The 56,325-nt window shown below is 68.5% G+C and carries 53 protein-coding genes, 1 tRNA gene and 1 pseudogene (1 of these 55 cut by a window edge); 25 read left to right on the forward strand and 30 right to left on the reverse strand.

Annotated features, from left to right (window positions below):
• The first annotated feature begins 123 nt into the window (after positions 1–123).
• Together CJ179_RS44790 and CJ179_RS44795 are read left to right on the forward strand one after the other, a co-directional pair.
• Complete coding sequence (locus CJ179_RS44790) at positions 124–732, forward strand: ClpP family protease (protein WP_005568279.1); 609 nt, start codon at positions 124–126, stop codon at positions 730–732.
• 4 nt (positions 733–736) lie between these two features.
• Positions 737–1,321, forward strand: coding sequence for an ATP-dependent Clp protease proteolytic subunit (locus CJ179_RS44795; RefSeq protein ID WP_072946042.1), 585 nt, complete (start codon positions 737–739; stop codon positions 1,319–1,321).
• 9 nt (positions 1,322–1,330) lie between these two features.
• Here the strand turns inward: CJ179_RS44795 and CJ179_RS44800 are convergent, their stop codons facing one another.
• The 3 genes from CJ179_RS44800 to CJ179_RS44810 form a co-directional block, all read right to left on the reverse strand.
• Positions 1,331–1,678 carry a helix-turn-helix domain-containing protein gene (locus tag CJ179_RS44800; protein WP_095865731.1) on the reverse strand — a complete coding sequence of 116 codons (348 nt, stop codon included), beginning with the start codon at positions 1,676–1,678 and terminating at the stop codon, positions 1,331–1,333.
• Positions 1,679–1,742: 64 nt separating this feature from the next.
• Positions 1,743–2,591: an alpha/beta fold hydrolase gene (locus tag CJ179_RS44805; protein WP_095865732.1), complete on the reverse strand. Its 849-nt coding sequence runs from the start codon at positions 2,589–2,591 to the stop codon at positions 1,743–1,745.
• Entirely contained in the window at positions 2,588–4,375 is a 1,788-nt protein-coding gene (locus CJ179_RS44810; RefSeq protein ID WP_095865733.1) for an amidohydrolase family protein, read from the reverse strand. Before CJ179_RS44810 ends, CJ179_RS44805 begins: the two co-directional genes overlap by 4 nt.
• A gap of 99 nt (positions 4,376–4,474) precedes the next feature.
• Between CJ179_RS44810 and CJ179_RS44815 the strand changes: the two genes are divergently transcribed.
• Together CJ179_RS44815 and CJ179_RS44820 are read left to right on the forward strand one after the other, a co-directional pair.
• A complete protein-coding gene (locus CJ179_RS44815; RefSeq protein WP_095865734.1) occupies positions 4,475–5,083 on the forward strand; it encodes a TetR/AcrR family transcriptional regulator in 609 nt (202 codons plus the stop codon).
• Between the two features lie 113 nt (positions 5,084–5,196).
• Positions 5,197–7,143 carry a glycosyltransferase family 39 protein gene (locus CJ179_RS44820; protein WP_179377894.1) on the forward strand — a complete coding sequence of 649 codons (1,947 nt, stop codon included), beginning with the start codon at positions 5,197–5,199 and terminating at the stop codon, positions 7,141–7,143.
• Positions 7,144–7,198: 55 nt separating this feature from the next.
• Here CJ179_RS44820 and CJ179_RS44825 read toward each other — a convergent pair.
• A tRNA-Cys gene (locus CJ179_RS44825) sits at positions 7,199–7,270 on the reverse strand.
• A gap of 92 nt (positions 7,271–7,362) precedes the next feature.
• Here CJ179_RS44825 and CJ179_RS44830 point away from each other — a divergent pair.
• Entirely contained in the window at positions 7,363–8,613 is a 1,251-nt protein-coding gene (locus tag CJ179_RS44830) for a multidrug effflux MFS transporter (protein ID WP_072946172.1), read from the forward strand.
• A gap of 54 nt (positions 8,614–8,667) precedes the next feature.
• Positions 8,668–9,201 (forward strand): MarR family winged helix-turn-helix transcriptional regulator, encoded by a 534-nt coding sequence (locus CJ179_RS44835; RefSeq protein WP_072946034.1) that lies wholly within the window; start codon positions 8,668–8,670, stop codon positions 9,199–9,201.
• A gap of 57 nt (positions 9,202–9,258) precedes the next feature.
• On the opposite strand, the gene CJ179_RS44840 is transcribed toward CJ179_RS44835, so the two are convergent.
• Genes CJ179_RS44840 through CJ179_RS44860 form a run of 5 tightly spaced genes read right to left on the reverse strand, consistent with a single transcriptional unit; the run spans position 9,259 to position 14,702 of the window.
• Positions 9,259–10,035 (reverse strand): enoyl-CoA hydratase, encoded by a 777-nt coding sequence (locus CJ179_RS44840; protein ID WP_072946032.1) that lies wholly within the window; start codon positions 10,033–10,035, stop codon positions 9,259–9,261.
• Positions 10,032–10,931 (reverse strand): 3-hydroxyisobutyrate dehydrogenase, encoded by a 900-nt coding sequence (gene mmsB, locus CJ179_RS44845; protein ID WP_072946029.1) that lies wholly within the window; start codon positions 10,929–10,931, stop codon positions 10,032–10,034. The genes CJ179_RS44840 and mmsB overlap by 4 nt, the downstream gene beginning before the upstream one ends.
• Positions 10,932–10,964: 33 nt before the next feature.
• Positions 10,965–12,035 carry an enoyl-CoA hydratase/isomerase family protein gene (locus tag CJ179_RS44850; RefSeq protein WP_095865735.1) on the reverse strand — a complete coding sequence of 357 codons (1,071 nt, stop codon included), beginning with the start codon at positions 12,033–12,035 and terminating at the stop codon, positions 10,965–10,967.
• On the reverse strand, positions 12,032–13,189 hold the full coding sequence (locus CJ179_RS44855) for an isobutyryl-CoA dehydrogenase (RefSeq protein ID WP_095865736.1): 1,158 nt from the start codon (positions 13,187–13,189) through the stop codon (positions 12,032–12,034). Before CJ179_RS44855 ends, CJ179_RS44850 begins: the two co-directional genes overlap by 4 nt.
• A gap of 10 nt (positions 13,190–13,199) precedes the next feature.
• Positions 13,200–14,702, reverse strand: a complete 1,503-nt coding sequence (locus CJ179_RS44860) for a CoA-acylating methylmalonate-semialdehyde dehydrogenase (protein WP_072946022.1) — start codon at positions 14,700–14,702, stop codon at positions 13,200–13,202.
• Between the two features lie 96 nt (positions 14,703–14,798).
• Between CJ179_RS44860 and CJ179_RS44865 the strand changes: the two genes are divergently transcribed.
• Complete coding sequence (locus tag CJ179_RS44865; protein WP_241031285.1) at positions 14,799–15,239, forward strand: nucleotidyltransferase family protein; 441 nt, start codon at positions 14,799–14,801, stop codon at positions 15,237–15,239.
• 27 nt (positions 15,240–15,266) lie between these two features.
• On the opposite strand, the gene CJ179_RS44870 is transcribed toward CJ179_RS44865, so the two are convergent.
• The 8 genes and pseudogenes from CJ179_RS44870 to CJ179_RS44905 form a co-directional block, all read right to left on the reverse strand.
• Complete coding sequence (locus CJ179_RS44870) at positions 15,267–15,758, reverse strand: pyridoxamine 5'-phosphate oxidase family protein (RefSeq protein ID WP_072946019.1); 492 nt, start codon at positions 15,756–15,758, stop codon at positions 15,267–15,269.
• Positions 15,759–15,794: 36 nt separating this feature from the next.
• Positions 15,795–17,107, reverse strand: a pseudogene (locus CJ179_RS44875) (HNH endonuclease).
• A gap of 87 nt (positions 17,108–17,194) precedes the next feature.
• Complete coding sequence (locus tag CJ179_RS44880; RefSeq protein ID WP_095865737.1) at positions 17,195–17,908, reverse strand: copper homeostasis protein CutC; 714 nt, start codon at positions 17,906–17,908, stop codon at positions 17,195–17,197.
• On the reverse strand, positions 17,909–18,688 hold the full coding sequence (gene nagB, locus CJ179_RS44885; protein WP_072946011.1) for a glucosamine-6-phosphate deaminase: 780 nt from the start codon (positions 18,686–18,688) through the stop codon (positions 17,909–17,911). It abuts the gene before it with no gap.
• The gene (locus CJ179_RS44890; protein WP_095865738.1) at positions 18,676–19,860 is read right to left on the reverse strand and encodes an N-acetylglucosamine-6-phosphate deacetylase; all 1,185 of its coding nucleotides are present in this window, start codon (positions 19,858–19,860) and stop codon (positions 18,676–18,678) included. The genes nagB and CJ179_RS44890 overlap by 13 nt, the downstream gene beginning before the upstream one ends.
• The gene (ptsP, locus tag CJ179_RS44895; protein WP_095865739.1) at positions 19,857–21,536 is read right to left on the reverse strand and encodes a phosphoenolpyruvate--protein phosphotransferase; all 1,680 of its coding nucleotides are present in this window, start codon (positions 21,534–21,536) and stop codon (positions 19,857–19,859) included. Before ptsP ends, CJ179_RS44890 begins: the two co-directional genes overlap by 4 nt.
• A complete protein-coding gene (locus tag CJ179_RS44900; protein WP_206012818.1) occupies positions 21,536–21,805 on the reverse strand; it encodes an HPr family phosphocarrier protein in 270 nt (89 codons plus the stop codon). The genes ptsP and CJ179_RS44900 overlap by 1 nt, the downstream gene beginning before the upstream one ends.
• Before the next feature lie 2 nt (positions 21,806–21,807).
• Positions 21,808–23,055, reverse strand: coding sequence for a PTS transporter subunit EIIC (locus tag CJ179_RS44905; RefSeq protein WP_095865741.1), 1,248 nt, complete (start codon positions 23,053–23,055; stop codon positions 21,808–21,810).
• A gap of 166 nt (positions 23,056–23,221) precedes the next feature.
• Between CJ179_RS44905 and CJ179_RS44910 the strand changes: the two genes are divergently transcribed.
• Both CJ179_RS44910 and CJ179_RS44915 read left to right on the forward strand, forming a co-directional pair.
• Positions 23,222–23,533 carry a glucose PTS transporter subunit EIIB gene (locus CJ179_RS44910; RefSeq protein ID WP_143051459.1) on the forward strand — a complete coding sequence of 104 codons (312 nt, stop codon included), beginning with the start codon at positions 23,222–23,224 and terminating at the stop codon, positions 23,531–23,533.
• A complete protein-coding gene (locus CJ179_RS44915) occupies positions 23,530–23,994 on the forward strand; it encodes a PTS glucose transporter subunit IIA (protein WP_072946000.1) in 465 nt (154 codons plus the stop codon). Before CJ179_RS44910 ends, CJ179_RS44915 begins: the two co-directional genes overlap by 4 nt.
• 23 nt (positions 23,995–24,017) lie before the next feature.
• On the opposite strand, the gene CJ179_RS44920 is transcribed toward CJ179_RS44915, so the two are convergent.
• The 6 genes from CJ179_RS44920 to CJ179_RS44945 all read right to left on the reverse strand — a co-directional run bounded on the left by CJ179_RS44920 (position 24,018) and on the right by CJ179_RS44945 (position 33,580).
• Positions 24,018–24,761 carry a GntR family transcriptional regulator gene (locus CJ179_RS44920; RefSeq protein WP_072945999.1) on the reverse strand — a complete coding sequence of 248 codons (744 nt, stop codon included), beginning with the start codon at positions 24,759–24,761 and terminating at the stop codon, positions 24,018–24,020.
• Positions 24,762–24,873: 112 nt separating this feature from the next.
• Entirely contained in the window at positions 24,874–25,353 is a 480-nt protein-coding gene (locus CJ179_RS44925; protein WP_095865742.1) for a DUF1990 family protein, read from the reverse strand.
• Positions 25,354–25,433: 80 nt separating this feature from the next.
• Positions 25,434–26,858 (reverse strand): FAD-binding oxidoreductase, encoded by a 1,425-nt coding sequence (locus CJ179_RS44930; RefSeq protein ID WP_095865743.1) that lies wholly within the window; start codon positions 26,856–26,858, stop codon positions 25,434–25,436.
• Between the two features lie 48 nt (positions 26,859–26,906).
• Positions 26,907–29,918: an AAA family ATPase gene (locus CJ179_RS44935; RefSeq protein ID WP_095865744.1), complete on the reverse strand. Its 3,012-nt coding sequence runs from the start codon at positions 29,916–29,918 to the stop codon at positions 26,907–26,909.
• A gap of 60 nt (positions 29,919–29,978) precedes the next feature.
• Positions 29,979–30,752 (reverse strand): SWIM zinc finger family protein, encoded by a 774-nt coding sequence (locus CJ179_RS44940; protein ID WP_095865745.1) that lies wholly within the window; start codon positions 30,750–30,752, stop codon positions 29,979–29,981.
• Positions 30,749–33,580, reverse strand: coding sequence for a DEAD/DEAH box helicase (locus CJ179_RS44945; protein ID WP_095865746.1), 2,832 nt, complete (start codon positions 33,578–33,580; stop codon positions 30,749–30,751). Before CJ179_RS44945 ends, CJ179_RS44940 begins: the two co-directional genes overlap by 4 nt.
• Before the next feature lie 374 nt (positions 33,581–33,954).
• On the opposite strand from CJ179_RS44945, the gene CJ179_RS44950 reads away from it, so the two are divergent.
• The 3 genes from CJ179_RS44950 (at position 33,955) to CJ179_RS44960 (ending at position 36,015) form a co-directional block, all read left to right on the forward strand.
• On the forward strand, positions 33,955–34,857 hold the full coding sequence (locus CJ179_RS44950; RefSeq protein WP_095865747.1) for an NADP-dependent oxidoreductase: 903 nt from the start codon (positions 33,955–33,957) through the stop codon (positions 34,855–34,857).
• Between the two features lie 73 nt (positions 34,858–34,930).
• The gene (locus CJ179_RS44955) at positions 34,931–35,248 is read left to right on the forward strand and encodes a hypothetical protein (protein WP_012688484.1); all 318 of its coding nucleotides are present in this window, start codon (positions 34,931–34,933) and stop codon (positions 35,246–35,248) included.
• Positions 35,249–35,313: 65 nt separating this feature from the next.
• Entirely contained in the window at positions 35,314–36,015 is a 702-nt protein-coding gene (locus CJ179_RS44960; protein ID WP_072945987.1) for an HNH endonuclease family protein, read from the forward strand.
• Positions 36,016–36,028: 13 nt separating this feature from the next.
• Here CJ179_RS44960 and CJ179_RS44965 read toward each other — a convergent pair whose 3' ends face one another.
• Positions 36,029–37,603 carry a molybdopterin-dependent oxidoreductase gene (locus tag CJ179_RS44965; RefSeq protein WP_072945986.1) on the reverse strand — a complete coding sequence of 525 codons (1,575 nt, stop codon included), beginning with the start codon at positions 37,601–37,603 and terminating at the stop codon, positions 36,029–36,031.
• A gap of 85 nt (positions 37,604–37,688) precedes the next feature.
• On the opposite strand from CJ179_RS44965, the gene CJ179_RS44970 reads away from it, so the two are divergent.
• The 6 genes from CJ179_RS44970 to CJ179_RS44995 all read left to right on the forward strand — a co-directional run bounded on the left by CJ179_RS44970 (position 37,689) and on the right by CJ179_RS44995 (position 42,412).
• Positions 37,689–38,504 carry a shikimate 5-dehydrogenase gene (locus CJ179_RS44970; protein WP_095865748.1) on the forward strand — a complete coding sequence of 272 codons (816 nt, stop codon included), beginning with the start codon at positions 37,689–37,691 and terminating at the stop codon, positions 38,502–38,504.
• Between the two features lies 1 nt (position 38,505).
• Complete coding sequence (locus CJ179_RS44975; RefSeq protein WP_072945984.1) at positions 38,506–38,973, forward strand: DUF6328 family protein; 468 nt, start codon at positions 38,506–38,508, stop codon at positions 38,971–38,973.
• A 230-nt stretch (positions 38,974–39,203) separates the two neighbouring features.
• On the forward strand, positions 39,204–39,713 hold the full coding sequence (gene uraD, locus CJ179_RS44980) for a 2-oxo-4-hydroxy-4-carboxy-5-ureidoimidazoline decarboxylase (protein ID WP_095865749.1): 510 nt from the start codon (positions 39,204–39,206) through the stop codon (positions 39,711–39,713).
• A complete protein-coding gene (uraH, locus tag CJ179_RS44985) occupies positions 39,710–40,054 on the forward strand; it encodes a hydroxyisourate hydrolase (protein ID WP_072946167.1) in 345 nt (114 codons plus the stop codon). Before uraD ends, uraH begins: the two co-directional genes overlap by 4 nt.
• 2 nt (positions 40,055–40,056) lie before the next feature.
• Complete coding sequence (gene pucL / locus CJ179_RS44990) at positions 40,057–40,950, forward strand: factor-independent urate hydroxylase (RefSeq protein ID WP_095865750.1); 894 nt, start codon at positions 40,057–40,059, stop codon at positions 40,948–40,950.
• A gap of 10 nt (positions 40,951–40,960) precedes the next feature.
• Positions 40,961–42,412, forward strand: a complete 1,452-nt coding sequence (locus tag CJ179_RS44995; protein WP_095865751.1) for a nucleobase:cation symporter-2 family protein — start codon at positions 40,961–40,963, stop codon at positions 42,410–42,412.
• 47 nt (positions 42,413–42,459) lie between these two features.
• Here CJ179_RS44995 and CJ179_RS45000 read toward each other — a convergent pair whose 3' ends face one another.
• The 3 genes from CJ179_RS45000 to CJ179_RS45010 are packed head-to-tail and all read right to left on the reverse strand — an operon-like array spanning position 42,460 to position 45,441.
• Entirely contained in the window at positions 42,460–43,737 is a 1,278-nt protein-coding gene (locus CJ179_RS45000) for a sodium:proton antiporter (protein WP_095865752.1), read from the reverse strand.
• Complete coding sequence (locus CJ179_RS45005; RefSeq protein WP_095865753.1) at positions 43,734–44,243, reverse strand: O-acetyl-ADP-ribose deacetylase; 510 nt, start codon at positions 44,241–44,243, stop codon at positions 43,734–43,736. The genes CJ179_RS45000 and CJ179_RS45005 overlap by 4 nt, the downstream gene beginning before the upstream one ends.
• Before the next feature lie 7 nt (positions 44,244–44,250).
• The gene (locus tag CJ179_RS45010) at positions 44,251–45,441 is read right to left on the reverse strand and encodes a benzoate/H(+) symporter BenE family transporter (RefSeq protein WP_095865754.1); all 1,191 of its coding nucleotides are present in this window, start codon (positions 45,439–45,441) and stop codon (positions 44,251–44,253) included.
• Between the two features lie 82 nt (positions 45,442–45,523).
• Between CJ179_RS45010 and CJ179_RS45015 the strand changes: the two genes are divergently transcribed.
• The gene (locus CJ179_RS45015) at positions 45,524–45,961 is read left to right on the forward strand and encodes a thioesterase family protein (protein WP_072946165.1); all 438 of its coding nucleotides are present in this window, start codon (positions 45,524–45,526) and stop codon (positions 45,959–45,961) included.
• A 22-nt stretch (positions 45,962–45,983) separates the two neighbouring features.
• On the opposite strand, the gene CJ179_RS45020 is transcribed toward CJ179_RS45015, so the two are convergent.
• Positions 45,984–47,012 carry a phosphotransferase family protein gene (locus tag CJ179_RS45020; protein ID WP_072945972.1) on the reverse strand — a complete coding sequence of 343 codons (1,029 nt, stop codon included), beginning with the start codon at positions 47,010–47,012 and terminating at the stop codon, positions 45,984–45,986.
• 115 nt (positions 47,013–47,127) lie between these two features.
• Between CJ179_RS45020 and CJ179_RS45025 the strand changes: the two genes are divergently transcribed.
• The 5 genes from CJ179_RS45025 (at position 47,128) to CJ179_RS45045 (ending at position 52,285) form a co-directional block, all read left to right on the forward strand.
• Positions 47,128–47,496 (forward strand): DoxX family protein, encoded by a 369-nt coding sequence (locus CJ179_RS45025; RefSeq protein ID WP_072945969.1) that lies wholly within the window; start codon positions 47,128–47,130, stop codon positions 47,494–47,496.
• A 241-nt stretch (positions 47,497–47,737) separates the two neighbouring features.
• The gene (gene pdhA, locus CJ179_RS45030) at positions 47,738–48,835 is read left to right on the forward strand and encodes a pyruvate dehydrogenase (acetyl-transferring) E1 component subunit alpha (RefSeq protein ID WP_095865913.1); all 1,098 of its coding nucleotides are present in this window, start codon (positions 47,738–47,740) and stop codon (positions 48,833–48,835) included.
• Positions 48,832–49,815: an alpha-ketoacid dehydrogenase subunit beta gene (locus CJ179_RS45035; RefSeq protein WP_095865755.1), complete on the forward strand. Its 984-nt coding sequence runs from the start codon at positions 48,832–48,834 to the stop codon at positions 49,813–49,815. The genes pdhA and CJ179_RS45035 overlap by 4 nt, the downstream gene beginning before the upstream one ends.
• A gap of 30 nt (positions 49,816–49,845) precedes the next feature.
• Positions 49,846–51,075 (forward strand): dihydrolipoamide acetyltransferase family protein, encoded by a 1,230-nt coding sequence (locus tag CJ179_RS45040; protein WP_095865756.1) that lies wholly within the window; start codon positions 49,846–49,848, stop codon positions 51,073–51,075.
• A gap of 19 nt (positions 51,076–51,094) precedes the next feature.
• Entirely contained in the window at positions 51,095–52,285 is a 1,191-nt protein-coding gene (locus CJ179_RS45045; RefSeq protein ID WP_095865757.1) for an MFS transporter, read from the forward strand.
• 3 nt (positions 52,286–52,288) lie between these two features.
• Here the strand turns inward: CJ179_RS45045 and CJ179_RS45050 are convergent, their stop codons facing one another.
• Positions 52,289–54,064 (reverse strand): multicopper oxidase family protein, encoded by a 1,776-nt coding sequence (locus CJ179_RS45050; protein WP_095865758.1) that lies wholly within the window; start codon positions 54,062–54,064, stop codon positions 52,289–52,291.
• A 183-nt stretch (positions 54,065–54,247) separates the two neighbouring features.
• Here CJ179_RS45050 and CJ179_RS45055 point away from each other — a divergent pair, with 183 nt between their 5' ends.
• On the forward strand, positions 54,248–54,880 hold the full coding sequence (locus tag CJ179_RS45055) for a hypothetical protein (RefSeq protein ID WP_095865759.1): 633 nt from the start codon (positions 54,248–54,250) through the stop codon (positions 54,878–54,880).
• A gap of 68 nt (positions 54,881–54,948) precedes the next feature.
• Here the strand turns inward: CJ179_RS45055 and CJ179_RS45060 are convergent, their stop codons facing one another.
• Positions 54,949–56,325, reverse strand: partial view of an NAD(P)(+) transhydrogenase (Re/Si-specific) subunit beta gene (locus CJ179_RS45060; RefSeq protein ID WP_095865760.1) — the 3' portion only. Its footprint extends 48 nt past the window's final position; only the last 1,377 of its 1,425 coding nucleotides appear in the window; the start codon falls outside the window, past its right edge — the gene reads right to left on this strand; the stop codon is at positions 54,949–54,951.

The raw sequence follows: 56,325 nt of genomic DNA on the forward strand, positions 1-56,325 counted from the left end.
GGTGGGTCGTTCATCCACTGGACTCCTCACGGTCACGTCGATTCACGAACACCCGGCACCCCGTCGTCTGCCCACAGCAGACAACTGGCGGTCCTGCGCCGGCGCGGCGGTAGAACTGGAGACATGACCACAGCCGCACTACCCGACCTGAACTACCGCGACCTGTTGGCGGACAGACTGTTTCGCCAGCGCACGATCCTCCTCACCGGCGAGGTCGACGATGCCATGGCCGAGCGCGCCTGCTCCGAACTGGTGCTGCTCGCGGCCGCCGACCCCAAACGCGACATCGTGCTGTACATCAATTCGCCGGGTGGTTCCGTCTTCGCAGGCCTGGCCATCTACGACACGATGAAACTCGTCCCCAACGACGTGGTGACCGTGGCCATGGGTTTCGCCGCCAGCATGGGGCAAGTACTGCTGTGCTCGGGAACCCACGGCAAGCGGATCAGCCTGGCGCACAGCCGAATCATGATGCACCAGCCCTCGGCAGGGATCGGCGGTACGGCCGTCGACATCGCCATCCAAGCCGAGAGCCTCGAACGGATGAAGCGACAGTCGCAGGAGATCCTGGCCGCGGAGACGGGGCATCCGGTCGAGCAGATCGCCGAGGACAGCGACCGGGATCGGTGGTTCACCGCGGACGAGGCCCGCGACTACGGGATCGTCGACCGCGTCGTGTCCTCGTTCGCGGAGATCGCCCCGCACACCACCGCCCCGAGAATTGGATTGTGAAGCCATGTCCCAATACACCATTCCCCACGTCATCGAACGCACCCCGGCAGGCGAGCGGTCGTTCGACATCTTCAGCCGACTGCTGAACGAGCGGATCGTCTTCCTGGGCACGGAGATCGACGACGGCGTCGCCAATGTCGTGATGGCACAGCTGCTCCACCTGCAGGCGGACAGTTCCGATCAGGAGATCGGGCTGTACATCAACTCCCCCGGCGGCTCCACGACCGCGATGCTCGCCATCTACGACACGATGCAGTTCCTGCGCCCGACCATCGCCACCTACTGCATGGGGCAGGCCGCCTCCGCCGCGGCGGTTCTCCTGGCAGCGGGAACCAAGGGACACCGGCACGTCCTGGCGCACTCCCGGGTACTGCTGCACCAGCCGTCGACGCAGGGCAACGGCACGATCTCCGACCTGGCGCTGCAGGCCGCCGAGATCATGCGGGTTCGTTCGCAGACCGAGGCGATTCTGAGCAAACACACCGGGCAGACCGTCGAACGCCTTCGCCGGGACACGGACCGCGACCGCATCCTCACGGCTCAGGAGGCCATCGACTACGGCCTGGCCGACACGCTCGTCGCGGAGTGACTGCGAAGGCTAGGCGGCGAGCAGGGTGGGCACCTGCCGGTTCGGGTTCCCGGTCGCCGAGTTCCGGTTGGCCGCGCCGAGCCGGCGCCCGGACCGGAACAGCAGGTGTTCGACCGGGAGACCGAGGGCGCCGCACACGGCGCGCAGCATTTCGGAGGACGGCTCCTTCTTCCCGCGCTCGATCTCGGAGAGGTACTGCTTCGACATGCCGACGGCGGCGGCGACGTCCTCGAGACTCCGGTCCTGGTCCCGGCGCGCCTCGCGGAGCACCCGCCCGTAGAGCTCACGCACCAGCGGCTCCTCCCGCGAACTCTCGGGGGCGGCCGTGACCAGCGTCAGTCTGCGCTGAGCTTCCATACCTCCGGAGTCTTCCAGCCCACGCACCCTGACGCCGCGGCGTTCACCGACAGCGGACAGCCGATCACGGCTGATCGAGCAGGTGCTTGCCGAGTAGTTCGTCGACGCGTTCGGCTGCCTCGTCCGGGATCCAGTGGCTCACGCCGCGGAGCACCTCGAATGTGTACGGGGCGTCGACGAAGCGGGAGGTCAGCTTCGGCCCCACCGGACCGATCGCAGTATCGCCGTCGCTCCACACGAACAGCGTGGGCAACCGGACCTTCCGGGAGGCCGATCGGGGCGAGATGAACGGCATTGCGCGATACCAGTTCAGGGCGCCCCGGGCCCGCGTCCGGTCGCGCATGGGCCCGAGGTCGCGCTTCGCGTCGTCCGGCGACTGGCCGCTGGCGACCAGGGCCCGGTAGCCGAAGCCGTCCGGGGTGAGCACCCGCTCCGGGATCCAGGGCAGCTGGAACGCGAACATGTACCAGGACTTCAGGATCTGACGGCTGGTGAGCATCGCGCGTACGAACGCCGCCGGGTGCGGCACCGACAGCGCCGTCAGCGTCCGGACCCGGTCCGGGCGTTCTGCGGCGAGACCCCAGGCCACGGCCGCGCCCCAATCGTGTCCGACCACGTGCGCCGGGCCGAGGCCTGCCCGGTCGATGAGCGCGACGACGTCCGCGATCAGTTCCGCGCTGCGGTACGCCCGGCGGGCGCGGGGCCTGGCACCGGGCGAATAGCCGCGCTGGTCCGGGGCCAGGGTGCGGAAACCGCGCCGGTGCAGCAGCGGCGCCAGCGCATCCCACGACCGCGAGTCCTGCGGAAACCCGTGCAACAGCACCACCGGTGTGCCGTCGATCGGGCCCTCGTCGCGGACGTCGAACACCAGTCCGTCGCGGGTGAACGTGCCGATCCGCTCCGTGCGACTCATCCGACGATCGTCTCACGCTCGCTGCGGTCTGCGGCCGACTCTCCGGCGCGGAGGAAGCGTCCGGTCTTGGTCACGCCGAATCCACCGGTGAATTCGCCGTCGCGGTAGACGAGCCTGCCGTTGATCACCGTCGCGACCGCGGCGCCGTCGCTGCGGTTCACCATCCGCCGCAACCCGCCGTATTCGGGGACCTCCGCCTCGAACAATCCGTCCACCGTGGCGTCGAGACCCGCCGGGTCGACGACGACCAGATCGGCGCGGTCACCTTCGCGGAGGTGGCCGGCGTCGATGCCGTACCAGTCGGCCAGCTCGCCCGTCAGCCGGTGAACGGCCCGCTCGACGGTCAGGAACGGCTTGCGGTCGGACTGCGCGTCCTTGACCTTCTTCAGCAACCGGATCGGGTAGTTGTAGAACGCCATGTTGCGCAGGTGGGCGCCGGCGTCGCCGAATCCCATCTGCACCCCGGAACTGGCCGCGAGCTTCTTCGCGAACCTGGGGCGATGGTTGGCGATGGTGGTCCGCCACCGCAGGTCGGTGCCGTACTTCACGACGAGATCGAGGTACGCGTCGACCGGGTGCACACCGCCGAGGTCACCCACGGCGCCGAACGTCTTGCCGATCAGCGTCTCGTCAGGGCACCCGACGATTTCGGCGTCGTAGAAGTTGCGGTGCCAGATGCGGGGGCTGAACTTGTTGTCGTAGTCCTTGCGGAACCGGCGTCGGTAGGACTCGTCCTGCAGTAGGGCATTTCGCTCCACCTGGTCCTCGAGGTGCAGTGCCGCCGCGCCGGCGCCGAATTCCTCGAACACCACGAGGTCGATCCCGTCCGCGTAGACGGTGAACGGCACCGGCAGGTGCTGCCACTTGAAATCGGTCTTGGCGAAGCGGTTCAGCAGCGGCGCCGCGGCGAGCATGAAGTACACGATCGGCGGGTAGGCCTTCGAGTCCGCGGCCGACAGCAGCGACGTCTTGAGGGGCTTGCGCCGCCCGAGGCCCGAACTCTCCGTGAAGAATCCGGCGATGTTCGGATGCAGGTTGATGGTCGGTGCGCTCTGCAGGATCTTGCCGCGCTCGCGCAGGATGCGATTGAGGAAGCGGAACTCCTTCCACCGCGCGTACGTGGACGGCAATGAGCGCGAACGGTATTCGTCACCGTCGATCTTGTCGAGTGCGTTCGTCATCGAGGAGAGGCCGAGGAAGCCGGCGTCGACGGCGTCGGTGAGCATCGCACCCATCTGCTCGAGTTCGCGCGCGGTCGGCTCGATCCGCTTGTCGGTGCCGCGGCCGAGACCGAGGACGTGGGTGCGGATGTCGGAGTGCCCGATGAACCCGGCGATGTTGGGGCCGAGCGGCAACGACTCGAGTGCCTCGACGTACTCCGCCGGGTTCTGCCAGATCTTGTTTTCCTCCAGGATCCCGAGCACGGAGTCGTGCGGCACGGCCTCGACCCTGCTGAACAGGTCGGCGCACTCGCGCGGCGTCGAATACACGGTGGAGAGGGAGCAGTTTCCGAGGACGACGGTGGTCACGCCGTGTCGTACCGACTCCGGCAGGCCGGGGCTGACGAGCACCTCCGCGTCGTAGTGGGTGTGCACGTCGACGAATCCGGGGAGCACCCACTTGCCTGCGGCGTCGATGACCTCGGTGTCAGGTCCGACGGACAGCGGGCGGGTCGATGCCCGGACGACGATTCCGTCGCGGATGCCGAGATTGCGTCGCAGCGGCGCGGATCCGGTTCCGTCGAACCACAGCCCACCATTGACGACCACGTCGAAATCCGGCATTGTTGCGCTCCTCACACTCGGTATGTGTAACCCGAGGTTACGTATGTGGTTGAGTAAAAGTCAATGGACGGTTCGGGCGATCCTCAATAGAGTGCAGGGGTGGCCGCCGCACCCCGCTCTCCCGAAGATCGGCGCGCGCAGATCCTCGACGTGGCCGTCCGGCTCCTCGAGACGGTGCCGTTCGACGACCTCTCGATCGACCAGGTGGCGGCCGAGGCGGGCGTCTCGGCACCACTGCTGTTCCACTACTTCAAGAACAAGCAGGGCTTTCGCAACGCCGTCCTCGAAGCCTCGGCCTCCGAACTGCAGCGGCGGATGACACCCGACGCGACGCTCCCGCTATACGGGCAACTCCGGGCAGGCGTCGAAACGTTCGCGGACGCGGTGATCGAGCACCCCACCATCTATCTCGCGGTCATGCGGATGGCCGGGAGCGGCGACGAGAGGATGCGGCAGATCTACCGCGGCATGCGTCGGACGTTCACCCGGTGGATCGGCGTGTCGCTGGCCGAGTTCGGCGTGCCGACGACGCCCGCGCTCGAGGCCGCGATCTCGGGCTGGCAGGCGTTCATGGAGGAGATCGTGCTGTCCTGGCTCGACGAGCCGACCATGGAACGCACCGAGATGATCGACCTCTGCGAACGCGCCTTCTACCACCTGCTTCCCGCAGCAGGCGTCGACGTCGACACACTCGACACGACACGCTGAACCGGATCGCGATCGGAGTCCGGGTTCACAGGAACCTTCCAGCCGCCTCCCAGCCGGGTGACGCCCCCACGCGAGAACGTTGTCAGGACAGCAACTCGCGAAGGGACCACCTGATGACTGCCGTTCTCACTCCGGCTCCGCCACGGAGAACAGGATCGCCCGGCCACCGCGCCGAGTCGGAATCGTGGATCCGCCGGCGCGGTTCCGCACTCGCCGTCACCGCACTACTCGCCGCCACCGCGGCGCTGTACCTGTGGGATCTCACCTCGAGCGGCTACGCCAACAGCTTCTATGCCGCGGCAGCGCAGGCCGGTTCGCAGAGTTGGAAGGCGTGGTTCTTCGGCTCGCTCGACACCTCGAATTTCATCACGGTCGACAAACCGCCCGCGTCGCTGTGGGTGATGGGACTGTCCGGACGGATCTTCGGGTTCTCCAGCGCCAGCCTCCTCGTCCCCCAGGCCCTGATGGGGGTCGGGTCGGTCACCCTCGTCTACGCGGCCGTCACCCGCGTCACGAACAGTGGCGCCGGGTTGATCGCCGGCGCCGTTCTCGCCGCAACTCCCGCGGCCGCCTTGATGTTTCGCTTCGACAACCCCGACGCTTTGCTCGTGCTCCTGATGACCGCGGCCGGATATTTCGTGGTCCGCGCGATCGAGACGGAGACCGGCCGCCGCGCCGCGATGTGGATCACCCTCACCGGGGTCGCGCTCGGCTTCGCGTTCCTCACCAAGATGTTGCAGGGCCTGATGGTGCTGCCCGCGTTCGGTCTGGCCTATCTGGTTGCCGGACATGCCCGGTTGCGGTTTCGCCTGCTGCACCTGGCCGGGGGTGTCGCCGCCGTCGTCGCCGCGGCCGGATGGTGGGTTCTCGCCGTGTGGCTGTGGCCCGCGGACTCGCGCCCCTACATCGGCGGTTCCACCGACAACAGCGTCATGGATCTGGTGCTCGGCTACAACGGACTCGGCCGGATCTTCGGAAACACCGGCGGTGGTGGCGGCGGAATGGCCGGCGGAAGTGCGGGATCGAGTTTCGGCGGGAGCACCGGGCTGGATCGCCTGTTCGGCAGCGAGATGGGCATCGAGATCTCGTGGCTGATCCCGGCGGCGCTGGTCGCCCTGGTCTTCGGGTTGCTCGCCCGTGGACGCGCTCCGCGGACGGACCGCGTGCGGGCCTCCCTGATCGCGTGGGGTGGCTGGTTCCTCGTCACGGGACTGATCTTCAGCTACATGTCCGGCACCATCCACCCGTACTACACGGTGGCGCTCGCCCCCGCGATCGCCGGGATGATCGGCACCGGCGGGTACGCCCTGTGGCAGAAGCGCGGCAGCATTCTCGGACGGTTCGGTCTCGCATTCATGATGGTGGCCGCAGGTGCGTGGGGCTGGGTCCTGTTGCACCGCAACACCGAGTGGATGCCCGCCCTGAAGTGGGTCCTGCTCGCCGGCACCGTTCTCGGCGCCGCCCTGCTCGCGCTCGGCGACGGGAACCGCGTCCGGAAACTCGCCGTCACCGGCGTGCTGCTGGGCTCGCTCGCCGGAATCGGAGGCTCCGCGTCCTACGCGATCGCCACCGCCGCCACCGCGCACAGCGGATCGATCCCCACGGCCGGCCCGTCCGGGGCAGTCACCGATACCGGAATGGGAGGCGGCGGCGGCCGGGCACCCGGCGGTGACATGGCCGGCGGCCAGGCACCGGGCGGTGACATGGGCGGCAACGAGGGTGGGGCGAGTTCCGAGCTCACGACGTTGCTCGCCGAGGCAGGCACCACGTGGTCGGCCGCGACCAACGGTTCGCAGAGCGCTGCCACCTATGAACTGGCCGCCGACACCGCGGTGATGGCCATCGGCGGATGGAGTTCCGACCCCACGCCGACACTCGACCAGTTCATCTCCTACGTCGAGAACGGCCAGGTGCACTACTACATCGCCGGTGGTGGTGGGGGTGGTGGTCGCGGCGGCGACAGCACGTCCGGCGCGATCGAGCAGTGGGTGGCCGCCAATTTCACGCCCATCACGGTGGGCGGCACGACCGTGTACGACCTCTCCGGTTACACCGGATAGTTCCCCGTCGAGCACGCGGAGAACCGGCAGGTGCATCACCTGCCGGTTCTCGTCGAGCGAGTGACGGGATTCGAACCCGTGTGAACGGCTTTGCAGGCCGGTACCTCAACCACTCAGTCACACCCGCATCGATGATCACTGTGCCCGGCCGGCGCCGAGGGTGCGAGGGTTGTGCTCACGGTGATTCTGAACCGACACGCCGGGGCGGGAACAAACCACGTGCCCTCGTTGCTGTGTTGCTTCATGACCGACACCGAAGAACGCGCCGCCCCGACCGGCGAGCGGACAACCACTCGGCCCAGCCTTCGGGTGATCCTCGTACTCGGCGCGATGGTGGCCCTCGGCCCCTTCACCATCGACATGTATCTGCCGGCGCTACCGGACATCGGAACCGACCTCGGCGCGTCCTCGTCCGCAGTCCAGCTGACCATCACGGGAACCCTGCTCGGCCTCGCGCTGGGGCAGTTGATCGTCGGACCGCTGGCGGACAGCCTGGGGCGCAGACGCCCCCTCATCGCCGGTATCGGTGTGCACGTCGCCGCGTCCGTGCTCGCGGTGTTCGCGCCGACTGTGGCAGTGCTGGGGGTGCTCCGCGTCTTCCAGGGCATCGGCGCCGCCGCCGCAGCGGTGGTCGCGCTCGCCGTGGTCCGCGACCTGTTCTCGGGGAACACCGTCGCCGTCGTGATGTCGCGGCTGATGCTCGTCCTCGGCGTCGCACCCGTGCTCGCCCCGAGTATCGGCGGGGCGCTCCTCATCGCCCTCGACTGGCGCGGGATCTTCGTCGTCCTCGCCGTGATCGGCACGCTGACGGCGTTGATCGGCGCGTGGGGTCTGACGGAGACGCTGCCGCCGGAGCGTCGTCGCAAGAGCAACCTCGTCGCCGTGCTGGGCACCTACAGGGGCCTGCTCGGGGACCGGGCGTTCATGGTGCTCGCGCTCGTGTCGAGCGTGGCGATGGGATCGCTGTTCTCGTACGTCTCCGGTGCGTCGTTCGTGTTCCAGGACCAGTACGGCCTGGACGAGCAGCAGTTCGCGCTGCTGTTCAGCTCCGGCGCGATCGCCCTGATCGGGGCCTCGCAACTCAACGTCCGCGCCCTCGCGCGCTGGTCACCGCTGCAGATCACGGTGTCGGCCCTCGGCTTCGCGACGGTGGCCGGGCTGGCGCTGATCACCACCGCGCATTTCGAGTTCGGCGGGCTCGTCGGGTTCGTCGTTCCCCTGTGGTTCCTCCTCGGCGGTGTCGGCTTCGTCCTGCCCAATGCCCCGGCCCTGGCCCTCGGCAGGCACGGGGAGGCCGCGGGCACGGCTGCCGCGCTGCTCGGCGCCCTGCAATTCGGTGTCGGCGCCCTGATCGCTCCCCTGGTCGGGGTGCTCGGTAACACCGGCGTCGCGCTTGCGGTCACCATGACCGCGTGCACGGGACTGGGGTTGGTGGCGCTGGCGGCCGCAGCGAAGGCGGAAGCGCGCTGACGACACGCTCGGCAGACTTTCACGGCCCATCACCCGACATGGGATGATCGACGCATGCCACCACCGTCACCACTTCATCTCGACCCCATCGAAGAGGCCCACCGGCAGTGGACCAAGCACGGCTGGGGTGACGTTGCCGACGGCATGGCCGCGGTGACCTCGGTGATGCGCGCCCATCAGATCATGATCGCGCGGGTGGAAGAGGTGCTCAAACCGTCGGGGCTCACGTTCGCCCGGTACGAATTGCTGACACTGCTGACGTTCACGCGCACCGGCGCACTCCCGATGGCGAAGGCCAGCGCGCGCCTTCAGGTTCACCCGACGAGCGTCACCAACGCCGTCGACCGGCTCGAGACGGCGAATCTCGTGCGGCGTGTTCCGCATCCGAGCGACCGTCGAGCGACGCTGATCGAAATCACCGACGCGGGAAGGAAACTGGCAGTCGAGTCCACCGAGCGGCTCAACGCCCAGGTGTTCTCCCGCCCCGGCGTGTCCGGTGACAAGCTGGAACAACTGGTCGCCATCCTCGCCGAACTGCGCCGCGAGGCAGGCGATTTCGACACCGGAGACGCGCCCACCAAGTGGTGAAGCACCACTGTCGCCCCGCACCTGGTCCGGTGCGGGGCGACAGTCGTTTCAGGGCTTTCAGCGGTGCTTGAAGACGGGCGAACGCTTCTCGACGAACGCCGCCATCCCTTCCTTCTGATCTTCGGTGGCGAACGTCGAGTGGAACACCCGGCGCTCGAAGCGGACGCCCTCGGTGAGCGTGGTTTCGAAGGAGCGGTTCACCGCTTCCTTCGCCATCATCGCGACCGGGAGGGACATCTCGGCGATGGTGGTCGCCGTCTGCAGCGCCTCGTCCAGGAGGTCGGCGGCGGGCACGATCCGCGACACCAGCCCGGCGCGTTCAGCCTCCTCGGCGTCCATGTTCCGGCCGGTCAGGCACAGTTCCATGGCCTTGGCCTTGCCCACGGCGCGGGTCAGTCGCTGGGAGCCGCCGATGCCGGGGATGACACCGAGTTTGATCTCCGGCTGACCGAACTTCGCGGTGTCGGCGGCGATCAGGATATCGCAGAGCATCGCCAGTTCGCACCCGCCGCCGAGGGCGTAGCCCGCGACGGCAGCGATGGTGGGCTTGCGGGCCGCGGCGAGGCGATCCCACGCGGCGAAGAAGTCGTCCAGGTAGACGTCCATATACGACTTGGGCTGCATCTCCTTGATGTCGGCGCCCGCCGCGAAGGCCCGGTCGGAGCCGGTGATCAGGATGGCTCCGATCTCCGAATCCTTCTCCAACTCCTCGACCGCCGACACGACCTCGCGCATCAGCTCGGAGTTCAATGCGTTGAGCGCCTTCGGACGGTTGAGGGTGATGATCCCCACCCGGCCCTTGCGCTCCAGGAGGATGGTCTCGAAGTCGGTCACTGCTCTCCCTCGGTGGAACGTTCGCGGATGTCGTTGATGATGGCCGAGAAGTCCTGGCCACCACCGCCGGCGGCATGGAACCGGCTGTACAGTTCGGCGGCGCGGAGCCCGAGTTCGGCCTCGACGCCGTTGGTCTTCAGCGCGTTCGCGGCGAGACCGAGATCCTTGTCCATCAGCGCCGCGGCGAAGCCCGGCTGGTAGTCGTTGTTGGCCGGGCTCGTCGGAACCGGTCCGGGCACAGGACAGTTGGTGGTGAGCGCCCAGCACTGACCCGACGCGTTGGATGCGACGTCGAACAGGGCCTGGTTGCTCAGGCCCAGCTTCTCGCCGAGGACGAACGCCTCGCTGACGGCGATCATCGACACACCGAGGATCATGTTGTTGCAGATCTTCGCGGCCTGACCGTTGCCCGGGTCGCCGCAGTGGACGACCTTCTTGCCCATCACGTCGAGCAGCGGCTTCGCGGCCTCGAAGTCGTCCGCCGTGCCGCCGACCATGAACGCGAGAGTTCCCGCGGTGGCGCCGACGACGCCACCGGAGACGGGTGCGTCCACCGAGCGGTGTCCGGCCTCGACGGCCTCGTCGTGCGCGGCCCGGGCGTCCGCCACGTCGATGGTGGACGAGTCGATGAACAGGGTCCCCGGTTTCGCGGCGGGCAGGATCTCCGCGTAGAGCCCGAGAACGTGCTTGCCGCTCGGCAGCATCGTGATCACGACGTCCACCTCGCGTACGGCATCGACGGCCGAATCGGCGACAGTGACACCGTCTTTCACTGCCTGCTCGAGTGCGGCGGGGGCGAGGTCGAAGCCGACCACCGTGTGTCCCGCCTTGACGAGGTTGGCCGCCATGGGGCCACCCATGTGGCCGAGTCCCAGAAATCCGACGGTAGTGCTCATAGCAGTCCCTCCTGGACGCGTGTGGCTGATGGTTCAGTGCTGCGGCTGCGGGGCCGTGAGGCCGAGTTCGAGGTCGCCGAGGGGGGTGAAGAATGTTGCGACGGCGTCGTCGGTCACGTCGTCGAGGGAGGCGGGTGACCAGTGCGGGTTGCGGTCCTTGTCGACGACCTGCGCCCGGATCCCCTCGACCAGATCAGCCGAGCCCAGGCACGCCACCGACACCCGGAACTCCTCGTTCAGCACTTCTTCGAGACTGTTCGCCTGGCGGGCCCGGCGCAGCGACGCCAACGTGACCGCGCACGCGGTCGGCGACTTCGCCAGCACCTGCTCGGCCGCCTTCGCCGCCTCCGGCACCCCACTGCCCTGCAGGCGGGCCACGATCTCGGCGACGCTGTCCGCGGAATATGCGGCGTCGATCCACGCCTGCTGCGCCAGCAGGTCCGATTCCGGGGCCGGTTCGGTGAACGCGGCCAGCGCCGCCTCCACCGTTGTGGTCGACAGAGCCTCGACGAACTGTCCGATCCTGGCGGACGGGATGAAGTGGTCGGCGAACCCGCACGCGATCGCATCCCCGGCACTGAGGCGGGCCGTGGTGAGCGCGATGTGGGTGCCCAACTCCCCCGGGGACCGGGCCAGCAGGTAGGTGCCGCCGACGTCGGGGACGAACCCGATCCCGGTCTCGGGCATCCCGATCATCGACCGCTCGGTCACGATCCGCACACTGCCGTGCGCCGACACCCCGACCCCGCCGCCCATCACGATGCCGTCCATCACTGCCACATACGGCTTCGGGTAGTTCGCAATGGCGGCGTTGAGGATGTACTCGTCCCGCCAGAACTCCCGCGACCCGGTGCCACCCTCCGTGGCGTCGTGGTAGATCGAGACGATGTCCCCGCCCGCGCACAGCCCGCGTTCCCCGGCGCCGGTGATCAGCACCGCGCGCACTTCGTCGTCCCCGGCCCACTCCGCCAACGCCGCCGCGATCCGTGCCACCATGGCGTGGTTGAGGGCGTTGATCGCCTTCGGGCGGTTGAGCACGATCCGGCCCACACCGCCGCTCTTGTTGATCAGAACCTCGTCCACCGCTGTTCCCGCGTCGCTCATGCCGCTCCCTGCTTCCCGTGTCCCGCGATGATGCTGCGGGCGATGACCACCCGCATGATCTCGTTGCTGCCCTCGAGGATCTGATGCACCCGCAGGTCGCGGACGATCTTCTCGATCCCGTACTCGGCAAGATAGCCGTACCCGCCGTGCAGCTGCAGCGCCTTGTTCGCGACCTCGAACCCGGTGTCGGTGGCGAACCGCTTCGCCATCGCACACAACTCCACCACGTCCGGGGCACCCTCCTCCAGCGCGGCCGCCGCCCGCCACAACAGGGTGCGGGCCGCCTCCAGCTCCGTGCGCATGTCCGCCAGCTGGAACTGCAACGCCTGCGACTCGAGCAACGACGCCCCGAACGCCTTCCGGTCCGCCAGATAGGCGACGGCCCGCTCCAGCGCGGTCTGCGCCCCACCGACCGAGCAGGCGGCGATGTTGAGCCGGCCCCCGTTCAGGCCGGCCATCGCGATCCGGAACCCACCGCCCTCGTCGCCGAGCAGGTTGCCCGCCGGCACCCGCACATCCTCGAAGATCACCTGCCGGGTCGGCTGGGCGTTCCAGCCCATCTTCACCTCGTTCGGCCCGAACGACAGCCCGGCCGAGTCCTTCGGGACGATGAACGCCGAGATCCCGCGCGGCCCGCCCTCCCCGGTACGGGCCATCACCACATACACCTCCGAGGTGCCGGCCCCGGAAATGAACTGCTTGACCCCGTTGAGCACGTAGTCGTCGCCGTCGCGGACCGCCCTGGTGCTCAGCGCCGCCGCATCCGAGCCGGCGCCGGGTTCGGTGAGGCAGTAACTGCCCAGCTGATCCATCGCGCACAACCCCGGCACCCAGGCGCGGCGCTGCTCCTCGGTGCCGAACCGGTCGATCATCCAGGTGACCATGTTGTGGATGGAAATGTAGGCGGCGATCGACGGACAGCCCTTCGCCAACTGCTCGAAGATGCGGGCCGCATCGACCCGGGTCAGCTCGGAGCCGCCCACGTCCTCGCGGATGTAGATCCCGCCCATCCCCAGCGAGGCCGCCTTCCGCAGCATATCGACGGGGAAATGCTTGGCCTGATCCCATTCCACCGCATGCGGCGCCAGATGCTCGGCCGCGAAATCACGGGCCGTGTCACTGATCGCCCGCTCGTCATCGGTCAAGGTGAACATGGAGATCCGTTCAGTTCATGGTGGGGATGACGAAGTGGTTGGTCTCTTCCTTCTTGCCCGAGGGCCAACGCTGCGTCACGGTCTTGGTCTTGGTGTAGAAGCGGAAGGAGTCAGGACCGTGCTGGTTCAGGTCGCCGAAGCCGGAACGCTTCCAGCCGCCGAACGTGTGGTACGCGATCGGTACCGGGATCGGCACGTTGACGCCGACCATGCCGACGTTCACCCGGTTCGTGAAGTCGCGGGCCGTGTCGCCGTCGCGGGTGAAGATGGCGACGCCGTTGCCGTACTCGTGCTCGGTGGGCAGGCGGAGCGCCTCCTCGTAGTCCGCCGCGCGGGCAACCAGCAGGACGGGTCCGAAGATCTCTTCCTTGTAGACGCGCATGTCGGTGGTGACCTTGTCGAACAGGGTCGCGCCGGCGAAGAAGCCGTTCTCGTGGCCCTCGAGGGTGAAGCCGCGGCCGTCGATCACGGCCTCCGCGCCCTCATCGATGCCGATCTGGATGTAGTTGTTCACCCGCTCGAGGGCGTCCTTGCTGACCAGCGGACCGAAGTCGGCGGACTCGTCGTCGCTGCGGCCGATCGTGAGCTTGCCGACCCGCTCGGTCAGCTTCGCGACCAGCGCATCCGCCGTCTCCTCGCCCACCGGCACGGCGACGGAAATGGCCATGCACCGCTCACCCGCGGAGCCGTAACCAGCGCCGATGAGGGCGTCTGCCACCTCGTCGAGGTCGGCGTCGGGCATGATGATCGCGTGGTTCTTCGCGCCACCGAAGCATTGTGCGCGCTTGCCGTGGGCCGCGGCGGTCTCGTAGATGTACTGCGCGATCGGGGTGGACCCGACGAACCCGACAGCCTTGACGCGGTCGTCGGTGAGCAGGACGTCCACCACTTCCTTGTCACCGTTGACCACGTTGAACACACCGGCGGGCAGACCGGCCTCGAGGAACAGTTCGGCCAGGCGCAGCGGCACCGAGGGGTCGCGCTCGGACGGCTTGAGGATGAAGGCGTTGCCGGCGGCCAGCGCGGGACCGGCCTTCCACAGCGGGATCATGGCCGGGAAGTTGAAGGGTGTGATGCCGGCGACGACGCCGAGCGGCTGACGCATGGAGTACACGTCGATCCCGGTTCCGGCGGATTCCGTGTACTCGCCCTTGAGCAGGTGAGGAGCGCCGAGGGCGAACTCGATGACCTCGAGTCCGCGCTGGATGTCGCCCTTCGCGTCGGGGATCGTCTTGCCGTGCTCGGACGACAGGAGGCGCGCCAGCGAATCCATCTCCTCCTGCACGAGCTGGAGGAACTTCATCAGGACGCGTGCCCGCTTCTGCGGATTGAACAGCGCCCATTCGCGCTGAGCTTCTACCGCGTTCGCGATGATCGCCTCCGTCTCGGCCTTGTCGGCGAGAGGCACACGCGCCTGCACCTCACCGGTGTTGGGGTCGTAGACGTCGCCGAACTTGTTGGAGGCACCGGGGACGCGCTTGCCGCCGACGAAGTGGGATAGCTCTTGAACCATTGTGCGAACCCGTTCCTTGTTCGATGATGAGGGAGTTCCGAATATGTGCTCATCCTATAGTTGGATGTCCATGTATGTCCACCATACGATCGGAACATGCAGATTCACTCTCCCGAGGAGCTGAACTTCCTCCGCATCCTGCAGACCAACCCGTACATCACCACGATCCTGGACCGTGCACCCCAACTCGGCCTCTCGGACTGGTACCTCACCGCAGGCGCCGTATTCCAGACGGTCTGGAACCACCTCGACGGCCGCGACCCGCAGTCGGGGATCAACGACTACGACCTCTTCTACTTCGACGACACCGACCTCGGCCACGACGCCGAAGACGACGTCATCCGCCGAGCCGACGCACTGTTCGGCGACCTCGATGTGCGCGTCGAAGTCAGAAACGAAGCGCGTGTGCATATTTGGTACGAAAACCACTTCGGCGTGCCCTCGACACCCTTCACCGACTGCACGATCCCGTCCTCGCTCCGCGTGAGGTGTACGAATCCAAAGCTGCCCGGTGGCAGAAGGAATGGCCCCATTTGACCGTGGTGCCGTGGCCGGAGTAAGCAGTCAGTGCTTTCGCACGACGTGCTCGGGCTTGCCCGGTTTCCAGATGGTGATATCCATGTGGCCGTCGCCGACCTCCACCGCCGAGCCGCCAATCAGGTCGGCTCGGTAGCAGTGATCGAATTCCTGCCCCCGGATGTCGAACCCGGTCTCGTCGAACAGTGCCTGCGCGAAACGCTGATGCAGGGCCTTGTCCTGGACGTCGTCGACGACACCCCACAGTTTTGCGTCACCCTCCTTCACCTCGGTGTCGACGGTCGCCGTGTGCAGGCAGAAGCGCGGATCCCGTGCCAGATCACGGAACTTCGTCGTGTTCGGCATTCCGGCGATCCACAACTGATTCTCGAAAAATCTCGGCTCGACCGGGCTGATCCGCGGAAACCCGTCGGAGCGAAGCGTGCCGAGCATGCACAGGTTCTTGGTCGCCGCGTGCCTGCGGGAGAAGATAGCGGCAATCCGCGGAGCAGCTTCGGCGAACTCATTCCAGCTGGCCATGCACACGACCCTACGACGAATCCCATGGCCGCCGGGTCAAGACGCCCGCAATTGTGCGATGAGGATCGCTTCGATTTCCGACCGACGCGCCGCGGACGGCAGTCGTGGGGCCGCGGACCGGTAGTGATGCCCCGTCGGGGTACCGAGGTCGAAGAGATGCGTTCGGCCATGCCTCCTGACGGGGCGCGCGGTCCAGCCGTCGCCTTCCTTCGCGTAGTTGCACGCCGCGCACAACCCGGCCCATTGTGTGCCGTGGTGGCGCCCTTGTTGCGGCGCGAGAGAATGTGATCGTGATGGCGGATCGGGGCGTCACACCACGGGGTGCGGCACGTCCGGTCGCGGAGGTCGATCAGCTTCGCAAGGCTTTTCGGGAACGTCCGGGACTGCGATTCCATCGCCGTCAACGACCCCGACACCGGGCACGAGTAGATCAACCGCAACGTGGTTTCGGTCTCCCCCTCAAGGGCGTCCGCCACCAGTTTCCGGGCGATCCCCGCCGGCACCGGCCCGAACCCCGCCAGATCCGCCGCCTCGTTCTCACCCGCCAGCAGTGCTTCGTCGGAGATCACCAGGTTCACCGCCACCGGCACACCATTGGCGACCGATGCCCCGGTGCCGCGGTCGAACAACAGATCCGCCATCAGCTGATTGCGGGTGCGGCCACCGCTGTCCCCGGTCGCGATGAGGCTGTCCGCACCCCGCCCCAATGTGGCGTGTAGGCACACGGCCTGTTCCATCGGCAGCAGCACACTCAGATACGCCATCGAATCCGGCGCCGGCCGCGTCGTGACCCGCCGCTCGGAGACGGCCTTGCAGTACCGGGCCACGACCGCGGCCGCGTCGAGTTCCACCGCCAGGGCCTTCGCCTTCGCGACCAGGCCGCGGTCCCCGACCCCGTCGAGACTGTTCGGGTCCGAACACAACCGGCGATCCACCACCGCGCGATCCGCCGCCGACAGACACGCTGTTTCCCGCACCAGCAGCGTGGCGCGCCACTCGTTCAACCGGCCCGACCGCAACAACGCCAACGTGTGCGGCATCTCGTGCACCACCGCCCGAGCGAACCCCAGATGCCGCCCACCGCGGTTCGGGGACTCCCTGCGCGCCAACGCAATCTGTGAGGCGATACCGCGGTCCCACTCCGCCCGCGGCAACCGCCGGGCCTTGCGGTCCTCCCGCATGCACGTGGCGACATCGTCGGTGACCACCGCCTGCACCGCGCACCCCACTGACTTCAACGACTCCACCGCGTCGATCCACTCGATCCCCAACCCGGGATCACCACTCGCAGAAACCACACGAAGCCGCGCCGTGAACGCCCGCAACTCCTCCAGATCCGGTGCCCCCACATCCCCCACGACCAGCCTCCCCCGAGGTTGTTCGAAACTTTGTTCGACTCTAGCAGCCTGACCGGACCACAGGCAATGGCCGAAAGTTCAGATACCCAGTGCCACAGCGGCTGCGATGGCGAGGGTTTCGTCGACGGCGTCGTAATCGCCGGTCCCACCGCCGGGACCGCCGCTGTCGGCGACGGTGCGGCGGGCGGACAGGTGTACGGCGTCGACACCGGTCCCCGCGACCGCGGCGATGTCGTCGACGCGAATCCCGCCACCTGCCATCACCTGGATCCGCCCGTGTGCGTGGGCGACCATGGCCGACAGGGCGTCGAGGCCGTCGATGCAGCGGGGCGCTCCGCCCGAGGTGAGGACGCGGATGATGCCCGACCGCGCGAGCGCATCGAGGGCAGTCGCCCTGTCGTCGACGACGTCCATCGCACGATGGAACGTCACCTCCACCGCGTACGGGTCGATGCCGTCGAGCAGGCGGGCCAGCGCGTCGCGGTCGACGGCCATGCCTGGCGTGAGCGCACCGACGACGACGCCGGATGCGCCCGCGCCCACCGCGGCACGGATGTCGCGGGCCATGACCGCGATCTCGTCGGCGTCGTAGGCGAATCCGCCGGGCCGGCACCGGATCAGCGGGTGTACCGCGATCCCCTGGGCCACAACGGCTTCGATCATGCCGATGCTCGGTGTCAGTCCGCCGGTCGCGCCGAGTGCGGTGCACAACTCGACACGCGTTGCTCCGGCGCGCCGTGCGATCCGGGCGCCCGCGACGTCCTGGACCGCCAGTTCGAGTACGGGTGCCATCTAGAACAACTGCCAGGAAGGCTTGTGTTCCAGTGCGTACCGGTAGTAGTCGGCGAGTTGCAGTTTGCTCGCCGCGGCCTCGTCGATGACGACGGTCACGTGCGGGTGCAGTTGCATCACCGACGCCGGGCAGAACGCAGCGAGCGGACCTTCGGCGGCGGCGGCGATCGCTTCGGCCTTGCCCTTGCCGAACGCGATCATCACCAGGTGCCGGGCTTCGCTGATGGTGCCCAGCCCCTGGGTGAGGACGTGGTGCGGGACGTCGTCCACGCTGTCGAAGAACCGCGCGTTGTCGAGTCGGGTCTGCTCGGTGAGGGTCTTGACGCGGGTGCGTGAGGTCAGTGCGGAACCCGGCTCGTTGAACCCGATGTGGCCGTCGGTTCCGATGCCGAGCAGTTGCACGTCGACGCCACCCGCCTCGGCGATGGCCGCGTCGTATCGTGCGCCTTCCTCGGCGATGGTGGGCGATTCGCCGTTCGGGCTGAGCACCCGCTCGGGATCGAGGTTGACGTGGTCGACGAACTCCGAGCGGATCACCGAGAAGTACGACTGATCGTGACTTTTCGGCAGCCCGACGTACTCGTCGAGGAGGAAGGCCCGCGCGTCCGTGAAGTCCAGCCCGGACTCGCGGTGCCGTCGCGCGAGTTCGCGGTAGCTTCCGAGCGGGGACGACCCGGTGGCGAGGCCCAGTGTCGCCGGACCGCGTCGGACGTACCTCTCGACGATGTCCGCGACGGTCGTGCTCACCTCCGACGGCGTCGGCCGGATTACGATTTCCATGCGAGTCCTTCCGTTCCGGCGGGCATTCCGCCGGAAAACACGCCACGCGGGCGCAGTTGGTGATCGGTCACGACGATATCTGCGCGGAGGCCCGGGGCCAGGGTGCCGCGTTCGGATTCCAGGCCGAGCAGCCGGGCCGGGGTCCTGGTGGCGGACGCGACGGCGTCGACGAGTCCGACGCCGCTGTCGACAACGGTGGTGCGCACGACATCCAGCAGTCGTGCGGTGCCGCCCGCGATGGCCCCCTCGGATCCGTCGGCGGTCGCGAGCCGGGCCACCCCGTGCGAGACGCGCACGTCCAGTGGCCCGAGTTGGTAGTCGCCGTCCGAGACACCGGCGGCGGCCATGGCGTCGCTGACGAGGACGATCTGGTCCGGTCCGACGGCGTCGAACACCATCGACACGGTCTCGGGCGCGAGATGCACTCCGTCCGCGATCAATTCGACGACGATGTCGCCGCGACCGGCTGCGGCGAGAAACGCGGCCACCGGCCCCGGCGCGCGGTGGTGCAGCGGCGGCATCGCGTTGAACAGGTGTGTGGCGGTCAGCGGCCCGCCGGCGGCGTCGGCGATCCGTGCGGACGTCGTCGCTGCATCGGTGTCGGTGTGGCCGAGGCTCGGTAACACGCCGCGCCGGCGCATCGCGGTGAGAAGCTCGCCGAAGTGCGCGGTCTCCGGTGCGAGCGTCATCGACCGGACGGTGCCACGCGCGGCGTCGCAGATCCGCTCGAACAGGCCGGGGTCGCCGGGCACCACGGACGCGGGATCCTGCGCACCGCAGCGGGCACCGGAGATGAACGGGCCCTCCAGGTGGATCCCGAGGAGGTCACGGCGTTCCACCAGGTCGGCGAGGATTCCGGCCTGCCGGAGCAGATCCTGCTCCCCCGCCGAGACCAGGCTCCCGAGCAGTCCGGTGGTGCCGTGCCCGCGGTGATGGTCCGCGGCCAGCCTCGCCCCGTCGGCGTCGGCGTTCGGAAAGCCTGCGCCTGCGCCGCCGTGGCAGTGCAGGTCGATCAGGCCCGGCAGCAGTATCGACGAAGTCGGGTCCGGCAGCGGCACCTGCCCGCGGTACTGCGACGCGGAACCGACCCAGGAGATTCGGTCGCCGTCGGTGACGACCACGCCGTCGGCGAGGACGCCGTCCTCCACGACGGCCCTGCCCCGCAGGATCATCGGGGTGCCCCGGACGCAAGAGCCGCGACTGCCGACCGTGCGGCCTGCGGTGACTGTGCGCTGCGCGCGGCGACGGCCATCTCCCGGCACCGGTCGAGGTCGGTGACGGCCAGACGGGCACGGACGGCGCCCAGCGATGGGGCCACCATGGACAGGCTCGTGACGCCCAACCCGACCAGCACGGGCGCCAGCACTGGATCGGACGCGGCCTCCCCGCAGACGCCGACAGGTGTGCCCGCCTCCGCTCCGGCCGCACCGACCAGGCCGATCAGGTCCAGGACCGCGGGCTGCCACGGGTCGAGCAGTGCGGCGAGGCCGCCGGCCATCCGGTCGGCGGCGCACGTGTACTGGCTCAGGTCGTTGGTTCCGATACTGACGAAGTCGAGATGTTCGAGCAGATCGCGGGCGCGCAGTGCCGCCGAGGGGATCTCGATCATCGCCCCGACCTTCGCGATGCCGCGGGAACGGGCGAGTGCAGCGAATCCCTCCGCCTCTCCCGCCGTGGCGACCATCGGGGCCATCACCCACAGGTCCGCGCCGGTAGCGGAGGCCGCCACGCCGAGCGCTTCCAGTTGGGTGGCCAGGACCTCCGGGAAGACGGTGCCGACCCGCAGCCCCCGCACACCGAGTGCCGGGTTCTCCTCGGCGCCCAGATCGAGGAACGGCAGCGGTTTGTCGGATCCGGAATCGAGTGTCCGGACCACCACCTTCCGTCCGGCGAACCGCTCCAGCACGGAGGTGTACGTGGCGATCTGCTCGTCGAGGGTGGGCGCGGTCTGCCTGCCGAGGTAGAGGAACTCGGTGCGGAACAGTCCGACGCCCTCCGAATCCGCGGCGGCGGCGCGCACGGCGTCGTCGACGGTGCCGATGTTGACGAGCAGCCCGACCGGTGCGCCGTCCCGGGTGCGGCCCGGCCCACTCGTGGCCGCGACCCGCGCCCGGGCCTCGGCGATCCGCGTCCACACCTCCGACTGCCGACGTTCGCCGGGGTCGACGACGACCTCGCCCGTGGTGCCGTCGAGCACCACCGGTCTCCCCTCGATCAATCGGTCGAGGTCGGCGCAGTTCACGATCGCGGGCAGGCCGAGCGATTTCGCCAGTATCGCAGTGTGGCTCGTGGGCCCGCCCTCCGCAGTGAGCAGGCCCACCACGTCGCTGCCGCCGAGCATCGCGGTGTCCGCGGGCGACAGGTCCCGGGCAACGAGAACGAACGGATATCCGGGGTCGGGGATTCCGGGCATCGGCACTCCCGACAGCACCGCGACCGCACGATGTCCGAGGTCGCGCAGGTCCGCGACGCGCTCGGCCATGTACCCCCCGAGTGCCTCGAGTGTGACGCAGTAACCCTCGAACGCGACGCTCACGGCGTGCGCCGTCGGCATGCCGCCGCGAAGGTTCTCCTCGGCGGCGGACACGATTCCCGGGTCGCGGGCCATCGCCGCCGACACGAGCAGGATCTCGGACGCGACGCCGTCCACCTGCGCGGCGCGGGCCTCGAGGTCGCCGGACACCGTCGCGAGGGCGTCCCGCACCCGGGCGATCTCCGCTGGGACCGATTCGCCGACAGGGTCTTCGGCGGACGTCTCGACCGGCGTCCCGAACGCGAGCCAGGGCGCGCAGACCAGCCCCGGACTCACCCCGAGTCCGTGCACTACCTGTTCCGTGGTCGTCGGCATCAGGCGGCGTCGAGGTCGGAGGCGAGCAGGTCGGCGAGGCGGTCGAGGGCGTCCTCGCTGCCCTCCCCTTCCGCGGTGATCGTCACCTCGGTACCGAATGCGGCGCCGAGGGTCATGACCGCGAGCATGCTGCCCGCGTCCACCGGCGCCGACTCGCCGACGGCGATCTGCACCGGGACCGGCACGGCCGCGGCGGCCTGGGTGAACTTCGCGGCGGGGCGGGCGTGCAGGCCCACCTTCGAACCGATGAGGACCGTTCGTGAAGCCATGCTCACTGACCTGCCTTTTCCGTGTCGGTGTCGGTGTTGGTGTCCGCGTCGTCCTCCCGGCCGGGAGTGCGCAGGTTCCATTTCTTGATGACGAAGCTGAACAGGACGTAATAGATCACCGCGTACCCGAGCCCGATGGGGATCAGCATCCACGCGTTGGTGGCCTTGCCGAAGTTGAGGACGTAGTCGAAGAAGCCTGCGGAGAACGTGAATCCGTCATGGATGCCGAGCGCGTTGACCAGGGCCATCGAGGTGCCGGTGAGGAACGCGTGGATCAGGTACAGCGGCCAGGCGACGAACATGAACGCGAATTCGAGGGGCTCGGTGATCCCGGTGAGGAACGCCGTCAGCGCGGTGGACAGCATGATGCCGCCCACGACCTTCTTCTGCGAGGGCCGGGCGTTGCGCCAGATCGCCAGTGCTGCAGCGGGAAGCGCGAACATCATGATCGGGAAGAAGCCGGTCATGAAGATGCCGGCGCTCGGGTCGCCGGCGAAGAACCGGTTGAGGTCGCCGCGGACGAGTTCTCCGCTCGCGTTCTGGTAGTCGCCGACGAGGAACCACACGGTGGAGTTCAGGATGTGGTGCAGTCCGGTCGGGATGAGCAGGCGGTTGGCCATGCCGTAGACGCCGCCACCGATCACCGAGTTCTCGGCGACCGTCTCGCCCACCCACGTCAGGGCGGAGTTGAACGCCGGGTACAGGAACGCCATGAGGACGCCGACGACGAGACCGGTGACGGCGGTGAGGATGGGAACGAGCCTGCGGCCGTTGAAGAATCCGAGGTAGTCGGGCAGTTTGGTGCGGTAGAACCGCTGCCACAGAATGGCGGACAGCAGACCCATCACGATGCCCGCGAGGACACCGTAGTTGATCAGCGCCTGGTCGCCGTTCGGATCGGTCTTGCCTTCCAGGACGACCGGGGACATGGCCTCGAACACGCCGTTGATGACCATGTATCCGACCACGGCGGCCAGGGCGGTGGAACCGTCGGCCTTCTTGGCCCAGCCGATGGCGATGCCCACAGCGAAGATGAGGGGCAGCCAGGTGAATACGGCCTGGCCGGCCGCGGAGATGACGGACGCGGCGGTCTGCATCGAGTCGAATCGTCCGAGGAGGTCGTCCTGGCCGAGTCGCAGCAGGATGCCGGCCGCGGGTAGTACCGCGATCGGCAGCATCAGGCTGCGCCCGAGGCGCTGTAACCCGGCAAACACCGCTGATTCCTTTTTCGGGCTGTCTACGACAGTCATATCGGCCTTCTCTGTGCGCGTCGGTCGCCGAATCGGCGTCTGGTGAGTCCCGAAACCGGTGGCGGCGAGCGCGTCGTACGGCTTCGGGAAAACTATTGTGGACCAGCACCCCCAACGGGTACTGTCCGGTCATAACCAGTTGCTAGTTTGACCAGGTGAGCACAGGATGTCAACAGGCAAATGTGATCCAGCTAACTCATTCCTCACCATCACCTGCAGCGCAAACACGAACTACGAGGGAGAACCGATGTCCAAAGCGGACGCAATCATCAGCGGCCTCGGCGGTGCCGACAACATCGTCGAGATCGAGGCCTGCATCACCCGGCTGCGCACCGAGGTCAAGGACGGCGCCAAGGTCGACGAGGCCGCGCTCAAGGCCGCAGGCGCCCACGGGGTGTTGAAGGCGGGCAGCGTCGTCCAGGTCATCGTCGGCCCCGAGGCGGACACCCTGGCCGAGGACATCGAGGACATCCTGTGAGCCTGTCCGTGCAGGCACCACTGCCCGGCCGGGTGCTCGCCCTGGCCGACGTGCCCGACCCCGTGTTCGCCGGACAGATGGTGGGTTCCGGAGTCGCGATCGAGCCGGCACGCGACCGCGGCGCCCTCGACGTGCTCGCGCCGATCTCGGGCAAGATCCTCAAACTGCACCCGCACGCGTTCGTCATCCTGGGCTCGGCGGGCGGCGGCGTGCTGGTGCACCTGGGAATCGACACCGTGAAGCTGAAGGGCGAGGGGTTCACCCTGCTCGCGGCGGAGGGCGACGAGGTCGACGCCGGCGACCCCGTGGTGCGGTTCGATCCGACCGAGATCGACGGCACCGGGTACTCCGCCGTCTGCCCGATCGTGGTGATGGATTCCAAGCCGGACTCGGTGTCCACCGACACCATCGGGTCCGACGTGACCACCGGCGACGTCCTGTTCGCCTGGGCGGCGCAGTAGTAGCAGGGCCAGGGCTGCCGGGCTCAGACGCTGCGCTGAGTCCGCTCCCCCTGAACTTCCATCTGCAGTTGGTAGCGATCGGACCGGTACCAGCTGCGGGTGTGCTCGACCGGTGTGGGGCCGCTGAAGGACACCCGGTCGAAGTACATCACCGGGGCGCCCTTCTTGATGCCGAGCAGGGTCGCGATCTCCTGGCTAGCGCCGTCGGCACTGACGGTCTGCTCGGCCCGGTCGATCGGCATGCCGTACCGGTCGGCGGTGGCCCGGTAGATCGACCCGGTGAGGTCGAGGTCCAGCAGGCCGGGAAGCAGTGCGGCGTTGAACCAGCCGTCGTCGACGCTGACCGGTTCGCCGTCGGCCAGCCGCAACCGTTTGACGTGGTAGGCGCTGGTGTCCGGTGCGATCCGCAGGGCCTTCGCGGTGGCCTCGGGCGCCGCGTCCTCCTCGCTCTGCAGCACGACCGTCGTCGGCTTGTGGCCCTGCGCCCGCATCTCCTCCGTGAATGAGGCCAGGTGGAGTTTCGACTGCACCGGACGATGGGCCACGAACGTGCCCTTGCCACGAACCCGGACCAGGTGACCCTCGTTGACGAGCTGCCCGATCGCCTCGCGAACCGTGATGCGACTGACACCGTAGTCCTGCATCAGTTTTCGTTCACTGGTCATCAGGTCGCCGGGCTGAAGTTCCTTGGTGCACTTGTGCAGCAGGATGGCACGGAGTTGCTCGTGCTTCGGAATCACGCTGTCGCGTAGATGTACGGGCATCATGCCGGCGGCTCCAGCTCTGTCAGGGTCGGACACATCGGATCAGTCGGTCGGACTCCAAAGGTCCCGTCCGGTCCGGTCCAACACCGAGAATACGTGATCCGGGCGCCCGGGCCTACCGTGCCGCGGCGGCCAGCGCCTCGAGGTACCTGCGCGTCATCGCTTTCTGCACGACCCGGCCAGCGGGGCCGCCGAGCCGCGTGAACCACCGCCCCGGTTTCGAGAACGCCGACACGGTCGCGACGACGGTGCCGTCCGGCCGCTGTTCGACGACGAAGCTCTCCTCGCCGCGCTCGGGATGACCCGGCAGCGTGCCGTACGCGAAGCCCTTGCGCTGCGGATCGTCGAGCACGTAGACGACCCGGCAGGAGAACGTCAGCCGGAACGGACCGATCCCCCAGCGCAGTTCGACCGACGAGCCGGGCACGGCGGTCGGAGCCTCGGCCCGCACCTCGAGCCCCGCGCCGCGGTGCATCCCCCAGGCACACAGGTAGGCGGCGGCCGCGTCGAATGCGTCTGCCCCGTCACCGATCACCTTCTGCTCACGCAGATGGTGGTATCCCGCCGGGAACGGAACCTCGCGGCTCGCACCCACCTCCGGGTACGTGAACGCGGGCAGGTCGTCTCCGGAGGTACTGATGACGGTCGATCCTCTCGGTCGGGAGGTCGCCCAGCCTACTGCTCCGACCGGGCCGCGGGACGGATGTTCTGATTCACATGGAAGAGGTTGTCCGGATCGTACTTCGCCTTCACCTGCGCCAGCCGGTCGTAATTGCCGAGGTATGAGGCACGCACCCGGTCCTCACCCTCGGACATCATGAAGTTGACGTACGCCCCGCCCGCGGTCGTCGGGTGGAGGGCCTCCCAGTACTGCTTGGCCCAGTCCGTGATGACCTCGGCGTTCGCCGGATCCGGGTCGACCCCGACGATCACGCCCGCCCAGCCGCCGTCCCGGTACGCGAACGCCGTGCCGTCCTCGGCCACCCGCGTCGCCGCGCCGTCGATCGGATACATGTGCATCGTCGAATGGCCGGTGGGCAGCCGACGGCCGAACTCCAGGTGGATGTCGACGGCCTCGTCGGAGATCTCGCGGACGAAGTCTGCGCGCCAGTACCACTGCAATCCCGCCGGGTACAGTGCGTCGAAGGCCGATTGCAATGCTGTGAAGGGCATTTCGCCGACCCCTACCAGCAGTGGATTACCGAATTCGCGGATCGGTTCGAGCACCGCGTCGGCCTTGCCCGGGTCGCCGGTGTAGCACCAGATGATGCCGCACGCCTTGCGGCCCCACAGTTCCTCGGGGAACGGCGGCGCCGGCGGAATGGTCAGCAGGCCGATCCAGCCGTTGAGTTCCTCGGGCAGTGAGGGCAGGAGTTCGCGGTACCACCGCATCACGTCGGGGGTGTCCTCCAGGTCGTACAGCACCGGCCCGCCGACGACATTTCCGTGGTCGCCGATCTCGTGACACGCGAACTGGAACGACGTGACCACACCGAAGTTCCCGCCGCCGCCCCGCAGCGCCCAGAACAGGTCCGGATGCGACCGCTCGCTCGCCGTCACCAGGGTGCCGTCGGCGAGGACGACGTCGGCGGAGAGCAGGTTGTCCACCGTGAGACCGAAACGGCGCGTCAGGTAGCCGATCCCGCCACCCAGCGTCAGCCCGCCGACACCGGTGGAGGCGATGAACCCGGACGGGGTGGCCATGCCGAACGGCACGGTGGCATGGTCGACGTCGCTCCAGGTGCACCCGCCGTCGACCCGGACGGTCCGGTCGGCGGGCGAGACCGTGGTCCCGCGCATACCCGACAGATCGATCACGAGGGCGTCGTCCCACACGCCGAGTCCTCCCGCGTTGTGTCCGCCTCCGCGAACCGCGAGCTCGACGTGCTGCTCCCGCGCGAACCGCACGCACGCGACGACATCCGCGGCGTTGGCGCACCGCGCGATGGCCGCGGGACGACGGTCGATCATGGCGTTGTACACGGCCCGCGCGTCGTCGTAGCCGGCGTCGCCGGGCATGATCAACTCTCCGCGCAGAGACGCGGCCAGTTCCGTGAAAGGCGGTGACGTCGTCGGTGTCGAACTGATGGTGGTGCTCATGACCTTCTCCTCGGATCGGCGGCCCCGGAACGGGCAGTGCCTGGTAATTCACACCGTAGGAATCGGGCGTTCGCGCACCGTTCGCGCCGAAACCCCACCCGCGAACGGTCCGACGTCCGCACGAAGTCGCAGGACCTGCGGCAACCACCACCGGTCGTCGTGTTGCTCGGCGGCGATCAGGGCGGCATCGAGGGTGGCGCGGGCGGCGTCCACCGACCCGGCGTCGATCTGGACCTCCGCCAGCAACGAGAGCCAGTACGGCATCCGCGCGAACGCCCGCTGCCGTCGCAACGCGGCGAGCCCGTCGCGGATCTTCGCGATTCCCGGTTCGCCGCCGAGAAGCCGGCCTTCGAGGATCTGCGACCACTGACTGTAGTAGGCGAAGTGGTAGCGCTCGCACAGCTGCCGCAACTCCGTCAGCGAGGCGAGCAGCGCGGTGTCGTCGCCCCGGACCTGATGCAGCACCGACGCGTACCCCAGCGCCACCGCGAGACTGTACGGGTGGCCGCAGGCCCTGCCCAGCTCGAGGGCATCCGCGGACGCCTGCACGGCCGCCTGCTCGTCGCCGATCATCCAGTACGCGTGCGATTTCCACGCGTGGCAATGCACCTCGAGCCGCGTTCCGAGGATGAACGAATAGTCGTCCGAGAACGATCGCTGCGCGATGTCGAAATGTTCGATCGCCTCCCTCGGCCTGCCGAGACCGAGGGCGCCGCCCGCCACCGCGAAATGCGCCTGACCCTCGAATTCCGGATCCGCCGCGGACAGTTCGAGGGCACGCACGCCGAGCCCGTAGGCGTGCGCGGTGTGCCCCTGCACGAAGTGGACCGCGAACAATCCGATCAGCGCACCGAGCACCACCTTCGGCCTGCGTAGTCGCTGCCCCAACTCCATGGTGCGGTCCAGCGTCCGCTCGAGCTGAGGGTCGGAGTATCCGTACAGGGTGGTCAGCGGCGCCGACATGCCCTGGCGCACGTCGACCTCGTGAGCGTCCCGGTTGCGGCCCACCGGCATCGCCTCCAGAAGGTCGAGGCAGTCCCGGAAGAGCCGCAGGGCGTCGGCGTTCGCGAACACGCCTGCCGCTACCTCGGCTGCGCGCTGCAGATAATGCAGGGCACGGTCGGGGCGGCCGCCGCGCCGATACTGCTCGGCGAGTTGCCCGGCCACGTCGTCGGTGCGGCCGGTGTGCAGAAGTTCGAGTCCCTGCGCCAGACGCCGATGCAGGAGCCAGCGTCGCGGCGGACCGACCGAGCGGTACGCGGCCTCCCGGACCAGGTCGTGCACGAAGTCGTACCCGGTGCCCGCCGGCCTGACGATCCTGCGCCGCCACAGTTCGTCCACCGCCTGCACGAGGGAATCGGTGTCCAGGTCGCTCGCCTCGCTGAGCAGGTCCAGATCGAAATCCGCGCCGAGGGCCGCGGCGAGGCCTGCGACGTCCCGGGCCGGTTCCGAGCACTGCCCGAGTCGCCGGGCCAGCACCTCGCCGAGGTCGCCGGCGCCCCCGCCGCCCCCGGTCGCATCCGTGCCCGGCACCATCCTGGCGGCCTCCACGACGTACAGCGGGTAGCCCGCGGTCGCGGCGTACAACACCGCCTCCTCCGCAGGATCCAGCACCGGGCCACCGAGAGACCTCGCCAGTTCGACGGTCCCGTCCGCGGTCAACGGGTCCACCTCGACGTCCGTGACCAGTCGCGCCGACCGGAGGGCCCGCAACGCGTCCCTCACGTCGCGGCGGGACTGCGCCTCGTCCGTGCGGGCGGTCGCCGCGACCAGTACCCGCAGATGGGTGTCGAGGGACAGCAGGAACGCCAGCCACGCCGTCGTCTCCGCGTCGCACCACTGCAGATCGTCGAGGACGAGCAGGACCGGCCGGCCGGGCGACAGCACCGCGCGCGCCGTCCCCTCGAAGAAGCGGTGCCTCTGCCATGCGTCGACCATCGCCCGGGACGTCGCCGGCCGCGGCGCGGACTCGACGCTCGGGACCAGCCGCTCGACCTCGACCCTCCACAACGGATCCAGCGACCCGATCGCCGACCGAAACTCCGGGCCGCGCAGCCACTCGGCGACGGGGGCGAGCGCGACGCGGCCCGGCAGTCCGAAACACCGCGCCGTCGCTACCACTGCCCCGTCGGCACGAGCGATCTCCGCGAGTTCGGTGGTCAACCGGGTCTTGCCGACCCCCGCGTCACCGGAGACGAGCACCAGCCCCTGCCTGCCGTCGAGGGCCTGCCGCCACCGCCGCTGCAATTCCGCGCATTCGCGCTCCCGCCCGATCAGGGCGGGCATCGCCGTCCGAACGCGTTCGCGCCGGGGAGCCGCGGCGGGTTTCTCGCCCAGCAGGTTGTCGAACAAGCGGGTGGTCGCGGCGCCCGGCGCGACCCCGAGTTCGGTCTCCAGCACCGCCGCGCACCGGTGATACGTGGTCATCGCCGCCGCCCGGTCGCCCGATGCGGTTTGCAGTTCCATGAGTGTCCGGTACCCGGCCTCCGCCAGCGGGTCGAGTTGGATGCGCCGACGCGACCACGTCGTCGCCGCCTCCACCTCACCCGACTCCCGCAGCACCCGCACCGTCACCTCGCAGAGTTCGACGCACTCCCGGCGCAGCACGTCCCGATGGTCGAGGACCCAGTCCTCGTACGCCCCAGGCATGAGGTCCCCGCGATAGGTGTCGATCGCGCAGTCCGCGTGTTCGAGAAATGCCGGGGTGTCGGAATCGGCGAGGGCGGCGAGGGCTGCCGCCCGCTCGTTGCGGAACGTGTCGACGTCCACCCGGCACGACGGCGAGTCCGTCCACGTCAGCGTCGGCCCGTCCGCGGTCGGCGCACCATCCGACCCCAGGAGACCACGGAGGTTGTGCAGTTCCCGCCGCAGGTTGGTGCGGGCCTGCTGCTCGCTCGACTCGGGCCAGAACAGCCCGGCGAGACGGGTCCTGGACTGGGCGAGACCGGCGTGCAGCACGAGATAGGCCAGCAGCGCGATCGCCCGTGACGAGACGGTGCCTGCCCCGTCGTCCTCCGGGTTCGACACGCGCTGCTCGCCGAGCAGGTAGACCGTCACCATGACTGACCAGCTCCCGGTCGCGAAACGAGGCGAGCTTCCGCGTCATTCATCATCGCACGGTCAGCGGAAGTGCTGGTACAGCGCTTTCAGCTCCCGGATCGCGGCGTCCACCGCACGCTCGTCCTCACTGACCGAGCGGATCGCCTTCCGCAGCAGGAGCGGGTCGAGGTCGTCGATCGCTGCCCGGAAGTCGGCGTCGGGCAGTCCGGGCAACGAGGACTCGTCCCCGAACCAGTCGTCGACATCGGATTCGGAGGAGTCGCCCCCGACGCCCTCGATCAGCATGTCCAGATCGACGCCGCGCAACGTCAGGATGTCGAGCGGGTTCTCGTCGATGCGCTCGGTGGCGAGGTACGCGACCGCCGCCGCATGCTTGCACGGCCACCCGTCGTCCGGGCAGGTGCAGTCGTAGTTCAGCGCGGACGCCCCGGCGGGCAGCAACAGGGGGCCGAGAACCTCCGGAACCCCGCCGCCCGCCAGCATCGCCAGGCTGCCCGGTTGCCTGCGGACCACCGCGACCAGTTCGGCGATCTCCGACTCGTCGAGGCGATCGATCGAGACGGTCGCGACGAACGGCTGGAGTTGACTGCCCTGAACCTCCCCCGTCACCATTCCGCCTGCGATCTCGAGCGAGATCACCTGACCGCTGCGCGCGTAACTCCGACCGCGGCTCATCCGGCCCTTGTCGGCGACGAATTCGATGATGTCGACGAATTCGCGACCCCACCACGTGCGGCCGAACGATCCCCGCTGGGACCGTGCCTCCAGCCCGCCCGTCACGGGTCGTCGCCGGCCGTACTGACCGAAGTACGGTCCGGGGCGCCGATTCGTCATTCGCCCACCGCCTCGTCGCCGAGCCGCAGCAGTTCGCCCAGCTGTTCGGTGCTCATCTCCGTCACCCAGTTCTCGCCCGTCCCGACGGCGAGATCCGCCAACTCCTGTTTGGTGGCGATCATCGCGTCGATCCGCTCCTCCAGGGTGCCGACGCACACGAGCTTGCGCACCTGCACGTCCCGCCGCTGGCCGATCCGGAACGCGCGGTCCGTGGCCTGGTTCTCGACGGCCGGGTTCCACCACCGGTCGAGGTGGACGACGTGATTGGCCGCGGTGAGGTTCAGCCCTGTTCCGCCGGCCTTCAGCGACAGCATCATGATCGGCGGCCCGTCGTCGCTCTGGAACGAGGCCACCATGTCGTCGCGTTTCTGCTTCGGAACACCCCCGTGCAGAAACGGTACGGGGGTACCGAAACGTTCGGCGAGGTACGGGGTGACGAGATCACCGAATTCACGGAACTGGGTGAACAGCAACGCCTTCTCGCCGTCTGCCACGACGGAGTCGAGGATGTCCTCGACGAGCCCCAGCTTGCCGGAGCGGTGCTGTCCGCGCCGCATCACCGCCGACCCGTCGCGCAGGAAATGCGCCGGATGGTTGCACACCTGTTTGAGTTTGGTCAGGGCGGCGAGGACGGCGCCCTTGCGCTTCATCCCCTTCTTGTCCTTGATCTGCGCCATCATGTCGTCGACCACCGCCCGGTACAGCGCGGCCTGCTCGGCGGTGAGGTTGGCGCGGACGGTCATCTCGAACTTGTCCGGGAGGTCGGCGATGACGGCGGGATCGGTCTTGACGCGGCGCAGCACGAACGGGGACGTGACGGCGCGGAGCCGGGCGACGGCCGTCTCGTCCTGCTCCCGCTCGATCGGCACAACGAAACGCTTGCGGAACATCGCCTCCGAACCCAGGATGCCCGAATTCGCGAAATCGAGGATCGAGCGCAGTTCGTCCAGCCGATTCTCGACCGGAGTGCCCGTCAACGCGACCCGATGCTCCGCCGGAATGCTGCGGGCCGCCCGCGCCTGCCCGGTCTTCGCGTTCTTGATGTGCTGCGCCTCGTCCAGCACCACCCGCCGCCAGTCCTGCTCCTTCAGCTGCGCGACGTCGCGGGCGAGCAGCGCGTACGTGGTGATCACCAGGTCGCTCTGTGTCACGGCGGCGGCGAGGTCGTCACCGCTCAGCCGCTGCGGACCGTGGTGCACCAGCACCCGCAGCGAGGGAACGAAGCGTGCCGCCTCACGCTGCCAGTTGCCGACCACCGACATCGGGCACACCAGCAGGGTGGGCGTGGCGGCGTTCTCGTGTGCGAGCAGGGCGAGCAACTGCAGCGTCTTGCCGAGACCCATGTCGTCGGCCAGGACCGCCCCGAGCCCGAGGCGGCTCATGAACACCAGCCAGTCGAGCCCCCGCTTCTGGTACGGCCGCAGCGTGGCGTCCAACCCGTCCGGGGTCGGCACGTCCTGCGGGTTGATGTCGCCGTCGAGCAGCGCGGCCGCCCAGCCGGTGGCGGTGACCTCCTCGACGGGGAGATCGGACAGATCGTCCGCGATCAAATCTTTCAGCAGGTCCACGATGGCGCGGTCGCCGCTGCCGTGCCGCTCCGCGACGTACCGCGCGGCGCGGGAGAGCACGTCCTGATCGGCCCGGACCCACTCACCGCGCAGCCGCACGAGATCGCTCTTCGCATTGACCAGCCGGTTCATCTCCGCGGCGGTGAGCACCGTGTCGCCGAGTGCCAGTTCCCAGTTGTACTGCACCAACTGGTCTTTGCCGACGGACCGGTTCTCCGCGCTCGCCGGGGTGCTGGGCGAGCTCACCCGCAGTCGCATCGACGGCGACGCCACACTCCAGGCCCGCGGCAGCAGCAGGCTGATGCCCTTCTCTTTCAACGCCACCGCACCGTGCCCGACGAGGTCGATGACCACCGCGGTGGGCAGCATCAGGTCGAGACTGTCGGGGTCGCTCGGGACGTCCTGCAGCCGCGGGTAGGCGGCGACGGCCTCGGTCAGTTTGCGAACACCGGTCTGCAGGCGGCTCGCCTCCGTCCGGTGCAGCGGAATCGGCACCGGCGCTTCACCTTCCGGGCGCAGGCACACCTGTAGCCGCCACAACACCGTGTCCGGGTCCCAATCGCCCTCCACGTCCACGTCTTCCGGCTCGAGCAGTCGCAGCACCAGTTCGGGTTCGTCCACCTTCAGGCTGTCCCGCCACCCGTCGAGGGAACCCGCCAGCTGGGCGGTGCCCTCGGCGAAGTCCTCACCCCGAACCAGCGCGTCGATCAGCGGATGCTCCGGTGCGGTGCCGGAATCGTCCGGGTGCCTGCCGCCCAGGACCCGCCGGGCAACGGGGTCGGTCAACTCGGTCACCATGTCGTCGAGCACCGCCCGCGGGGTGGTTCCGTGGCGCTGCACCGGGGGCATCGCGACCGACAATTCCGTGAGCCACGCACGCTGCCGTTCGCCGCCGAGGAGCCGCCATCGCGGCCACCATCCGCCCTCCGCCCGGTGCACCTCCGGCACCACGCGTCCCGCACGTACCCAGCGCTCGACGCCGCGCGCCACGTGGGCGAGGTAGCGCAGATCCCCGGCGATCCGGGGGTCGCGGGCCGACACCGACAGCAGGAAGTCGGTCGCGTCCGGCGGCGCGAGGGCGACCGCCGCCCACTCGAGCATCTCCGGACCCGACGGCGTCGGCATCGGCACCTTCACGTGATGGCGGAACTTCCGGGCGAGCACCCGCCCGACCGCGTCGGTCGGCTCCGCGGCGGCCGGATTCCGGTCCTCGACCCACAGCATGAGACCCGAACCGGGTGTCCAGAGGCCGTGCAACATGCACCCATCCAATCAGGCACTACCGACAGTCGGAGAAATCCCTGCTCGGCGGCTGTAACCCTCGACGAGATTCCACCGATGAACGAGGTGGCGGCTGTCCACGCCGGTATCGACCGGGATCGCTGCCGTTGGTAGATCGCAGTGATCGGAGGAAGACACAATGGATGCGACACAGATGTTGCAGGTTCTCGTTCAACTCATCCAGGTCCTCGGACCGTTGATGGGCGGCGGAGGAGGCGGCGGAGGCACAGGCTCCCTGGGTAGCCTGTTCGGCTCCTGAGTTATCACGAAGTAGGCCCGCCGACTCCGTTCGGCGGGCCTACTTCGTGCCCGGATCCGGGCACGAAGTTCGTGATAGGACTGTGGGCGTGAGCATGGCATACGGCTTCAGCGAATATGGCGGCCCCGAGACGCAGCAGTTCTTCGACGTCCCCGTTCCCTCCCCCGGCCCCGGACAGCTGCTGGTCGCCGTCCACGCGGCAGGCGTGAATCCCGCCGATTGGAAGGTGCGGGCGGGAACGCGGAAGGACACGGTCCCGGTCACCCTTCCCGCGGTTCTCGGCCGGGAGGTCGCGGGTGTGGTGGCCGACGTCGGCCCCCGGGTGACCGGGTTCGCGGTCGGCGACGCCGTGTTCGGGGCGACCGCCACCGGTTTCGGCGGATACACCGAGTACACCCTGGTCAACACGGCCGCAGCGGCACACAAGCCCGACGCGGTCTCGTTCGCCGACGCGGCCACGCTACCCGTCGCGGCGGGGACCGCGTACGACGCGCTGACGACCCTGGACCTGGCTCCCGGCAGCCGATTGCTCGTCGTCGGTGCGGGCGGTGGCGTGGGGGTGGCGGCGCTGCAGTTGGCCGCGGCCCGGGACGTCACCGTGATCGGGGTCGCGAGCGAGGGCAAACGGGAGGTCGTCGAATCGCTCGGCGCCACGTGGGTGGCGTCCGGGGACGGACTCGCCGAACGGGTGCCCGGCCCGGTGGACGCCGTCTTCGATCTCGTCGGCGGTGCCGCGCTGGCCGAGGCGGCGCGGGTGGTGACGGATCCGGCGGCGATCATCAGTGTCGGCGACCCACTCGCGGCACGGGATCTCGGCGGCTCGGGAGTGGAACGGCGCCGCACGTCCGCGGTGTTCGCGGAGGTGGCCGCGCTGGTGGCCGACGGAACCCTCGACCCGCGGGTGGCCCACCGGTTCCCGTTCGCGCACGCCGGTGACGCTCTCGCGACGGTCGAATCCGGTCACACGAGCGGCAAGGTCGTGATCGAGTTCGGTTAGCGGGTCTGGCTTTCACCCGGCCCGAGGTAGATGCTGGAGAGACGTAGCTGCCGGAAACTCTCGGGAGTCGGCCATGAGCATCCTGATCCAGGTTCTCGAACAGGGGTACGCGCTCACCACCCCGTGGGAGCAACGGAAGTACGCCTTCGTCGATGCCACCCACATCGTCACCATTCGCCTGGACGGGCAGTCGGGTGTGTGGCTCGACGGAATGAAACACGGTGAGGCGCACCGGCTTGCGGTCACCCCCGTCGCCAGCGAGGCGATCTTCTTCCTCCTGCGCACGCTCGACCTGCTGGCCGAATGCCGACAGAGCGGCGGCTCCTGGGTCATCGGTCACGACGGCACGCACGTGTCGTCGATCGCCGCGGTGCGCCTGCCCTTCAGCTGACCTGTCGGGGGCCCGGTGCATACTCCTGGACGGTAGGGGAAGAGTTTTCGAGCGCCGGGGGACGCATGAGACTTCTGTACGTGACGGCGTGGCTGGCCGTGATCCTGTCGGCCGGTGGCTGCGGAGTGTCGCTGCTCGACCTGGGCGACAGTCCCGCACCGGGCAGCCCGCCGCGCGCGCACATCGAGGAGTTGCTCGGGCGGGTCGCCACGGTCGAATCCCGTCCGCACCCCGGCGGATACCAGCGCGGGTGTTCCGGCCGGGAGCTGTGCGTCTTCGGACCGGCCTGGACCGACGACCAGGACGCCGCGGGCGGCCACGACGGGTGCGACACCCGCAACAACGTTCTGGCGATCGATCTCCGCTCGGTGATCTTCCGCGACGGCACCCGCGACTGCGTGGTGCTCAGCGGGGTCCTCGCCGATCCGTACTCCGGTGAGGTGCTCCCGTTCGACCGGGCGGACGCGAAAGCCGTCCAGATCGACCACGTCTACCCGCTGGCAGCGGCGTGGGACATGGGCGCGTCGACGTGGCCGCCCGAGCGCCGGCTCCGGTTCGCCAACGACGTCACGTTCAACCTGCTGGCCGTCAACGGCGCCGACAATCAGGACAAGGGCGACCAGACCCCTCAGGACTGGCTGCCACCGAACCCGGCGTACCGCTGCTTCTACGCGGGCAAGTACCTCTCGGTGGCGGTGGAGTACGGACTTCCGGTGACGCAGGCGGACCGCGACGCGCTCGCCGAGGTGGCGGAGCGGTGTCCGTGATCGTCTCGGCGCCTCAGGCCACGGTGAACGACCGGGTGTGCCAGCCGGTGGCGCCGCTCGGGACCGGCGGCGTCCGCTCCTCCACCTGCACGTTGCCGTCCAGATCGGTGGCGCGCACCTGGAGTGTGTGCAGGCCGGACACGGCCTCCCACTCCCACGTCCACTGCCGCCAGGTGTCGATGCTGTACTGCGGGGCGAGGGTCGCGGTCTGCCATGCGCCGTTGTCGACCCGTACCTCCACCTTCTCGATGCCGCGGTGCTGCGCCCATGCGGTTCCGGCGACGAGTACCGGGCCGGGCGCGGTGGGTGCGAACGGGGCGGGCACGTCGATCCGGGATGCGGTCTTGATCGGACCTTCCGCGGACCATCCGCGCTTCGTCCAGTAGGCCTCGGCCTTGTCGAATCGTGTGAGTTCCCACTCCACCACCCATTTGGTGGCCGACACGTAGCCGTAGAGACCGGGGACGACCTGCCGCACGGGGTAACCGTGTTCGAACGGCAGCGGCTGACCGTTCATCGCCACCGCGAGAATCGCGTCGCGTCCGTCCCGCAGCGCCGCGACCGGGGTGCCCGCCGTGAAGTGGTCGCTGCTCGTGGAGAGCAGCATGTCGGCGTCGGGGTGCACGCCTGCCTCGTCGAGGATGTCCTTGATGGGGTAGCCGATCCACGTGGCGTTGCCTGCGAGGTTTCCGCCGACCTCGTTCGACACGCACGTCAACGTGATCAGCCGTTCCACGGGTGTGCGTGCGATCAGGTCGTCCCACGAGAGGGTGAGTTCGCGGTCCACCATGCCGTGGATGCGCAGTTGCCAGTCGTCCGTCGTCAGCCGCGGCACCCGGAGGGCGGTGTCGATCCGGTAGAAGTCCTCGTTCGACGTGACGAACGGGGTGCCGCCCGGCACGCCGATGTCGGTGCCCGGAACGATCGCGGCCGCCCGGTCCGTCACCCCGGGAACCGCGAAGGCGCGGCGGTTGTCCACGGCGCCCGCGACCTGCTGCCCGAGGTACCGGCCCGCGGCTCCCGCGGCCGCGGCCGTCGCGGCGGCTCCCGCCGCCAACAGGAGAAAAGTGCGGCGCGGCAACCACGAATCCTCGGAATCCGAGTTCTCGGGAGCCCGCGCGGTGGCCGTCAGCACCCGCAGGACCGCGATACCGGCGACGACGCCCACCACTGTCGGCAGCGCATACATCCAGGTGGCGCCGGGACGCTGGGTCGCGGCCACGATTCCCACCAGCCCGAGCACCGCGAGGATTGCGCTGCCGAACGGGGCGCGGGGGCGCTCGACGATCCCCGCGACTGCGGCGAGGAGCACGATGAGGATCGTCATGCCCACGAACAACGCGGGTTTGTCGTTGGTGCCGAACGTGTGTATCGCGAACTCGCGGGCCCAGGCGGGGCTGCGGTCCACCGTCGTCGATCCGACCGCGTAGAACGGCGACGCATTCGGGTCGATCAGCGCCGCCAGCAGTTCGCCCACTCCGAGTACCATGCCGGCGGCGATCACTCCGGCGAGCGCGCGCGAGAACAGGTGCCGCCGTCTCCGTGGCGTCCGCGCCGCCTCGTGCCGGTCACCGATCGTGGTAGTCATCGCAGCCTTGCTCCTTTGCGGTCGTCACCGTGTATTCGGAGCTGAGAACGCGCACGGATGGGAGCCCACCACTAGTATTTACCGGATGAACCAGCTCGACAAAGACACTCTTCTCTGCATCTCGCTCTCCGGCCGGCCGAGCAACATCGGCACCCGGTTTCACAATTATCTGTACGGCGAGCTGGGCCTCAATTTCGTGTACAAAGCCTTCACCACCAACGACCTCCAGGCTGCGGTCGGCGGCATCCGGGCGCTGGGGATCCGCGGCGCCGGTGTCTCCATGCCGTTCAAGGAGCAGATCATCGACTACGTCGACGTGATGCACGAATCGGCGTCGGTCATCGAGTCCGTCAACACGGTCGTCAACGAGGACGGGGCGTTGCACGCCTACAACACCGACTACCAGGCCATCGCGAACCTGTTGCGCGACAACGTGTTGCCCCACTCGCTCTCGGTGGCGGTGGCCGGGAGCGGCGGCATGGCCAAGGCCGTCGTCGCCGCCGTGCGCGACTACGGGTTCACCGACGTCACCGTGATCGCCCGCAACGAGACGACCGGCGGCGCCGTCGCGAAGCAGTACGGATTCGCTTGGCAGCCCGAACTGGGCGCGGCGCGACCGGGGCTGCTGATCAATGCCACCCCCATCGGAATGGCCGGTGGTCCCGAGGCCGAGGATCTGGCATTCGAACTCGACGCGATCGACGCGGCGGAGGCCGTATTCGACGTGGTGGCGATGCCCGCCGCAACGCCACTGATCCGGGCTGCGGCCGAACGCCACAAGACCGTCATCACGGGCGCCGAGGTGATCGCGCTGCAGGCCGCGGAACAGTTCGTCCTCTACACCGGCGTGCGCCCGTCTCCCGAAGAGATCCGCAGGGCCTCCGAGTATTCACGGTCGTGAGGTGAGCACCGCCGAGACACCCGCGCAGCGGCTCGCCCGCAATTTCAGCGAGCTGCTGCAGGAACTCCGTGTCGCGCAGGCCGGTGTGCAGATCCTGTTCGCCTTCCTCCTGGCGGTCGCCTTCACCGAGGCGTACGAGGAGCAGTCGTTCGGCCTCCGCATGCTGCACCTCGTCACGGTGCTCCTGACGACGGTGTCCTCGGCGCTCCTCATCGCCCCGGCGGTCTGGCATCGCGTGCTGTTCCGTCAGGGCCGCCGGGCCGACATCCTGCGCAAGGCCAACCTGTTCGCGCTGTGGGGTATCGGATTTCTGGCCGCCGCCATGACCGGCACCGTGATCCTGATTGCCGAAGTGGCAGTGGGCGGTCCGGGCGCGATCGTGATCGGCGTGGCGGCCGCGCTGATGTTCGCGACGCTGTGGTTCGTGTTGCCCCGTCTTTTCAATCACCACGCCGACGGCGAGGAGTAGGTCCCGCCGTACCGCGTCCCGTTGTCCGTGAGCTGTTGCCCGACAACGTTTTCTCATCGCAGGTGGTTCCCCCACCACCGCACCCGGGACCCGTCACTCCCCCGGTCGGCCGTAAACCCCACCCATGTCCGAATCTGGATTAATTCAATTTTGGGTCTTGACACGAATTGTGACCCCTGTCACGCTTCTCTATACGGAATCATTATTTCGCATTGTGGAAGAAGGGTCGCATGGTTTTCGATGCAGGACTCCAACGATTCAACGAGGCGTCACAGTCCGAGGCGACGGAATGGGCGCGGATCTGCCTGGACATCCCCCGGTGGGCAGACGAACTCGTCTCCGCCCGGCCGTACCCCGATCGCGCCTCGTTGCTCACCGCGGCCAGGACGGGGGCCGGCCCGCTCTCCGCGGAGGAGATTGAACTGGCCCTCGCCCGCCACCCCCGAATCGGTGAACCCCCGGGCGGCGACGGCGCCGAGGCGCACCTGGCCCGCTCGGAACAGTCGAACGTCGATTCGTCCGACGCTGCCGCCAGGAAGCGGCTCACCGACGGCAACCGTGCCTACGAGGACAAGTTCGGACGGGTCTTCCTGATCCGCGCCGCCGGGCGCAGCACGTCCGACGTCCTCACCGCCCTCGACCGCAGGCTGGTCAACGACGAGGTCGGCGAATTGGCCGTTGTCGCAGAGGAACTGCGCGACATCGCCGCACTCCGGCTCGCCGGGATGCTGGACGCATGAGCGACGTCAGCCAGGTCACCACCCACGTGCTGGACGCGGCCGAAGGCATGCCCGCGCGGGAGGTGCCGGTCACGCTGGCGGTCCTGAGAGAGTCCGCCTGGGTCACCGTCGCCGACGCCGTCACCGACGACGACGGGCGCGCCGCAGCTCTGGGACCTGCCCGTCTCGAGCCGGGCACCTACCGGATCGTGTTCGACACCGGACGCTACTTCGCCGCGAAGGGACGTCCGACGTTCTACCCCGACATCACCATCACGTTCGCCCTCACCGACAGCGAACAGCACTACCACGTACCTGTCCTTCTCAGTCCATTCGCATACTCGACCTACCGAGGGAGCTAATCATGAGCAAGATCGTGCTCGGCCAGAACCAGTACGGCAAGGCGGAAGTCCGGTTGGTCAAGATCACCCGGGACACCAAGCGACACGAGATCGAAGACGTCACCGTCACTTCGCAACTGCGCGGAGACCTCGACGCGGTACACACCGAAGGCGACAACGCGCACGTCGTGGCCACGGACACCCAGAAGAACACGGTGTACGCGTTCGCTCGCGACGGCGTCGGCGCGATCGAGTCGTTCGCGATGCGACTCGGGAAGCACTTCACCGGCGAGTTCGAGTGGATCACCGGCGGGCGGTGGGAGATCGAGCAGTACTCGTGGGCTCGGATCCCGGTCGACGGCGAGGGCCACGACCATTCCTTCGTCCGATCCAGCGACGAACGACGGAACACCGTGGTCACCGTCGACGGCGACCGGACGTGGATCGTGTCCGGTCTCAGCAACATGGTGGTGTTGAAGTCGACGGGTTCGGAGTTCCGCGGATACCCGAAGGACAGGTACACGACCCTGCAGGAGACGTCCGACCGGATCCTCGCGACGTCGGTGAGCGCCCGATGGCGGTACCTCACCACCGACGTCGACTTCGACAAGACGTTCGAGAACGTGCGCGCAATCATGTTGGAGGCGTTCGCCACAACCCATTCGCTTGCGCTGCAGCAGTCGCTGTTCCAGATGGGTTCGGCGGTCCTCGAGGCGCATCCGGAGATCGCCGAGGTGAAGTTCTCGATGCCGAACAAGCACCATTTCCTGGTCGACCTGGAACCGTTCGGACTCGACAACCCCGGCGAGGTGTTCTTCGCCGCCGACCGCCCCTACGGGTTGATCGAGGCGACCGTCGAGCGTGAGGGCGCGCCCGACGCCGGCCGCGCCTGGGATTCCGTTCCCGGATTCTGCTAGGAGCGCGGCGATGAAGCGGATCGGACATCGGGTCGCCGGAACGACCGGACCCGAAGACGAGCGTTTGCCGCTCGGAAAGTCGTACATCTACGGGTTGCAGCACATCCTGACCATGTACGGCGGCGTGATCGCGCCTCCCCTGATCGTCGGCGGCGCCGCCGGACTGACCGGCGTCGAGATCGGCCTGCTGGTGTCGGCGGCCTTGTTCGTCAGCGGCGCCGCCACCTTGCTGCAGACCCTCGGCGTTCCCTTCTTCGGCGCCAAACTCCCCCTGGTGCAGGGCATTTCCTTCGCCTCGGTGTCGACGATGGTGGCGGTGGCCGCCGGTCCGGGCGGGCTGCGCTCCGTGTTCGGGGCCATCATGGTCGCAGGCGTCATCGGGTTGCTGATCAGCCCCTTCTTCTGCAAGATCGTCCGCTACTTCCCACCCGTCGTCACCGGGTCGATCATCACGGTCATCGGCATCTCCCTCCTACCGGTCGCGGTGCGGTGGGCGATGGGCGGCAACGCCAAGGCCCCGGACTGGGGATCGATGTCCAACATCGGACTCGCCGGGTTCAGCCTGTTCGTCGTGTTGCTGGTGAGCCGACTGGTCCAGGGCACCCTGTCGCGGTTGTCCATCCTGATCGGCATCGTGGTGGGTACCCTGTTCGCCGCCCTGATCGGCAAGGCCGACTTCAGTGCGGTCGGGAAGGGCGCGATCTTCGAACTGCCGCAGGTGTTCTCGTTCGGCACCCCGCTGTTCCAGATCGGCGCGATCATCTCGATGACCGTCGTGATCCTGGTGATCATGACCGAGACGACCGCGGACATCCTCGCGGTCGGCGAGATCGTGGGGACGAAGGTAGATGCTCGCCGGGTCGGCGACGGACTCCGCGCCGACATGCTCGCCACCACCGTGGCGCCGGTGTTCGGGACGTTCCCGGCCAGCGCGTTCGCCCAGAACGTCGGACTCGTCGCGATCACCGGGATCAAGAGCCGGTACGTCGTCGCGGCCGGCGGTTCGGTCCTGTTCGCTCTCGGGCTGTTCCCCATCCTCGGTCGGCTGGTGGCGTCCGTGCCGCTGCCCGTCCTCGGCGGCGCCGGGATCGTGCTCTTCGGCTCGGTGGCCGCGAGCGGAATCCGCACCCTGTCCAAGGTGTCGTACGACGGCAACCTGAACCTGGTGATCGTCGCGGTGGCCCTCGGATTCGGCGTCATCCCGATCGCGGTGCCCGAGTTCTACTCGGCCTTCCCGGAGTGGGTGCACATCGTCTTCGACTCGGGAATCAGCGCGGCGAGCATCGTCGCGGTGCTACTGAACATCCTGTTCAACGAGATCAAGGCGGGCAACCGGCCCACGCCGTCGGTGGTGTCGGCGGCGCCTCCCGTCGCCGTCCACCGCGCCGAGGACACGGCGCACCCGGCAGACACTGGGCATCCCGCAGACACGGCGCGCACCTCCGCCGTGCGCAACGAGTGAAGGATCGCACCACCACAACACGCTGGTCGGGCGGTGCAGTCGCGACGCTATCGGTCCGCGACTGCACCGCCTTCCCGACGAAGATCGAGCAGGCGCATCACCCGCGTCGCGCTCACCCCGTGGACGAGGACGGAGAGGACGACCGTGAAGGCCACCGTCGACCACAACCATTTCTCGTTCTCCACGCCGGCCTCCGCGGCGGCGTAGGCGAGATAGTAGATAGACCCGATTCCGCGAACCCCGAAGAATGCGGTGACCCGGCGCTCGGGGCCGGACATCTCCTCGCAGCCCAGCAGCGAAAGCCATGCCACCACCGGCCGGATGACGAACACGAGGGCCGCCGCGACGAGAACCCCGCCCCACGTCAGTTCGGCCAGCAGTCCGGACGTGAGTGCCACGCCCAGCAGGAGCAGGACGGCGAGGGTGAGCACGTGTTCGAGTTGCTCGATCAGGCTGTGCATCTCGGCGTGATACTCGTGGGCCCGCTCCGTCCGACGGATGGCGACGGCGCAGGCGAAGACGGCGAGAAACCCGTATCCCCCGGCCAGTTCGGTGAGTCCGTAGACGGCGAAGGTGGCGGCGAGCGCGAAGATGGGTTCGCTGCGTTCGGCGAGGCGCATGTGTGCGATCGGGAAGCGGAAGACCGCGCGACCGAACAGGTCACCGGCAATCCACCCCAGGGCCGCGCCGATGACGACCTTGCCGATCAGCTCCCAGGCCACCCACTGCACGATCCACTGCTCGATCGGCCCCTTGCCGATCATGAACAGTGCCAGATACACGAACGGGAAGGCGAGAGCGTCGTTGAGCCCGGCCTCCGAGGTGAGCGCGAACCGGACCTCGTCGTCCTCCCGATGGGACTCGCCGCCCGACGTGGGACCTTCCACCTGCACGTCGGACGCCAGAACCGGGTCCGTGGGCGCGAGGACGGCCCCGAGCAGGATCGCGACGGCGGGGGTCAATGCCGCCACCCACCAGCCGAGCACCGCGACAGCGGCGATACCGAAGGGCATCGCGATCAGCAGCAGACGCCACGTCGAATTCCACGTCCGCCAGCCCAGTGGCCTGTCGATCGCCAGTCCCACACCCATCAAGGCGACGATGACGCAGGTTTCGCTCAGGTGTTCCGTCACAGCGGGATGCAGTGCCGGCGACAGGGTGTCGGTGCCCGACTTGCCGAGAAACAGGCCGGCCCCCGCTCCGACCGCCAGGACGATCAGCGGTGCCGAGACGGCACGGTCCTGGAACAGGCCTGGAACGGTGGCGGCCAGCAGAAGAGCCAGTCCTGCCGTCAGATACACGAGATCGGTGTTCAGCGCAGTCACCCCACCTCGCCGCGCAGCAGAGACGCCATCCGCGCGTCGAACGCCACGAACAGCACCCGCGGAATCCCGGAGTCCGAGTCCCGGACGGCGCCGACCGCCTGCCGGACGGCGTCGTCCGCGGGCCAGCCGTACACCCCGGACGAGATCAGCGGGAACGCGACGGACTGCGCGCCGAGGTCGGCGGCCACCGCCAGGCTCGCGGTGTACGCGCTGCGCAGGGTGGCCGACCGATCGTCCGAAGCGGAATAGACGGGGCCGACCGTGTGGATCACCCATCGGGCGGGCAACCGGCCCGCCGTCGTCGCGACCGCCTGTCCCGCCGGCAGTCCGTCCTGCAATGTGGTGGCCCGCAGTTGCCGGCATTCGGCGAGGATCTCGGGGCCACCGGCCCGGTGGATGGCGCCGTCCACGCCACCGCCGCCGAGCAGTCCGGAGTTGGCGGCGTTGACGATCGCGTCGACCTCGACCGTCGTGATGTCACCCTGCACTACCTCGATGGTGGTCATGTGCCCATTATCGCCGCGAGCCCACCGCGACCCGCACGATCAGTCCGGCGACCAGCGCCCAGAACGCGGACCCGATGCCGAGGATGCTCACCCCCGAGGCGGCGATCAGGAACGTGACGACGGCACCTTCCCGTTCGCGGACGTCGTCGAGGGCGGAGGCCAGAGCCCCGCCGAGGGTGCCGAGGAGGGCGAGTCCGGCGACGGCCTCCACGACGCCCTCGGGCGCCGCGGCGATGAGTGCGGCGACCGCGGCGGAACACACCGCGAGCACGAGGTACGCCCAGCCCGCCGTGAACGCCGCGACCCAGCGTTTCCGCGGGTCGGGATGCGCGGACGGCGCGGCGGCGAGGGCGGCGCTGATGGCGGCGAGGTTGATGGCGTGCCCACCCGCGGGGGCGCCGACGAGGGTTCCGACACCGGTCACCAGCATGGCCGGCCGCCACGGCACCCGGTAGCCGAAGGAATTCATGACGGCGGTGCCGGGAATGTTCTGGGACGCCATCGTCACGATGTACAGCGGGATCGCGATCCCGACCATCGCCTGCCACGTCCACGCCGGTGCCGTGACGTCGAGCCTCGGCAGGAGCGCGCTCGTGTCGAGGGTGTCGCTGCCGGAGACGAGACCGACCGCGATCACCACCGCGGCAGCCGCGAACGCGGCCGGGACCGCCCACCGCGGCGAATACCGCTGCAGAACCAGCCACACGAGGACGACGGGCGCAACGGCGAGCGGGGCGTCACGCAACGCCAGCACCGGCGCCAGGCACAGCGGCAGCAGTACTCCCGCGAGCATTGCCTGCGCCAGTGCCGGGGGGATGGCCGCGATGAGCCGTCCCAGCCGCGGCCACAGCCCGGTGAGGATCACCGCCGCCCCCACGACGGCGAACGCCCCGACCGCGGCGGGCCACCCGCCGCTCACCGTTCCCGCCCCGGCGAGCAGAGCCGCGCCCGGCGTCGACCACGCGAGGGTGATCGGCATGCGGTAGTGCCGCGACATCCACAGCATCCCCAGCGCCTGCGTCACACACAGCGCCAGCAGTCCCGACGCGGCCTGGGCGGAGTTCGCGCCCACCGCCGTCAGCCCGGTGAGTACGACCGCGAACGAACTGGTGAAGCCCACCAGAGCGGTGACGATTCCGGCGCTGATCGGCTGGGCGGCGGAATCCGGTGAACGCACATCACTGTCGGGCACAGACATAGGACGCGATTCTGCCCGACGCGTGGTGCAGACGATCCGTGGCATTAGGGTCGGGACGGTGAAACACGACGACGCCCCCGTGATGCCGACCGCCGCACACTTCCCCGCGCTGTGGCCGGTGCCGACCCGCTGGGCGGACAACGACCACTACGGGCACGTCAACAACGTCACGTACTACTCGTACTTCGACACGGCCGTCAACGGCTGGCTGATCGCGTCGACGGGCACCGACATCCGGGATCTGCCCGCCATCGGCGTGGTCGCCGAGACGTCCTGCAGGTACGTCAGCGAGCTGACGTTCCCGGACCGCCTGCAGGTGGGATTGTCCGTCGAGAAGCTGGGCACCCGGAGCATCGTGTATGCGCTCGCCATCTTCCGCGAGAACGGCGACGCACTCGACCTCGCGGCTCTCGGCCGCTTCGTTCATGTCTACGTGGACGCGAAGACCCGCAAGCCGGTTCCGATCCCTGACGAAATTCGCAGCGCCGTAACCGTTCTGGTGGTGCCGGACACGCCCTGAGGGTCCGGCACCACCGGGTGGTTCAGTGCAGGCCCTCGGCCTCGGCGGTGGCCACCGCCCGGGCGATGATCCCGTCGATCAGCGCGACCGTGGGCGCACCGGTCTCGGCCTTGTTCCGGGGGTCGTCGATCACGCGGCGCAGCACGCCTTCGGCGATGATCGCCAGCTTCCACAACGCCAGCACGTGCCAGTACCCGACATGAGTGACATCGCGTTTGGTGTGGTGGACATAGGCCTCCACGAGTTCGGCCCGGGTGGGGAATCCCTCGAGGGTGGAGGCGGGGAACGGTCCCGCGTCCTCGTCGCCTGCCTCGGGCCAGTAGGCCAGCAGCGCGCCCACGTCGGCGAGCGGGTCTCCCAGCGTGCACAGTTCCCAGTCGACCACCGCGACCACCTCGCCCTCCTCCGGCGAGGTGATGACGTTGCTCAGGTGAAAATCACCGTGCACCAACGACAGTTCGGCCTGCTCCGGCATGTTGCGCTCGAGGATCCCGGCCAGATCCTCGATGGCCGGGACCTCGCGGGTGCGGGACTTCTCCCACTGATCCGTCCAGCGCTTCAACTGCCTTGCCGCGTAAGGTTTGTGGCTGGCCAGGTCCTCCAGCCCTGCGTCCCGGAGATCGACCGCGTGGATCTTCGCGAGCGCCTTCGGCATCGCCAGCCCGACGGCACCCCGCTGCTCGGGTGTCAGCTTCTTCGCCACGCCGACACTGTCGATCACCACCCCCGCGACGTAACTCATCAGCACGAGCGGCGCGTCCGTGACCTCCGGATCTTCGGTGAGCCCGAGGATCTTCGGCACCGGAACGTCGGATCCCTGCAGAGAGGACAGAATCCGGTGTTCGCGGACCACGTCGTGCGCCGACGCGAGCAGATGTCCGAGCGGTGGTCGCCGCAGCACCCACCGTCCGCCACCCGCGTCGCTGACCGCGTACGTGAGATTCGACTGACCGTTCCCGATCCTCTCGAAGCTCAGCGGCGCGATCGCTCCCACACCGAGTCCGGCAATCCACGCAGAAACGGCATCTTCGTTCAGCCCCACAGCATTCACGCGCTCGATGCTAACCGCTCGGAAGCCCGATGCGGAGGGAACCGGTCCGCACCGCAGGTCGCGGCCCTAGGGTGGCAACAGTGAGGCCGAATCGGCCGGAACTGGAGGGACGGACGTGGAAGTTTTCCTCATCGTGTGTGGCGTGCTCCTCGCCGTGAGTGCCGTCGCCGTGAGCATTCCCAAGCTGAGACTGAAGGGAACCGCGTGGACGGGGTTGCAGGCCCGGGGCCTGAGCGGGCAGCAGGTGCGGCTGATCGGCGTGGCGGAACTCGCCGGCGGTATCGGCGTCCTCGTCGGCCTCTACTGGACTCCGCTGGGCGTGATCGCGACGGTGGCGCTGCTGATTCTCCTCTTGTGCGCTATCGCGTTTCACGCCAGACACGGCGATTACGGCAATCCCGATACCCGGGCCGTCGCGATGCCCGCGGTCTACCTCACAGTGCTCGCCGTCCTCGCCTCGATCGGGTTCGTGTTCGCGGGGTGATCCGGACGTTTCGGACAATTGCAGCGACAACCATGCGTCGGTGGCGTTTGCATTGGTCATTAGACGCAGCATGACACCCATCGCACCCCCGAAACTGGGCATTCTGCTCGACGTCGCCGGTGCCACTTGCGCACTTCGCGTTCCCGTGGATGCTGTGAAGTAGGACACACCCGTCCTACCGCAGTACCCGTCTCCGACGAACCCACAAGGTTCACGGACTCGACAACACGAGGTGACCCCGATGGTCGACAAGATTGCCTATCCGGTCCAGCTCATCCAGCCGGACGGCCGACGGGTCTTCAGACCCGACTACACGAGCCTCGTCCGCGACATCGGACCCGACCAACTGCGCGACCTGTACGAGGACCTCGTCGTCGCGCGTCGGATGGATGTCGAGGCGGTCGCTCTGCAACGCCAGGGTGAACTGGGACTCTGGGCCCCGCTGCTCGGTCAGGAAGCCGCCCAGGTCGGCTCCGCCCGCGCCCTCCGTCCCGACGACTACGCGTTCATCAGCTACCGCGAACATGCCGTCGCCTACTGCCGGGGCGTGGACCCGGGTGTGATGACCCGCATGTGGCGGGGATGCGCGCATTCCGCCTGGGATCCGAGTTCCGTGAACGTGACGAATCCGGCGATCGTCGTCGGCTCGCAGGGGCTGCACGCCACCGGGTACGCCATGGGCGCCCACCTCGACGGTGCGGAGATCGCGACGATCGCCTACTTCGGCGACGGCGCCACCAGTCAGGGCGACCTCGCGGAGGCCCTCGGCTTCTCGATGAGTTTCAACGCACCGGTCGTATTCTTCTGCCAGAACAACCAGTTCGCGATCAGCGAACCGGTCCACCTGCAGAGTCCCGTCCCCATCGCGCAGCGCGCCGCCGGTTACGGCATGCCCGCCCTCCGGGTGGACGGCAACGACGTTCTCGCGGTCCTGGCGGTCACCCGTCAGGCCACCCAACGCGCCCGCGAAGGCAGTGGACCGACGTTCATCGAGGCCATCACGTACCGGATGGGCCCCCACACCACGTCGGACGACCCCACCCGGTACCGGGCGGCGGCCGAGACGGAGATCTGGAAGGCCCGCGACCCCGTCGACCGGATGAGGCGACTCCTCGACCGGGAGGGACTGCTGGGCGACGACTTCCTCGCCCGGGTGCAGGCCACCGCCGACGCCGTTGCCGCGCGACTGCGCTCGGGGACCGTCGAGGCGCCCGACCCCGCGCCGCTCGATCTGTTCGACCACGTCTATTCCACCGACCACCCGCTCATCGACGAGGAACGCGAGCAGTACGCCGCGTACCTCGCAGGCTTCGCAGGCATCGAGGAGGCACTGTCATGACCACCACCACGCTGTCGCTCGGCGCCGCACTCAACGCCGGTCTGCGGCGCGCTCTCGAACACGACCGGAAGGTCGTGATCATGGGCGAGGACGTCGGACGCCTCGGCGGGGTCTTCCGCGTCACCGACACTCTGCAGAAGGACTTCGGCGACAACCGGGTCATCGACACCCCGCTCGCCGAATCGGGGATCGTCGGCGCCGCGTTCGGGATGGCGCTGCGCGGCTACCGGCCGGTCTGCGAGATCCAGTTCGACGGATTCGTCTACCCTGCGTTCGACCAGATCGTGTCGCAGGTCGCCAAGATTCACTACCGCACGCAGGGCCGGGTCACCGCGCCCCTGACGATCCGGATCCCGTACGGCGGCGGCATCGGCGCAGTCGAGCACCATTCGGAGTCGCCGGAGGCGTACTTCGTCCACACCGCCGGACTCCGCGTGGTCACCCCCAGCAACCCGGCGGACGCGTTCCACATGATTCAGCAGTCCGTCGCGGCGGACGATCCGGTGGTGTTCTTCGAACCGAAGCGGCGGTACTGGGACAAGGCCGAGTTCGACGTGGACGCCGAACCGGACCTGCCGCTGCATCGGGCCCGGGTGGCCCGGGCGGGCACGGATGCGACCATCGTCGCGTACGGCTCCGTCGTGCCGACGGCCCTGTCGGCCGCGTCGATCGCCGCCGACGAGGGGCACTCCCTCGAGGTGATCGACCTGCGCTCCCTCTCCCCGATCGACTTCGACACCGTCGAGGAATCGGTTCGCAAGACCGGGAGACTCGTCATCGCGCACGAGGCGTCGACGTTCCTCGGACTGGGTGCGGAGATCGCGGCCCGAATCTCCGAGCGGTGCTTCTACCAACTGGACGCTCCGGTCCTGCGGGTCGGCGGATTCGACGTCCCGTATCCCCCGTCGAAGCTGGAACGGCATCATCTGCCGGACGCCGACCGCCTGCTCGACGCCGTCGATCGCAGTCTCGCGGCCTGATCGCACTCACCGGAGGAGAGGAGTTGTCCGTTGGCACAGGAATTCCGCCTACCCGATCTCGGTGAGGGACTGACGGAGGCCGAACTGGTCTCCTGGGCCGTCGAGGTGGGCCAGACGATCGAACTCAATCAGGTGATCGGCGAAGTCGAGACGGCGAAGGCGCTCGTCGAGTTGCCCTCGCCGTACCCGGGTGTCGTGGAGGAACTGCTGGTCGCCCCGGGCGCGACGGTGCCGGTGGGGACACCGATCATCCGGATCGCGACGGATGCGGCCATCGAGGAGGCTCCCGTGCGCACACCCGTCCTGGTGGGGTACGGGCCCGAAGCCGCCGCCGAGAGCAAGCGCGCCCGGCGGCGATCCGTCAGCCCGGAGACTGCCCGCCCGGACCACAGGCGCCCCGACGCGTCGCCGGGCGCCCGGCTCGCGGCCCGTGAACGCGGGATCGACCTCGCGGTCGTCACGGGAACGGGACCGTCCGGCGCCGTCACCAGGAACGACGTGGAATCCCACGCCGCGCAATCCGTGCAGCCGGAGCCTTCGGAGCCGTCCGACTCGCTGCAGCGCGAGACCCGCACCCCGATCCGCGGTGTCCGCAAGCAGACGGCGGCGGCGATGGTCCGCAGCGCGTTCACGGCCCCGCACGTCACCGAATTCGTGACCGTCGACGTGACGCGCTCGGTGGAACTGCTCGAGCGTCTGCGGGCCCTCCCCGAATTCGAGGGACTGTCGGTGACACCGCTGAGCCTGGTCGCGAAGGCGATGATCGTCGCGTTGCGGGCGAACCCGAGCCTCAACGCCTCGTGGGACGAGGAGAACCAGGAGATCGTCACCAAGCACTACGTCAATCTCGGTATCGCCGCGGCCACACCCCGCGGTCTGGTGGTCCCCAACATCAAGGAGGCGCAGTCGCTGAGCCTGGTCGAATTGTGCCGCGCGATCACCGAACTGACCGCGACCGCACGCAGCGGCAAGGCCGATCCCGCGCAGTTGACCGGCGGCACGGTGTCGATCACCAACGTCGGGGTGTTCGGTGTCGACGCGGGCACACCCATCCTCAACCCCGGCGAGGCGGCCATCCTGTGCCTCGGCAGCGTCGGCAAGAGACCGTGGGTACACGAGGACGAACTCGCGGTCCGGTGGGTCACCACGTTGAGCGTGTCGTTCGATCACCGGGTGGTCGACGGCGAGGAGGGGTCGAGGTTCCTGTCCTCCGTCGCGGCCATGCTGCACGATCCCGCCTCACTGCTCGCGCGCCTCTGATCCTCGGTACGTTTGGCCGGTGAGCACTTCCCGAGCATCCCCGGTCGACAAGCGTGTGCCGGCGGCGGAGCCACTCCGCCGGGCCAGGGCGGGAACGTTCGGGATCTTCGGGATCAACGGGTTCCTGCTGGGCATGTGGGTCGTGCACATCCCGGCGATCGAGAACCGGACCGGCATCAGCCACTCCACGCTGGGTTCGCTGCTGCTCCTGCTGGCGGTCGGCGCGATCGGCGGCATGCAGGTCAGCGGCCCCCTGGCCGACCGGTTCGGCAGCAGGCGGATGGTGATCGTCGCCGGACTCGCGCTGTCGGTCGCCACCGTGGGTCCGGGGCTGGCGTCCACTGCCTGGCAACTCGGTCTCACCCTGCTCGTGTTCGGCTTCGCCAACGGCGCACTGGACGTGTCGATGAACTCCCAGGCCGTCGAAGTCGAGCAGCGATATCGACGGCCGATCATGTCGGCGTTCCATGCCCTGTTCTCCGTCGGCGGGGTGGCGGGGTCCCTGCTCGGCGCGGCGACGCTCGCCGCCGGATGGGCGCCCCTGACGGCGCTGCTGGTCGCCGGCGGCATAGGGGTCGTCACCGTCGCCGTGGGCTCCCCCCGGCTGATGGCGGACCGTCCCCGCTCACGGCACGACCCGGCACCCGCCGAGAAGGCACACGGCCGACTGTCCGCGCGGGTGCTCGCGCTCGGCGGCATCGCCTTCGTCCTCATGTTGTCGGAGGGTGTCGCGAACGACTGGAGCACCCTGCAGGTCAAGGAACACCTCGGAACGTCGGATTCCGTCGCCGCCCTCGCGTTCGGCGCCTTCTCGGTGATGATGACGGTGGGCCGGTTCACGGCAGACCGCGTGAGCGCCGCGCTCGGCCCCGTCGCCGTCGTCCGCTACGGCACCCTGATCGCCGCGCTCGGCATGCTGCTCGTCCTCCTCTCGGCGCTGCTCCCGCTCACGATCCTCGGCTGGGCACTGTTCGGCCTGGGACTGTCGGGCTGCGTCCCGCAGATCTTCACCGCCGCGGGCAACCTCGGCGCGGGTTCCGCGGGCACCAACATGTCCCGCGTGGTCGGGCTGGGATATGTCGGATTTCTCGCCGGACCGGCCACCATCGGCTGGATCACCCAGGTGGTTCCCCTGACCGTCGCGATGGTGGTGCCACTGGTTTGTGTGCTGGTGGCCGCCACGTTCGCGGGGGCGGTCCGGCGCACCTGAACCTCAGGCGACAGTGCGGTACCTGAGCATCATCTCGTGATCCTCGTGATCGAGGATGTGACAGTGCCACACGTAACCCTGCAGTGATCGCGGAACTCCACCGGGGCCGTGCCCGTCGGCGTCGTGTGCCCCGTGCCCGAACACGGCATCAGGATCGAAGCCCAGCGACTCCGCGGTCGGGAACCGAACGACGATCCTGGTGACAGAATTGGCGTTCGCCAGCACCGTGTCCTTGAATCCCCGCTCCCACGGTTCCGCGGGAAGGAGCGGCGAGATGGTGAACGCGTCGGCGGATGGCGTCCACCGGATTCCGAGCGGCGGCTGCGGGGCGGCGAACGCGAGACGCAGCGTCTCGATGACTTGACGCCCCAGCACCCGGAAGTTCGCGAGATGAAGATGCACGGGATGCGGATCGTTGGTCGCGTTGACGATGTTCCACTGCTCCACCGTCCCCTGGCGCGGCAACTCGATGTCCTCGGTCGAATACCGGAGGTTGTTCAGGGACATGATCGACGGCGGCAGGCGCACGTCGCTCGGCTGGCTGAGGGTGACGTCCCGGAAGACCTGAGGTCGTGGGATCGGCGGCAGCAACTCCGGCTGCCCGGGTCCCCCGCGCAACGTCGCAGGCGGCGCGCCGGAGTATCCGCGGGCCGTGCCCACCCGGAACCGGCAGAACCTCGGCATCGTGCGCTCGCCGATCAGCGCGGCCTGGAACGGCGGTGGCTCGTCGTTGCAGAGTTCCACCGTCGACCCCGGTTCCAGCGCGCCGAAATCGACGAGCAGGTCGACCCGCTCGGCCGGGCTCAACCGCACCCGCGTCACCGCGACCGGGGCGTCGAGCAACCCGTTGTCGCCGCCGATGACCCAGAACGGCATGCGGTTGCCGAAATACAGATTCCACACGCTCAGCGAACCCGCGTTGACCAGTCGCAATCGGTACAGGCCGCGGGCCACGTCGAGTTCCGGCCACACCTTGCCGTTCACGACCCCGACGTCGCCGACCGCGCCCCCTTCCCAACTCCCCTGCGGCACGGTGGGCGTCGAACGGATCCGCTGCCTGCCGTCGGCGGTGAACATCTTCTCCTGCAGCACGAGCGGCACCTCGAACTCCCCCGCAGGCAGACCCAGCGGGTTGTCGGCGTGTCCGGTGTCGAAGTCGTCCCGCAGCAGGTACAGCCCGACCAGGCCCGCGTAGATGTTGAGCCTCGTCACCCCCATGGCGTGGTCGTGGTACCAGAGTCCGGCCGCGTCCTGCCGGTTCGGAAGATGGTGCAGGTACTCCTCGCCCGGCCGGAACACCTGCTCCGGGTGCCCGTCGAACTGGGGCGGGTTCACCCCGCCGTGCAGATGCGTCGCTGTGGGCACCTGGGTGCGGTCCCGTTCGCTCAGCCCGTGCAGCGACGTGTCGAAGTCGACCGCGAACGGGTGGACGGTGACGGCGTTCCGGAACGCCATCATCGTCGGCTGATCGACGTGCGCCTCGATCGTCGCGCCGAGATAGTCCGCGCCGCTGTATGCCAACGCCGGCGAGGGCGCCAGGTCTGCGTGGAACGAATGCAGCGTGCTGCTCGCCTGCACGTCGACGCTCGTCCCGGACGTCGTCGGCAGGATCGGCAGCCGATCACGATACGGCTGGATCGGCGGCGACGAGAACATCAACGGTCGCAGCGGATCGATGTCGAAGGGGAACGCGCTCGCCGAACCGGCCGACACCGCGCCCAGCCCACCGCCCAGCGCCACCGCCCGCAGGAACGATCGGCGCGAGATCCGTTCACTCATATCGGTCACTTCGTGCGTGTCACGCGGAAAGACGATTCGAGATCGGTCGACGACGACGTTACTCCGACGGGTGCGGCACCCACCCGAGATCCGGACGCGCGCTCGTCGCACGACGACGACCGTTCACCGACCTCACAGCGGCCGCTCATGGATCACTCAGCGTCGGTTGGCACACTGTGTGTCGTGACCGAATCGACTAGCAGGCTTCGTCACAGTGTTCGTCGCCTCGCCTTCGCCGCGGCGGGTGTGGTGGCACTGTGCGCGCTGTACCTCATCCGCCCCGAATCGTCGGGTCTCGTCCTCCCGGAGGCACTCCGACCCGTCGCCGAACCCGTGATCCAGGCGATCGACGTCACGACGGTCCTCGCAGCGGCCGTCGTTCTCGCCATCGTCGCGGCGATGCGAAAACTCTCGTACGGCATGGGCGCGGTACTGCTGCTCTGTATCGGCGCGAATCTCACCAGCGCCGCCGTGCGGGCCTGGGAATCGGATGCGCCGTCCGTGCTGCTGCCGAGCGGGCACGTCGTCGCCGTCACCGCCCTGTACGGTTCGGCGCTGCTGGTGTCGGCGCCCCGGTTCCGGCCCGTCATCGCGGGCCTGGGTTTCGCCGTCGTCCTCGGTGTCGCGGGGGCCGCTGCGCTCGTCGAGTCCACCGGCATCTTCGGCCTCGCGGCCAGTCTGATCATCTTCGCGATCTGGTGGGCGCTGGCGTCCACCCTGATGCTGTACTCCCCCGTCGCGGCCGAGCGCGAAGAGCGCCGGCCCGACACCGCGGCCATCGCCTTCTCGCGGCACCGCGGCAGTCTCCGGCTGTAGGCGGCTTCGCCGCCCGTGCGCCTTTCTGGTAGCGCGAGCTACCAAAAAGGCGCACGGGCCCGGAGGGCCTAGAGGGCTTTGAGTTCCTCGGTGACCTCGGAAACCGACTTCTTCGCATCCCCGAAGAGCATCGAGGTGGTGTCCGCGAAGAACAGCGGGTTGTCGATGCCGGCGAAGCCGGAGTTCATCGACCGCTTCAGCACGATCACCGACTTCGACTGATCCACATTCAAAATGGGCATCCCGTGGATCGGGCTGGACGGATCATTGCGGGCGGCCGGGTTGGTGACATCGTTCGCGCCGATCACCAGGGTGACATCGGTCCGCGAGAACTCGTCGTTGATGTCGTCCATTTCCTTCATCGCGTCGTACTCGACGTCGGCCTCGGCCAGCAGCACGTTCATGTGCCCGGGCATCCGGCCCGCGACCGGGTGGATGGCGTACTTGACCTCCACCCCCTTCGACTCGAGCATCTTGGCCATGTCCTTGACCGCGTGCTGGGCCTGCGCCACCGCCAACCCGTAGCCGGGGACCACGATGACCTGGTTGGCGTATGCCATCTGGATCGCCGCGTCCGCCGCCGAGGTGGACTTCGCCGTTTTGACGGTGCCGTCCCCGACCGCCGCCGCGACGCCGCCGCCACCGAACCCACCGGCCACGATCGCCGGGATGGACCGGTTCATCGCCTTCGCCATCAGGTTCGTCAGGATCGAACCCGACGCACCGACGATCATGCCGGCCACGATCATCGCCTGATTGTTCAGCGCGAGACCGGCGGCCGCGGCGGACAGACCGGTGAGTGCGTTGAGCAGGGAGATGACGACGGGCATGTCGGCGCCGCCGATCGGCAGCACCACCATCAACCCCAACACCGCGGCCAGCACCAGGACACCGACGATCCACCACTGCGACGTCGGACCGGTCGGGTCGATGGCCTTGATCCCGATCGCCACCGCGAGGGCGACGGCCCCGATCAGCAGCACCGCATTGAGCGGTTGCTGCAGCTTGCCGATGCCGATCGGCCTTCCGGGGAGGGTTTCCTGCAGCTTGAGGAACGCGATCACCGAACCCCAGAAGGAGATCGACCCGATGATCGCCGCGAACAGTGAGGCGATGACGATGTGCACCGTCGGCGACTCACCGTGCGCGAAGGCGGTGAACCCGTCCGAGTCCAGGAACTCCGCATAGGCGATCAGCGCGACGGTGCCGCCACCGACACCGTTGAACAACGCCACCAGCTGCGGCATCGCGGTCATCTTCGTCTTGAGCGCCGGCGGCACACCCAACACCACACCGATCACCAGACCGGACACGATCAGCACCCAGTTGGAGGTGTCCCGGATCGCGATCAGGGTGGCGACCACGGCGACACCCATGCCGACCGCGGCGATCTGGTTACCGCGGACCGCGGTCTTCGGGCCGGTCAGACCCATCAGACCGTAGAT

Origin of the sequence: Rhodococcus sp. ACS1, from assembly GCF_002300155.1 — a bacterium.
Lineage (GTDB): Bacteria > Actinomycetota > Actinomycetes > Mycobacteriales > Mycobacteriaceae > Rhodococcus_F > Rhodococcus_F koreensis.

Bases quoted from the DNA above. Each gene is read 5' to 3' on its own strand.
- mmsB (WP_072946029.1), bottom strand. From the start codon at position 10,931: ATGAGCACTACCGTCGGATTTCTGGGACTCGGCCACATGGGTGGCCCC.
- CJ179_RS44850 (WP_095865735.1), bottom strand. From the start codon at position 12,035: ATGAGCGACGCGGGAACAGCGGTGGACGAGGTTCTGATCAACAAGAGC.
- CJ179_RS44890 (WP_095865738.1), bottom strand. From the start codon at position 19,860: ATGATCCTGCGGGGCAGGGCCGTCGTGGAGGACGGCGTCCTCGCCGAC.
- CJ179_RS44805 (WP_095865732.1), bottom strand. From the start codon at position 2,591: ATGAGTCGCACGGAGCGGATCGGCACGTTCACCCGCGACGGACTGGTG.
- CJ179_RS44865 (WP_241031285.1), top strand. From the start codon at position 14,799: ATGCAGATTCACTCTCCCGAGGAGCTGAACTTCCTCCGCATCCTGCAG.
- CJ179_RS44930 (WP_095865743.1), bottom strand. From the start codon at position 26,858: ATGAGCACCACCATCAGTTCGACACCGACGACGTCACCGCCTTTCACG.
- CJ179_RS44910 (WP_143051459.1), top strand. From the start codon at position 23,222: ATGTCAACAGGCAAATGTGATCCAGCTAACTCATTCCTCACCATCACC.
- CJ179_RS44870 (WP_072946019.1), bottom strand. From the start codon at position 15,758: ATGGCCAGCTGGAATGAGTTCGCCGAAGCTGCTCCGCGGATTGCCGCT.
- uraD (WP_095865749.1), top strand. From the start codon at position 39,204: ATGGTTTTCGATGCAGGACTCCAACGATTCAACGAGGCGTCACAGTCC.
- CJ179_RS44970 (WP_095865748.1), top strand. From the start codon at position 37,689: ATGAACCAGCTCGACAAAGACACTCTTCTCTGCATCTCGCTCTCCGGC.
- pucL (WP_095865750.1), top strand. From the start codon at position 40,057: ATGAGCAAGATCGTGCTCGGCCAGAACCAGTACGGCAAGGCGGAAGTC.
- pdhA (WP_095865913.1), top strand. From the start codon at position 47,738: ATGGTCGACAAGATTGCCTATCCGGTCCAGCTCATCCAGCCGGACGGC.
- CJ179_RS44790 (WP_005568279.1), top strand. From the start codon at position 124: ATGACCACAGCCGCACTACCCGACCTGAACTACCGCGACCTGTTGGCG.
- CJ179_RS44920 (WP_072945999.1), bottom strand. From the start codon at position 24,761: ATGATGCCCGTACATCTACGCGACAGCGTGATTCCGAAGCACGAGCAA.
- CJ179_RS44795 (WP_072946042.1), top strand. From the start codon at position 737: ATGTCCCAATACACCATTCCCCACGTCATCGAACGCACCCCGGCAGGC.
- CJ179_RS44960 (WP_072945987.1), top strand. From the start codon at position 35,314: ATGAGACTTCTGTACGTGACGGCGTGGCTGGCCGTGATCCTGTCGGCC.
- CJ179_RS44900 (WP_206012818.1), bottom strand. From the start codon at position 21,805: ATGGCTTCACGAACGGTCCTCATCGGTTCGAAGGTGGGCCTGCACGCC.
- ptsP (WP_095865739.1), bottom strand. From the start codon at position 21,536: ATGCCGACGACCACGGAACAGGTAGTGCACGGACTCGGGGTGAGTCCG.
- CJ179_RS44965 (WP_072945986.1), bottom strand. From the start codon at position 37,603: ATGACTACCACGATCGGTGACCGGCACGAGGCGGCGCGGACGCCACGG.
- CJ179_RS44835 (WP_072946034.1), top strand. From the start codon at position 8,668: ATGCCACCACCGTCACCACTTCATCTCGACCCCATCGAAGAGGCCCAC.
- CJ179_RS44995 (WP_095865751.1), top strand. From the start codon at position 40,961: ATGAAGCGGATCGGACATCGGGTCGCCGGAACGACCGGACCCGAAGAC.
- CJ179_RS44950 (WP_095865747.1), top strand. From the start codon at position 33,955: ATGGCATACGGCTTCAGCGAATATGGCGGCCCCGAGACGCAGCAGTTC.
- nagB (WP_072946011.1), bottom strand. From the start codon at position 18,688: ATGGAAATCGTAATCCGGCCGACGCCGTCGGAGGTGAGCACGACCGTC.
- CJ179_RS44800 (WP_095865731.1), bottom strand. From the start codon at position 1,678: ATGGAAGCTCAGCGCAGACTGACGCTGGTCACGGCCGCCCCCGAGAGT.
- uraH (WP_072946167.1), top strand. From the start codon at position 39,710: ATGAGCGACGTCAGCCAGGTCACCACCCACGTGCTGGACGCGGCCGAA.
- CJ179_RS45050 (WP_095865758.1), bottom strand. From the start codon at position 54,064: ATGAGTGAACGGATCTCGCGCCGATCGTTCCTGCGGGCGGTGGCGCTG.
- CJ179_RS45035 (WP_095865755.1), top strand. From the start codon at position 48,832: ATGACCACCACCACGCTGTCGCTCGGCGCCGCACTCAACGCCGGTCTG.
- CJ179_RS44955 (WP_012688484.1), top strand. From the start codon at position 34,931: ATGAGCATCCTGATCCAGGTTCTCGAACAGGGGTACGCGCTCACCACC.
- CJ179_RS44940 (WP_095865745.1), bottom strand. From the start codon at position 30,752: ATGACGAATCGGCGCCCCGGACCGTACTTCGGTCAGTACGGCCGGCGA.
- CJ179_RS45010 (WP_095865754.1), bottom strand. From the start codon at position 45,441: ATGTCTGTGCCCGACAGTGATGTGCGTTCACCGGATTCCGCCGCCCAG.
- CJ179_RS45005 (WP_095865753.1), bottom strand. From the start codon at position 44,243: ATGACCACCATCGAGGTAGTGCAGGGTGACATCACGACGGTCGAGGTC.
- CJ179_RS44855 (WP_095865736.1), bottom strand. From the start codon at position 13,189: ATGTTCACCTTGACCGATGACGAGCGGGCGATCAGTGACACGGCCCGT.
- CJ179_RS44935 (WP_095865744.1), bottom strand. From the start codon at position 29,918: ATGGTGACGGTCTACCTGCTCGGCGAGCAGCGCGTGTCGAACCCGGAG.
- CJ179_RS44820 (WP_179377894.1), top strand. From the start codon at position 5,197: ATGACTGCCGTTCTCACTCCGGCTCCGCCACGGAGAACAGGATCGCCC.
- CJ179_RS44880 (WP_095865737.1), bottom strand. From the start codon at position 17,908: ATGGCACCCGTACTCGAACTGGCGGTCCAGGACGTCGCGGGCGCCCGG.
- CJ179_RS44810 (WP_095865733.1), bottom strand. From the start codon at position 4,375: ATGCCGGATTTCGACGTGGTCGTCAATGGTGGGCTGTGGTTCGACGGA.
- CJ179_RS44860 (WP_072946022.1), bottom strand. From the start codon at position 14,702: ATGGTTCAAGAGCTATCCCACTTCGTCGGCGGCAAGCGCGTCCCCGGT.
- CJ179_RS44945 (WP_095865746.1), bottom strand. From the start codon at position 33,580: ATGTTGCACGGCCTCTGGACACCCGGTTCGGGTCTCATGCTGTGGGTC.
- CJ179_RS44905 (WP_095865741.1), bottom strand. From the start codon at position 23,055: ATGACTGTCGTAGACAGCCCGAAAAAGGAATCAGCGGTGTTTGCCGGG.
- CJ179_RS45015 (WP_072946165.1), top strand. From the start codon at position 45,524: ATGCCGACCGCCGCACACTTCCCCGCGCTGTGGCCGGTGCCGACCCGC.